The 41,046-nt window shown below is 72.6% G+C and carries 38 protein-coding genes (1 of these 38 running past the window's edge); 19 read left to right on the top strand and 19 right to left on the bottom strand.

Annotated elements, in window-relative coordinates:
- The first annotated feature begins 142 nt into the window (after positions 1 to 142).
- From ACZ68P_RS32145 to ACZ68P_RS32135, 3 genes are read left to right on the top strand one after another with little or no spacing between them, the layout of a single operon-like run.
- The gene (locus ACZ68P_RS32145) at positions 143 to 844 is read left to right on the top strand and encodes a nucleotidyltransferase family protein (protein ID WP_471012444.1); all 702 of its coding nucleotides are present in this window, start codon (positions 143 to 145) and stop codon (positions 842 to 844) included.
- Positions 837 to 1,454: a D-sedoheptulose-7-phosphate isomerase gene (locus tag ACZ68P_RS32140; protein ID WP_471012442.1), complete on the top strand. Its 618-nt coding sequence runs from the start codon at positions 837 to 839 to the stop codon at positions 1,452 to 1,454. Before ACZ68P_RS32145 ends, ACZ68P_RS32140 begins: the two co-directional genes overlap by 8 nt.
- Positions 1,454 to 2,218, top strand: a complete 765-nt coding sequence (locus ACZ68P_RS32135; protein WP_471012440.1) for an HAD family hydrolase — start codon at positions 1,454 to 1,456, stop codon at positions 2,216 to 2,218. Before ACZ68P_RS32140 ends, ACZ68P_RS32135 begins: the two co-directional genes overlap by 1 nt.
- An 85-nt stretch (positions 2,219 to 2,303) precedes the next feature.
- On the opposite strand, the gene ACZ68P_RS32130 is transcribed toward ACZ68P_RS32135, so the two are convergent.
- From ACZ68P_RS32130 to ACZ68P_RS32115, 4 genes are all read right to left on the bottom strand, one after another.
- Positions 2,304 to 3,464 carry a glycosyltransferase family 4 protein gene (locus ACZ68P_RS32130; RefSeq protein WP_471012439.1) on the bottom strand — a complete coding sequence of 387 codons (1,161 nt, stop codon included), beginning with the start codon at positions 3,462 to 3,464 and terminating at the stop codon, positions 2,304 to 2,306.
- 93 nt (positions 3,465 to 3,557) lie between these two features.
- Positions 3,558 to 4,610: a sugar phosphate nucleotidyltransferase gene (locus tag ACZ68P_RS32125; protein WP_471012438.1), complete on the bottom strand. Its 1,053-nt coding sequence runs from the start codon at positions 4,608 to 4,610 to the stop codon at positions 3,558 to 3,560.
- Positions 4,607 to 5,536, bottom strand: coding sequence for an NAD-dependent epimerase/dehydratase family protein (locus ACZ68P_RS32120; protein ID WP_471012437.1), 930 nt, complete (start codon positions 5,534 to 5,536; stop codon positions 4,607 to 4,609). Before ACZ68P_RS32120 ends, ACZ68P_RS32125 begins: the two co-directional genes overlap by 4 nt.
- Before the next feature lie 95 nt (positions 5,537 to 5,631).
- Positions 5,632 to 6,231 (bottom strand): D-glycero-alpha-D-manno-heptose-1,7-bisphosphate 7-phosphatase, encoded by a 600-nt coding sequence (locus ACZ68P_RS32115; protein WP_471012436.1) that lies wholly within the window; start codon positions 6,229 to 6,231, stop codon positions 5,632 to 5,634.
- A 303-nt stretch (positions 6,232 to 6,534) separates the two neighbouring features.
- Between ACZ68P_RS32115 and ACZ68P_RS32110 the strand changes: the two genes are divergently transcribed.
- Positions 6,535 to 7,524, top strand: a complete 990-nt coding sequence (locus ACZ68P_RS32110; RefSeq protein WP_471012434.1) for a DUF1444 domain-containing protein — start codon at positions 6,535 to 6,537, stop codon at positions 7,522 to 7,524.
- A gap of 89 nt (positions 7,525 to 7,613) precedes the next feature.
- On the opposite strand, the gene treZ is transcribed toward ACZ68P_RS32110, so the two are convergent.
- Positions 7,614 to 9,365, bottom strand: a complete 1,752-nt coding sequence (gene treZ, locus ACZ68P_RS32105) for a malto-oligosyltrehalose trehalohydrolase (protein WP_471012433.1) — start codon at positions 9,363 to 9,365, stop codon at positions 7,614 to 7,616.
- Positions 9,366 to 9,417: 52 nt separating this feature from the next.
- Positions 9,418 to 10,431, bottom strand: coding sequence for a GNAT family N-acetyltransferase (locus ACZ68P_RS32100; protein ID WP_471012432.1), 1,014 nt, complete (start codon positions 10,429 to 10,431; stop codon positions 9,418 to 9,420).
- Positions 10,432 to 10,635: 204 nt separating this feature from the next.
- Between ACZ68P_RS32100 and ACZ68P_RS32095 the strand changes: the two genes are divergently transcribed.
- Together ACZ68P_RS32095 and ACZ68P_RS32090 are read left to right on the top strand one after the other, a co-directional pair.
- Positions 10,636 to 11,184 (top strand): DUF1707 and FHA domain-containing protein, encoded by a 549-nt coding sequence (locus ACZ68P_RS32095; RefSeq protein WP_365719779.1) that lies wholly within the window; start codon positions 10,636 to 10,638, stop codon positions 11,182 to 11,184.
- 430 nt (positions 11,185 to 11,614) lie between these two features.
- Positions 11,615 to 12,133 (top strand): pyridoxamine 5'-phosphate oxidase family protein, encoded by a 519-nt coding sequence (locus tag ACZ68P_RS32090; protein WP_471012430.1) that lies wholly within the window; start codon positions 11,615 to 11,617, stop codon positions 12,131 to 12,133.
- A gap of 283 nt (positions 12,134 to 12,416) precedes the next feature.
- Here ACZ68P_RS32090 and ACZ68P_RS32085 read toward each other — a convergent pair whose 3' ends face one another.
- A complete protein-coding gene (locus tag ACZ68P_RS32085; protein ID WP_471012429.1) occupies positions 12,417 to 12,776 on the bottom strand; it encodes a hypothetical protein in 360 nt (119 codons plus the stop codon).
- Between the two features lie 708 nt (positions 12,777 to 13,484).
- Between ACZ68P_RS32085 and ACZ68P_RS32080 the strand changes: the two genes are divergently transcribed.
- Complete coding sequence (locus ACZ68P_RS32080) at positions 13,485 to 14,498, top strand: cytochrome P450 (RefSeq protein WP_471012428.1); 1,014 nt, start codon at positions 13,485 to 13,487, stop codon at positions 14,496 to 14,498.
- A gap of 72 nt (positions 14,499 to 14,570) precedes the next feature.
- Here the strand turns inward: ACZ68P_RS32080 and treY are convergent, their stop codons facing one another.
- Positions 14,571 to 16,904 carry a malto-oligosyltrehalose synthase gene (gene treY, locus ACZ68P_RS32075; RefSeq protein WP_471012425.1) on the bottom strand — a complete coding sequence of 778 codons (2,334 nt, stop codon included), beginning with the start codon at positions 16,902 to 16,904 and terminating at the stop codon, positions 14,571 to 14,573.
- 90 nt (positions 16,905 to 16,994) lie between these two features.
- Between treY and ACZ68P_RS32070 the strand changes: the two genes are divergently transcribed.
- The gene (locus ACZ68P_RS32070) at positions 16,995 to 18,464 is read left to right on the top strand and encodes an MFS transporter (RefSeq protein ID WP_471012450.1); all 1,470 of its coding nucleotides are present in this window, start codon (positions 16,995 to 16,997) and stop codon (positions 18,462 to 18,464) included.
- A gap of 186 nt (positions 18,465 to 18,650) precedes the next feature.
- Here ACZ68P_RS32070 and glgX read toward each other — a convergent pair whose 3' ends face one another.
- Positions 18,651 to 20,774, bottom strand: a complete 2,124-nt coding sequence (gene glgX / locus ACZ68P_RS32065) for a glycogen debranching protein GlgX (protein ID WP_471012424.1) — start codon at positions 20,772 to 20,774, stop codon at positions 18,651 to 18,653.
- A gap of 137 nt (positions 20,775 to 20,911) precedes the next feature.
- Between glgX and ACZ68P_RS32060 the strand changes: the two genes are divergently transcribed.
- The 4 genes from ACZ68P_RS32060 to ACZ68P_RS32045 all read left to right on the top strand — a co-directional run bounded on the left by ACZ68P_RS32060 (position 20,912) and on the right by ACZ68P_RS32045 (position 25,481).
- On the top strand, positions 20,912 to 21,757 hold the full coding sequence (locus ACZ68P_RS32060; protein ID WP_471012423.1) for a Tat pathway signal sequence domain protein: 846 nt from the start codon (positions 20,912 to 20,914) through the stop codon (positions 21,755 to 21,757).
- 258 nt (positions 21,758 to 22,015) lie between these two features.
- Positions 22,016 to 23,317, top strand: a complete 1,302-nt coding sequence (locus ACZ68P_RS32055; protein ID WP_471012422.1) for a copper amine oxidase — start codon at positions 22,016 to 22,018, stop codon at positions 23,315 to 23,317.
- Positions 23,318 to 23,425: 108 nt separating this feature from the next.
- Positions 23,426 to 24,679 carry an SAV2148 family HEPN domain-containing protein gene (locus tag ACZ68P_RS32050; RefSeq protein ID WP_365719765.1) on the top strand — a complete coding sequence of 418 codons (1,254 nt, stop codon included), beginning with the start codon at positions 23,426 to 23,428 and terminating at the stop codon, positions 24,677 to 24,679.
- 79 nt (positions 24,680 to 24,758) lie between these two features.
- A complete protein-coding gene (locus ACZ68P_RS32045; protein WP_471012420.1) occupies positions 24,759 to 25,481 on the top strand; it encodes an exonuclease domain-containing protein in 723 nt (240 codons plus the stop codon).
- 39 nt (positions 25,482 to 25,520) lie between these two features.
- On the opposite strand, the gene ACZ68P_RS32040 is transcribed toward ACZ68P_RS32045, so the two are convergent.
- On the bottom strand, positions 25,521 to 26,384 hold the full coding sequence (locus ACZ68P_RS32040; RefSeq protein WP_471012418.1) for a phosphotransferase enzyme family protein: 864 nt from the start codon (positions 26,382 to 26,384) through the stop codon (positions 25,521 to 25,523).
- A gap of 158 nt (positions 26,385 to 26,542) precedes the next feature.
- Here ACZ68P_RS32040 and ACZ68P_RS32035 point away from each other — a divergent pair, with 158 nt between their 5' ends.
- The 7 genes from ACZ68P_RS32035 to ACZ68P_RS32005 all read left to right on the top strand — a co-directional run bounded on the left by ACZ68P_RS32035 (position 26,543) and on the right by ACZ68P_RS32005 (position 33,597).
- Complete coding sequence (locus ACZ68P_RS32035) at positions 26,543 to 27,472, top strand: carbohydrate ABC transporter permease (protein ID WP_471012449.1); 930 nt, start codon at positions 26,543 to 26,545, stop codon at positions 27,470 to 27,472.
- Positions 27,469 to 28,308, top strand: coding sequence for a carbohydrate ABC transporter permease (locus tag ACZ68P_RS32030; protein WP_471012416.1), 840 nt, complete (start codon positions 27,469 to 27,471; stop codon positions 28,306 to 28,308). The genes ACZ68P_RS32035 and ACZ68P_RS32030 overlap by 4 nt, the downstream gene beginning before the upstream one ends.
- Positions 28,308 to 29,603, top strand: a complete 1,296-nt coding sequence (locus tag ACZ68P_RS32025; RefSeq protein ID WP_471012415.1) for an ABC transporter substrate-binding protein — start codon at positions 28,308 to 28,310, stop codon at positions 29,601 to 29,603. The genes ACZ68P_RS32030 and ACZ68P_RS32025 overlap by 1 nt, the downstream gene beginning before the upstream one ends.
- Positions 29,604 to 29,646: 43 nt before the next feature.
- Positions 29,647 to 30,840, top strand: coding sequence for a macrolide-inactivating glycosyltransferase (mgt, locus tag ACZ68P_RS32020; protein ID WP_471012414.1), 1,194 nt, complete (start codon positions 29,647 to 29,649; stop codon positions 30,838 to 30,840).
- A gap of 224 nt (positions 30,841 to 31,064) precedes the next feature.
- Positions 31,065 to 32,267, top strand: coding sequence for a S8 family peptidase (locus tag ACZ68P_RS32015; RefSeq protein WP_471012412.1), 1,203 nt, complete (start codon positions 31,065 to 31,067; stop codon positions 32,265 to 32,267).
- Positions 32,268 to 32,340: 73 nt separating this feature from the next.
- Complete coding sequence (locus ACZ68P_RS32010) at positions 32,341 to 32,895, top strand: DUF1697 domain-containing protein (protein ID WP_471012411.1); 555 nt, start codon at positions 32,341 to 32,343, stop codon at positions 32,893 to 32,895.
- A gap of 78 nt (positions 32,896 to 32,973) precedes the next feature.
- Positions 32,974 to 33,597, top strand: a complete 624-nt coding sequence (locus tag ACZ68P_RS32005; RefSeq protein WP_471012409.1) for a mycothiol-dependent nitroreductase Rv2466c family protein — start codon at positions 32,974 to 32,976, stop codon at positions 33,595 to 33,597.
- An 18-nt stretch (positions 33,598 to 33,615) separates the two neighbouring features.
- Here the strand turns inward: ACZ68P_RS32005 and ACZ68P_RS32000 are convergent, their stop codons facing one another.
- From ACZ68P_RS32000 to ACZ68P_RS31960, 9 genes are all read right to left on the bottom strand, one after another.
- Positions 33,616 to 34,350 carry a sirohydrochlorin chelatase gene (locus tag ACZ68P_RS32000; protein ID WP_471012408.1) on the bottom strand — a complete coding sequence of 245 codons (735 nt, stop codon included), beginning with the start codon at positions 34,348 to 34,350 and terminating at the stop codon, positions 33,616 to 33,618.
- A gap of 7 nt (positions 34,351 to 34,357) precedes the next feature.
- Complete coding sequence (locus ACZ68P_RS31995) at positions 34,358 to 35,242, bottom strand: ABC transporter permease (RefSeq protein ID WP_471012406.1); 885 nt, start codon at positions 35,240 to 35,242, stop codon at positions 34,358 to 34,360.
- Positions 35,229 to 36,023 carry an ABC transporter ATP-binding protein gene (locus tag ACZ68P_RS31990; RefSeq protein WP_471012405.1) on the bottom strand — a complete coding sequence of 265 codons (795 nt, stop codon included), beginning with the start codon at positions 36,021 to 36,023 and terminating at the stop codon, positions 35,229 to 35,231. The genes ACZ68P_RS31995 and ACZ68P_RS31990 overlap by 14 nt, the downstream gene beginning before the upstream one ends.
- A gap of 33 nt (positions 36,024 to 36,056) precedes the next feature.
- Positions 36,057 to 37,163, bottom strand: coding sequence for an aliphatic sulfonate ABC transporter substrate-binding protein (locus tag ACZ68P_RS31985; RefSeq protein ID WP_471012403.1), 1,107 nt, complete (start codon positions 37,161 to 37,163; stop codon positions 36,057 to 36,059).
- A 188-nt stretch (positions 37,164 to 37,351) separates the two neighbouring features.
- On the bottom strand, positions 37,352 to 38,704 hold the full coding sequence (locus ACZ68P_RS31980) for a sulfate adenylyltransferase subunit 1 (RefSeq protein WP_471012402.1): 1,353 nt from the start codon (positions 38,702 to 38,704) through the stop codon (positions 37,352 to 37,354).
- A 2-nt stretch (positions 38,705 to 38,706) separates the two neighbouring features.
- Positions 38,707 to 39,642, bottom strand: a complete 936-nt coding sequence (gene cysD, locus ACZ68P_RS31975; protein ID WP_365719737.1) for a sulfate adenylyltransferase subunit CysD — start codon at positions 39,640 to 39,642, stop codon at positions 38,707 to 38,709.
- A 121-nt stretch (positions 39,643 to 39,763) separates the two neighbouring features.
- Positions 39,764 to 40,348 (bottom strand): adenylyl-sulfate kinase, encoded by a 585-nt coding sequence (gene cysC, locus ACZ68P_RS31970; protein WP_471012401.1) that lies wholly within the window; start codon positions 40,346 to 40,348, stop codon positions 39,764 to 39,766.
- Positions 40,330 to 41,037 carry a phosphoadenylyl-sulfate reductase gene (locus ACZ68P_RS31965; protein WP_471012400.1) on the bottom strand — a complete coding sequence of 236 codons (708 nt, stop codon included), beginning with the start codon at positions 41,035 to 41,037 and terminating at the stop codon, positions 40,330 to 40,332. The genes cysC and ACZ68P_RS31965 overlap by 19 nt, the downstream gene beginning before the upstream one ends.
- Positions 41,034 to 41,046, bottom strand: the end of a protein-coding gene (locus ACZ68P_RS31960; RefSeq protein WP_471012399.1) for a hypothetical protein. Its footprint extends 176 nt past the window's final position; 13 of the gene's 189 nt are visible here — the last part of the coding sequence; its start codon lies beyond the right edge, outside the window; it ends in the stop codon at positions 41,034 to 41,036. Before ACZ68P_RS31960 ends, ACZ68P_RS31965 begins: the two co-directional genes overlap by 4 nt.

The following is a 41,046-nucleotide window of genomic DNA, read 5'->3' as shown; positions in this document are numbered from 1 at the left end:
CATCGGCCTCACCGACCACCAGATCGACACCATGTTCTGGGACAACCCCCGCGCAGCCATCCAACACACCGTCACCAACCGCTGAATCGAGGCGATGTCGAGATGGAGTCCTTGAACGGCCGGAGTGGAGGGTGTGCTCTCCATGTCGTCTGAGCGCCTTGTGGTCTTCCTCGCCGGAGGGCGGGCGACCCGCCTGCGGGGCCACGCCGCGGACACTCCCAAGGCGTTGCAGCGTGTCGCCGGTGTGCCGCTGCTCGACCATCTGATCGGGGAGGCGACGCGCCTCGGCTTCGGGCGGTTCCACCTCGCCCTCGACCATCTGTACGAGCCCATCGTCGAGCACCTCGCCCATCAGGGCGTGCCCTTCACCTGGTCCCTCGATGACGTCCCCGGCGGTGCCGGGACGGCCGGAGCGCTGAGGTCCGCGCGGGACCACCTCGCCGACGAGTTCGTGGTGTGGCTCGCCGACACCCTTCCTCCCGCGGAGCTGACCGGGCCCGTGCTCCCGGCGCCCGCCGCGCCGGCCGTCGCACGGATGGCCGTCTCGGCGCAGGTCCCGGACGTGGTGCCGAACGCCGTCGTCGCCGACGGCCGCGTCGTCGGCTACGACAAGCACGCGGCCGCCGGGGCGACACACGTGGACGCCGGGCTCTACGCGCTCACGCGCGAGGTCCTCGACCACGTATCCCCCGGGCGCTGCGAACTGGAGCAGCTGTGGCCGGTGCTCGCCCGGCGCGGCCTTGTGGAGGCCGAGGTGGTGGACGGCCGGTTCCTCGACATCGGGACGCCCGACCGGCTCGCCGCGGCCGACCGAACGTGGGGGGCGGTGAAGCCCGGTGCGTAGCCACTCCGACCCGGCCACCGTCCGTGGCGCCCGGGGGTACGTCGACGACCTGTCGCTGGCCCTCGACCGGCTCGACACGGAGCAGCTCGACGGTGCCATCGAGATGGTCGCCTCACGGATCCGCGGCGGGCGCGGCGTCTTCGTCGTCGGCAACGGCGGCAGCTCGTCCGTGGCCGACCACATGGCGTGCGACTGGCAGGCCGCCGCCTGGTACGCCGGCCATCGCACCCGGGAGATCAGCTCACTGACCGAGAACACGGCGCGGATTACGGCCATCGCCAACGACTTCAGCTACGAGGCCATCTTCGAGCAGCAACTGACCGAGCGCTGCCAGCCGGGAGACCTGCTGGTGTGCCTGTCGGTCAGCGGCGCCTCCCCGAACGTGCTGCGTGCCGCGTCGGCCGCGCGGGAGCGGGGGGTCGCGGTGCTCAGCCTCGTAGGACAGCTCAGTCCCCTGTCCGAGCTGAGCGACATGGCGGTGCATCTGGACGTCCACGGGGACTACGGACTGACCGAGGACCTTCAGTCCCTCTTCACCCACATGGTCGCCCGGTCCGTCCGCAAGGTGGGCACCCACCGTGTGTCGGCTCCCGCGCGCGGGCTCGTCTGATGGGCGCGGCCACGCGCCCCGTCGGGGCGCGCGCACGCAGGCCACGCGCCGTCCTCTTCGACGTCGGCATGACGCTCGTGCACCCCGACGGCGGCGTGATCGCCCACGAGCTCGACGCCCGGGGTGTCCCGGGCGTGACGGCGGCCGACGCGGTGGCGGCCCTGCAGATGGCCTGCGACGCGTCCCACATGCGGCTGCCCGCGGGCCAGGACGCGATCGGCCGGACCGGACTCGCCTTCGCCGGCGCGCTCGGACTCCCACCCGCGCCCACCGTGGAGGCGTTGCGCACGTGTCTGGTGGAACGTGATCTGTACCGCGAGCTCGACCCCGGCGCCGCGCCCGCTCTTGAGGCCCTGCGGGACCTCGGCATCCGGCTCGCCGTCGTCTCGAACTCCGACGGCACGCTCCTGGAAGAGCTCGACCGCTGGTCGCTCCGCGGCTACTTCGACGTCGTCGTCGACTCGACCGTGGCCGGAGTGGAGAAGCCCGACCCCGGCATCTTCCGCATCGCGGTCGACCGGCTGGGGCTGGACGCGGAGGACTGCTGGTACGTCGGCGACCACGTGGTCAACGATGTGGTCGGGGGCATGGCGGCGGGAATCGGCGAGATCGTCCTCTACGACCGGTTCGAGCTGTACCGGCACATTCCCGGCGTCCACCGGATCGCCGAGCTGCCGGGCCTCGTGACCCTGGCGAAGGAGGCGCTGTCCGGGGCCGCGCCCGGCGAGCGCCCGACCGCACCTCGGCTCGGCGCCCTGTCGTAGGACTGGGGCGAAGGCCGGCACCCGAGGTGCCGGCCGCCGCCCTCTGGACGGAGGTGCCGCCGCGCGGTGGACGCCGCCGGGGCCGTCACAAGGAGGCGAGCACCTCGGCCGTGCGGCGCACCATCACGGGCAGGCTGAAGTTCTCCCGTACATGCGCGTGCCCCGCGTCCGCGTAGGCCTGACGAAGGCCGGGATCGCCGAGCATCCGGTCGAGGGCGGCGGCCAGCGACCGCGCGTCGCGCGCCTCGACCTGGAGGGCCACGTCCGGGCGGGTCACGATCTCGTCGATGCCCTTCACGCGCGTGGTCACTACCGCCCGGCGCGCCGCCATCCCCTCGAGGACGGCCAGTCCAAGGCCCTCCTCGTGACTGGGCTGCGCCACGAGGTCGGCGGCCGAGAACAGCGCCGGGACCTGGTCCGCCACCACGGTCGCGTCGAAGGAGACCAGGTCGTCGCAGCCGAGTCGCCCGGCGAGGGACCTCAGGCCGTCGGCGTACTCCTGGGACGCCGAACTGACCGTTCCGGCGATGACGAGCCGCAGCCGTCGCTCGTGGGGGCGGAGGGCGCCGAACGCCTCGATGAGCTCCCTCATGCCCTTGCGTTCCTTGAGGCGGCCGACGCACGCGATCATCAGGTCGCGCTCGCCCACGTCGTACCGGGCCCGCCACGCGGCCGTCGTGTGCGCGTCGGTCTCCGGCATCGGCACCCCGTGGTGGATCAGGTGCACCACCTCGGCAGGTCCGTGGGCGCGCGCCCGTTCCGCGTAGAACCGCGAGCCGGCGAGTACGGCGTCCGGGCGCAGGTCGCCGTAGACCACCGCCATGCGTCCGTCGCCGAACGGCTCGTCCTGAGGGGCGTGTTCGTGGAAGGCGGCCGCCCAGGCGAGTCCCGGCGTCGAGCGGCGGATCATCGCCGCCTGGAAGGCGGCGTCGAGGCTGTTGGAGACCAGGACGTCCGGCCGGAAGTCGTCCACCTGGGCCTTGAGTTCGGTGGCGAGCGAGAACGCCATCTCCTCCCACGGGAGCTTCTGGCGGTCGAACAGCCGGTCGCGGTACCGCCAGAGCCGGACCAGCCGGTAGGGCCGGGGCTTGGGGTCCGCCGCACCCGGCTCCATGCCGTGCGGGGTGTCGGTCAGCACCATGACCTGGTGGCCCGACGCCGTCAGCCCTTCGGCCAGGTTCAGGGCGTAGGTCTCGGCGCCGCCGATGACCGGGTCGAAGCTCGATGTCAGGAGTGCCACGCGCATACGGATCATCTTTCGTGGGTCGCGTCGGAACGGTCCGTGGGGGCCGCTTCGACCGCGCAGGCCGGTGCCCGTGCGGTCGCGGCCCGGCGGGGGTCACCCGCCGCCGGCGCTCGCCTCGCCGAAGAGCACGGCGTCCTCGAAGACGCCGCGCGGCAGGCGGGTGCCCGGCATCGTGACGGCGCGCCGCACCAGCGCCCCTTCCTCCAGGGTGGTCCCGGCCCCCAGGACGGCGGGGCCTTCGACACGGCTGCCGGCGGTCACCCGGACGCCCGGACCGAGGAGGACCCGCCCGGTGACTGTCCCCTCCACCGGGGGATGGCCGCCCTGGCACCAGAGGTCCGCGCCGGGGCCCGCCGCCGACCCGCCGTGACAGGGACGGGCCACGCGGTCCAGCCGGTCCGTGCCGAGCAGGTGCAGCGACGACGCCAGCAGGGCCTCGGGGACGCCGACGTCACTCCAGTACGCCGACGTCCCGACCGCCGCCACGGGCATGCCCCGGCGCAGCAGCTCGGGCACCAGATGCCGGTCGAAGTCGAGGTCCGGGGCCGTGCCCCGCAGCGCGGACAGCACGGCGAGAGCGTCGGGCGAGAGGACGTACATGCCCGTACTGATCATGCCGGAGGCCAGACGGCGGGAGGCGTCGCGGACCATGTCGGTGATCCGGCCCCCGGCGTCGACGTCGACCTGCCCGAACGGCCGGGGATCGTCGACGACCTGGGTCACCACGGTCATCGCCGCACCGCGCCGTCGATGCTCCCGGAGCACGTCGCCGAAGCCGACTGTGGTGCAGGCGTCGCCGCTGACCACCACGACGGCATCGGCCCCGGCGAGCCGGTCGAGGACCGCCACCAGGCCACCGGCCGGACCCGTCAGGCGGTCCTCCGTCACGGAGGAGAGCCGGACCCCGTCGACCGGCTCCGTGCGCGTCCAGGCCTCGACGGCCGGTGCCAGATGGTGCAGGTTGAGGACCACCCGCGTGATGCCGCTCGCGGCCAGGTCCTCGGTGATCCACTCGACCAGCGGGCGGTTGAGCACCGGCACCAACGGCTTGGGCAGGGTGGCCGTGATGCCGCCCAGGCGCGTGCCGCGACCGGCGGCCAGGACCACACCGCGAACGTCGCCGGCGACCGGCCGCGGGACCGTCATCGGCCCGCCCGCGACGCCCACAGACCGGCCGCCGCCCGGCGCACCGCCTCCCGGGACGATGCCCGCGGGCGCCAGCCGGCGGCGGTCAGCCGCGCGGTGTCGGGCAGCACCGTCCCCGCGTCGCCGCGCCAGGCAAGCTCGTCGCTGTGCCGCTCCAGGACGAAGTCGACGCCGGTGACCGCCGCGACGACATCGGCGACGTCGGCGATGGAGACGCTGTCGACGTTGGCCACGTTGAAGACCCGCCGTCCCGTCGGCGAGCCTGGCAGCGCGTCGGAGAGGTCGACCAGGGCCGAGGCGCAGTCCGCCAGGCTCAGGAAGGACCGCCGGTGGTGGGTGGAACCGGTGATCTTCACGGCGTCGCCCGCGGCGGCGGCCTCCCCGGCCCGGCGGACGAAGTCGTGGACGACGCCCCGGCGGGTGGCGGGCCCGACGATGTTGGCGAGCCGGAACACGGCGGTCGGGACGCCGCTGCGGTGCCCGTAGGCCTCGAGGAACGCCTCCGAGGCGATCTTGGCGGCGGCGAAGCCGGTCGTGGCCGCCACTGGTGCCCGCTCGTCCGGATGCTGCGTCCCGGCCTCGTACACCAGCTGGCTCGACGTCGTCACGACCGCTCCCGGAAGACGCTCGCCGAGCGCGTCGAGGAGGTGCGCGGTCATGGCGAGGGAGTGGAGGTGGTCGAGAAGGCTCGACCGGTCGTCACGGTTCTCGGTGACCGACGCCAGATGGACGACCAGGCGGTAGTCCCGCACCAGCGCGGGATCCACCGGCTGGCGCAGGTCGACGCCGACGGCGGTGACCCCGGGACGGTCGCGCGGTTCGACGAGGTCCCACGCGTCCACCTCGAAGCCCCGGCCCACGAGTTCGCCGACGACGGCCTCGCCTATGGAACCCGCCGCGCCGGTCACCAGAGCCCGCTGGGTCATCGTGTCCCTCTCCTCCAGTCCGATCATCACCACGGTCAGTCAATCACCGTTCCCCGGCGGGCCGGCCTCGATGCCCGTACCCGCCGGAAGCCGCTTCAGGCGAGCAGCCGGTCAGTCCCGAGGGACAGGGAGGGCGCCACCACACAACCCGGGTACGCCCGAAGGGTCCTGTCCTCGTGGGCGGCCCCCCGGCCGGTGCGGACGAGCATGGTCCTGCACCCCGCCGCGACCCCCGCCTGGATGTCGGTGATCGCGTCCCCGACCATCCAGGCGCCCTCCGGACGGCACCCCCAGGCCCGGGAGGCGGCGAGGAGCATCCCCGGCTCGGGCTTCCGGCACGCGCACCGGCCTGCCGGAGCGTGCGGGCAGATGACCGACCCCAGGATGCTCGCGCCCGCGGCCTCGAACCGGTCGACGACCGACCGGTGGATGGCCAGGATCTCCTCCGCCGGCGCCAAGTCCCTCTCGATCACCGCCTGATTGGTCACGATGACCACGTCCCGGCTCCGGCTCAGACGCCGCACGGCCTCGACCGCCCCCGGGATCAGGGCGACATCGGAAGGCCGGCGGACATGGGCGTCGCGGTTCTCGATGAGGACGCCGTCGCGGTCCAGGAAGACGGCGGGGCGCCGCGCACCCTCCGGGGCATCCTCGGCACGATGCCGGAGCAACACGCACGACCGGTCAGTGGTCATAGGGGCTTGTCCCTGTCCGACGGAGACGAATGCCGCGCAGGCCGGTCCGCGGGGACGCCGCGTACCCGAGGGGGCGACGGCCCTCCTCTGCGCGTGTCGTGGACATTACCCCAGCACCATCGGCGCGCGGGAGGTGGGCCCGGACCCTGATCGCCCCCGCGGGCGGACCGCCCGCTCACCACGCCGATGCCGAAGCCGTGTGCGCAACCGCACAGTTGACCCGGGGACCGCCCCCCTGATCCACACGACACATCTAGGCTGGACCGGACGGCACGGACCGGACGGCAACGGAAGGCGGCGCACGTGGGTTTGTTCCGGCGAGGACCCCGACGGGACGGCGACGAGGTCCCCAGGGACCCCGAGTTCTCCTACTTCTCCGAACGTGAGGGCGCGCTGTTCCGCGGCCAGGTCCGCGAGGCGTTCGCCGAACTCGGGCTCGAAGTCACCGTCTACGCCGACCTGGTGAGCGACGACGGCGGCCGGCAGTTCGGCCTGGGCAATCTGGCGGCGGTCTGCCACAACGACCGGCGCGGGCCGCGCGCCTGGCCGGACATCATCCGCCGCCACGTCCGCCTCGTCCTGCGCACCATGGACGGCCCCTCCGCGCTGGACACCCTCCCGCCGGAGCAGATCCGCGCCCAGCTCTACCCGCGGGTGGTCAGCGGAGACGGCATCGACCCGGGGGCCTTCGGCTACGCCAGGACCGTCGCGCCGGGACTGTACGAGATCCTCGCCCTCGACCTGCCGGAGAGCGTGATGATGCTCACCGACGAGGCCCTGGAGCCGCTCGGCGACGTCCAGCGCCTGCGCGACCGGGCCCTGAGCAATCTGCGCGGACTGCCGGTCGAAGGACACGAGACGGTCCGGGACGCCGACGGCATGTGCTTCGAGGTGGTCCTCGGCGACTCCTTCTACACCGCCAGCCGCGTCCTCGACCTGGACGCGGTCGTACGGCGCGTCACCGGCCGGCCGCTCACGGAGCACGGGGCACTGGTCGCGATGCCGTTCCGCCACCAGCTCGCCTTCCACCCCATCCGCGACACCACCATCGTCGCCGCGCTCGGCGCGATGGCCTCCTTCGCCGCCTCCGGCTACGAGGACACCCCCGGCGCCATCAGCCCGTACGTCTTCTGGTGGCGGGACGGCACGCTCACCCAGCTCAGCGAACGGGACGGGGAGGACGGCGACCTGCGCATCGTCGTGGGTGACGACTTCCAGGACCTGCTCGAACGGCTCATCGCCCAGGGCCCGGACACGGGCAGGGGCAAGCGCAGGGACAAGGACGGGCGCTGAGCGGGCGTGGCCCGTCGGCGACGACGGGCCACGGCACCTGACGAAGGACGAGACTTCTGCGCCCGCTCCCTACCCTGGAACGGCGCGGCCTAGCCGTCGACGAGGATCACCGCGGACTCGGCCGGCAGCAGCAGCGCCCCGTCCCGGCCCGGGGCCTCGACCGGTTCCCAGGCCGCGACGACCCGGTCGCGGCCGTTCGACCCCAGGGGGATCTCCGCCGTCTCCTTGCCCAGGTTGACCGCGACGCGGAGCACCCCGCGCCGGAACGCCAGCCAGCGGCCCTCCTCGTCGTAGGCCACCCGGACCGCCGCGAGGTCCGGATCGGTGAGGTCGGGGAGGGTGCGGCGCAGGGCGATCAGCTCCCGGTGCCAGGCGAGGAGCCGGTTGTGCGGTGCCCGCTCGCGCTCCGAGCGGTCAAGGACCGACCGGTCCCGGGTCGCCGGGTCCTGCGGGTCGGGGATGTCCTCCTCCGACCAGCCGTGCGCCGCGAACTCGCGCCGCCGCCCCCGCCGTACCGCCTCGGCCAGCTCCGGGTCGGTGTGGTCGGTGAAGTACTGCCAGGGCGTGCCCGCCCCCCACTCCTCGCCCATGAAGAGCATCGGCACCGAGGGGCCGGTGAGGACCAGCGTCGCCGCGCAGGCCAGCAGGCCGGGGGAGAGCGTCGCCGACAGACGGTCGCCGGTCGCCCGGTTGCCGATCTGGTCGTGGGTCTGGGCGTAGCCGAGGAAGCGCTGCGCGGGGGTACGGGCCCGGTCCACCGGCCGCCCGTGGCGGCGGCCCCGGAAGGTGGAGAAGGTGCCGTCGTGGAAGAAGACGTGCGTGAGGGTCTTGGCCAGCGCCGCCAGCGGGGCGCGCGCGAAGTCGGCGTAGTACCCCTGGGACTCCCCCGTGAGCGCGGTGTGCAGCGCGTGGTGGAAGTCGTCGTTCCACTGGGCGTGGACGCCGAGCCCGCCCATCGTGCGAGGCGTGGTCATGCGCGGGTCGGCGAGGTCGGACTCGGCGATCAGGAAGTGCGGCCGGCCCTGCTCCCCGGCCAGTTCGTCCACCGCCTCCGACAGCTCCTCCAGGAACGGCAGCGCCCGGGTGTCCGCGAGCGCGTGCACCGCGTCGAGACGGAGACCGTCGATCCGGTAGTCCCGCAGCCAGGCGAGCGCGCTGCCGATCAGATACGCGCGGACCTCGTCCGAGCCGGGCGCGTCCAGGTTCACCGCGGCGCCCCACGGCGTGTGATGGGTGTCGGTGAAGTACGGCCCGAAGGAGGGCAGGTGGTTCCCGGAAGGTCCCAGGTGGTTGTGGACGACGTCCAGGACCACCCCCATCCCGAGCCCGTGCGCCGCGTCGACGAAGCGCTTGAGGGCCGCAGGCCCGCCGTACGGCTCGTGGACCGCCCACAGCGAGACGCCGTCGTACCCCCAGCCCCAGCGGCCCGGGAAAGGGCACAGCGGCATCAGCTCCACATGGGTGATGCCGAGGCCCGCCAGCTCCCCGAGCCGCTCCGCCGCCGCGTCCAGGGTGCCCTCGGGGGTGAAGGTCCCGACGTGCAGCTCGTACAGCACCCCGGCGCGCAGCCGCAGCCCCGGGGAGGCGTGGCGCCAGGTGTACGTGTCGTGGTCGACGACCGCGCTGCGGCCGTCCGGCCCGTCCGGCTGGCGGCGGGAGCGGGGGTCGGGGAGCAGCGGCCCGCCGTCCAGGGCGTAGCCGTAGCGGTCGCCGTCGGCGGCCTCCGCCACCCCCGTCCACCAGCCGTCCCGCTCGGCATCCCTCTCCAGGGCGTGCTCGGAGCCGTTCAGTTCCAGCGTGACCCGTTCACGGGCCTGCGGGGCCCACACCTCGAACAGCACTGGCCGATCCCCTCGTCGACGGACCAACGACTACCGGGGACCATCCTGGCAGTCAGGAGTCGGAACCGCCCGGCGCGTCCCACACGTAGTTGATCGCCCGCTCGAAGGTGATGTAACCCGCTCGGGCGAACGCGTTCGCCATCGGGACGTTCGCGAGATCGGTCGCGGCACGGATGCGCGGCACGTTCTCACCGGCCAGGACGCGGGTGCCCTCGACGAGGATGTCGTCGATGTAGCCCTTGCCGCGGTGGGCGGGGAGCACACCGATGTAGGCGATGGTGTGGTGGTAGTTGTTCCGCGCCGGGATCACGAACCCCACCGGCTCACCGGTCTCCGGCAGCCGCGCGACCCGCCACCACTCCCGTGGTGAGGCGTAGTGCGCGAACTCCTCGTCGTAGTGCTTCTCCGCCGCCTCGCGCGCCGACAGGCCCGACGCCAGGTCGGCCCTTCCATGGGCGTCGAGCGTTCCCTCCAGCACCGGCGTCATCAGGGTCACGAGGTCCTCGCGGTCCTTCACCGGCCGGAACTCCAGACGTCCCCTCGGCTCCGGTACGGCGGTCCCGGGGCGCCACTCAAGGCGGAGCCGCTCGACCAGCGGGCGGGCGCCCGCCCGCTCCAGGACGCCGAAGAGCGTCTCGAGCGGCGCGCGCGTCCCGGGGACGTCGTGCCAGTCCGGCGGCAGGAACCGTCCGTACTCGGGGCGTACCGCGCCCGCCGGCACGACGGCCGCGGTCGCCGTCTCCAGGAGCCGCAGCCCGATCTCGGCGCGCTCGTCGGCGGGCAGCCCGGGGTCCAGGTCGAAGAAGTCGAGGGCGAGCGGCTCGCCGCCCTCCTTGTTGGTCCACCAGGCGATCCTGGCGAGGACCCGGTCGCCGCGCAGGGCCACCCACATCCACCGCGGCACACGGCGGCCGGTGGCGAGGTCGTCCTCCAACTCGTGGTCGAGGACGTAGGTCAGCCGGCGGAACAGGGCCAGCTCCTCCGGTCCGGAGAGGGGGCGCAGGGTCACACCGTCGGTGGCGCGGGAAGAGACCGGTCCGACGGTCCGGGACGCCGTGCCGGACATCGGCCGGGAGGCTGTGTCGGACGCCGTGTCGGACGTCGGGTGTGACGTCGCGTCGGACGTCGAGTGCGGAGACGTGGTCACGTCCGGGTTCCCCCTGGGAGTCGAGTCCGCAGACCGTAGCAACGATCTTCGCCGGGGCGGTACGGCTTTGTCGTGCGGGCCCCTTCTGGACACTCCGGGCTCCTCGGACCGACAATCACGAGTGTGACGACGCCTTTCGAGTTCCCCACGCACTCCGCGCGGCTCTCCGACGCCGAGCGGGACCGTGCGCTGGTGCTGCTCCGGGAGGGTGCCGCGCAGGGCCGGCTCTCGCACGACACCTTCCTCTTCCGGATGGAGCGCGCGCTCGCCGCGCGCCGTCCCGACGAACTCGCCCTCCTGACCGCCGATCTGCAGACGGAGTCGGGCTGGACCCGGCGTGTGGTGGGCGCGGTCGAGAAGATGTCCGCGTTCACGGCCAAGGTCGGACGCGCCTGGCAGGCCGAGCGGCTGCCGAAGCTGCTCCTGCCGGCACCGGGGCCGTATCCGCTGCGGATCGGCCGCGACCCGGTGAACGGACTGCGGCTCAGCCACGAGACGGTCTCCCGGGCCCACGCCGAGCTCTCCCTCCAGGGGGAGCTCTGGGTGCTGCGCGACCTCGGCTCGACCAACGGCACGACCGTCAACGGACGCCGGGTGACCGGGGCCGTGGTGGTGCGGGCGGGAGACATGGTCGGGTTCGGGCAGATGTCCTTCCGGCTCTCCGTGCGCTGAGACGGTGGTGGCTGATGACAGCTTGTCTGTTCCTTGAAGTTCAGCCCTTGGAATTGAGCCGGTACAGGCCCGCACCCGGGCGGGGTCGCGCCGTGCTGGGCGAGACGCGTACACCTGCCACCAGCGGCTGCCCCGGCGTGAGCCACTTCGGCGTCGTACTGACTCGCGTCGAAGTGGAACTCCGGCGGGGGGTAGAGAATCGCCTGAACGGCTCCGTCAGACTCTGCCGACCGACGGCATCGGCGAAGGAGCCCATCGCGGTTTCCGACGCGAATCCGACCTCACTCGGAACGAAGTGCTCCGCATCGTCGTCCGTGAGTTCCCCTGAGCTCTGCTGACTCGGCAGCGAGCGCAACCCACGCGGAGCAACCTCACCGCTGCTGCATCAATGACGACAGAAGGTGTCGGGTTTACGGCCGACGATGGACGTATGCGCGAAACCCCAGAAGAACTCGACACACTCCAGTCCCTCCTCGACTCCTCCCTCTCCGGCTCGACCGCACACCTCCGCTCGATCGTCGAGGGCCGCACCATCACGGCGGCGCAGCTCACCGGGGTCCTCACCGGCATGTGCACGCTCGCCCTCTCCACGGTGACCGCAAAGGGCGAACCGCGGATCAGCGGCGCCGACGGGCACTTCCTGCACGGCCGGTGGCACTTCGGCACGGCGCGCAACGCCGCCAAGGCCCGTCATCTCGCGGCCCGTCCGGCCGCCAGCGTCGCGCACATGCGCGGCGAGGACCTCGGCGTGTTCACCCACGGCACGGTGGAGGAGCTGAACCCCGAGGACGCCGCGACCACGGCCGACTGGCAGGAACTCCTCGCCTACTTGAAGGACTTCTACGGCGACGACGCCTTCGACTGGAACCGCGAGGTCGTCTACTACCGGCTGAACCCGCACTGGATGACCGTCTACGCCCCCGACCTCGACACGCTCACCAGCACGTGACGCCGGGCCCGTCGACGAGGGCCTGCACCTGCGCGTACGTGGGTGCAGGGCCGGTCGACGCCACGCCGTCGCGTACCGCCGGCGCCGTGGCAACGGCCTCGCCCAGCGCCCGCCAGCACAACAGCGACCCCTCCGTGCTCCTCCACGAGTCGGGCGTCGAGCCATCCCTTGACCGCAATCCACATCACGCCCGGAGCGCGCGTTGCGCCCCGGGACCCACGCCTGACGCCACCGGGTGACCAGGCGCCCCACCACGTGCCGGGCTCACCTGAGTGGTGCGTGCTCAGCGACCGGCGGCCGGTGCGTGGCGGACCGGCCATGCCGGCTTCGGGAGCCTGGGCGCGCGGCGCCTGTGGGCTTCGAAGGCGAGCCAGGCGGCTCCTGAGGCGACCGTCGTGAGGAACGGCAGCGCCCAAGCGGTCAGCTGCCAGACGGCCGCAACGTCCACGGTGCTCACCAGCGCCGCCGCCGGAGCGGCGGCAAGGGTCAACAGCAGCGTGATTCTGGCCCAGAGCGGCAGCCTGCGGCTCACCGCGGCGGTCACGAGGCCAAGGCCCGCGCTCGCCGTGAGGATCACGGCCACGGCCACAAGGGCGACGGCGAGGCCGACTATCAGGGCCAGGAGTAGCAGGATCAGGCCCATGTCGTGCCCACCTCCGGTCTCGTGGCGACCCGTCGCGAAGGCAGACGGATCCGACTCCGCTGCTCCGGCAGGTTCACCGGAAGCCATACTGCCAGAGCCATTGAACGCGTTCAACACTGCCTGGGGCGGCTCCACCGCCCGTGCCTCCTCGGGGGCCTCGGCGAGGCGACGGCGCGCGGCGGTGTACGAGATGCCCTCACGGGTCGCGTACTCACGGCCGGCGCGCTTGGCATGCCGGCGGGTCCGGCTCGGAGTCGGGCCGACGCGAGGGCGGCCAGTCCCCACCGAAGCGGACGTCGACCGCTGCTGGCAGTCCCGCCCGCCGGCGAGGCCCGGGTCCCCCCAGCACCCGACACGGGGCCGAGCCGAGCCCCGGCCATTCGCGGGACCGGGGCTGTCCCCGCTCACCGGCACGGGCCGAGCCGCCCACCGGACATCGGCGGTACCCGGGGCCGCCCCCTCACGGGCACGGGGCCGAGGAGCCCGCCGGGGAGCCGCCGGCGGAGGCCCGGCAGGGGTGCGGGGAGCCGTTTTCCGCGCCTCGGCCGCGGGCGCCCGGCAGCGGCTCCCCGGTCTCCGGCCGCGGGCGCCCGGGGTCACCCGTTCGGCGGAGTGCCGACTGCGGCGGGCCGCCCCCGGTGGTGAGGTGGGGAGACGCGCCCGCACCGTCGGCCGCGGTCACCCACAGCGGAACCGACAGGGGGCGCGATGCGCGAGACGTCGAACCCGGCCATACGACAGGACAGCTGGGCGGAGGTGCCGCCCATGGCCCCGGCCGCCGACCGGTCCCAGGTCCCCGCGCCCCTCGCCCGTACCGTCGCGCCGAGCCCTCTGGCCCCCGGCGCGAGCCGGGACCCGCACCGGGTGCACCGGGTGCTGCGGAAGGAGTTCCCGCTCACCTTCGACCCGCTGCTGCGCGCCTGGGTGCTCAGCCGGTTCGCCGACGTGGCCTGCGCGCTCACCGACGCCCGGTTCACCCACGGCCACCGCCCGGGCGACCCGCCCTGCGCCGACAGCCACGTCGACGTCGACGCGGCGGAGCTGCGGACCGTCGCCGAACGCACGGCGCACGTCCTCGCGCGCCGACTCGCCGACCTGCCCCGGGCCGATCTCGTCGCCGACTACTGCCACTGGCTTCCCGCCGGCACCGTGGCCGCCGCCACCGGCGTGCCCTACCGCGACATGATGCGCCTGGTGCGCGGCCGCGCCGCCTCCGCGCTCGCCGGTCAGTGCACCGCGCAGATCGCGATACGTGAGAAGGCCCTGGCCTCCTTCCTCGCCAACGTCCTCGCCGACCCCGACCAGGTGGCCGCGCTCCGCGACGCGCCCTCGGACCTGATGGCCCGCGCCTGGACCGAGTCGCTGCGCCGCGACCCGCCCGTGCAGATCGCCGTGCGCCGCACCAGCGCCGAGGTGCGGGTCAGCGGCGGCACCATCCCCGAGGGCGCGCCCGTGGCCCTGCTGGTCGGCTCCGCCGGGCGGGACCCCGAGCGGTACCGCGCCCCCGACCGCTTCGACCCGTTCCGCGACGATCCCGGCCAGCTCACCTACGGCTACGGCGGCTGCCCCGCCGTCCTCCTGGCCGGCTTCGAGGCGGAGTACGCGCTGCGCGCCCTGTTCGAGACGATGCCCCGGCTCCGCCTCGCCGACGGATTCCGCCCCGAACACACCGGCCTCATCACCCGCGGCCCCCGCAACCTCTTCGTCCGCCCCCGCGGCTGACCACGCGGCCGCACGGGGCGCGCCGCCGCCGGCGCGCCCCGCCCCCTTCCCGTCACCCCGGCAGGCTTCCCGTCACCCCGGCAGGCGGCCGAGCAGCGCCACCGGACGCTCGTCGAAGAGTTCCGCCAGCTTGACCTCCGTGTCCGGGCCGCCCGTGAACTCCCGCACGCCGTCCAGCAGATCGCCCCACCGACCCTCCGGAAGCACCAGCTCCGTGTCCTGCCAGCCGCCTGCCTCGGCGAGGCGCAGGGAGAGCCGTGTGACGGCCGTGACGACCTCGCCCGAGCGGGCGAAGGCCAGGCAGTGCGAGGCCGCCGGGCCGGACGCGGTCAGCGGAAGGTAGCTCTCCGGCGCGCCGAAGACCTCCGGGCGCTCCCTGCGGAGCCGTAGCACCGCCCTGACCAGGGCCGTCTTGTCGTCGTCGGGGCCGACCGCGAACGGCTGCCGGTTGTCGGGATCGACCAGGGCCCGGTACTCCCGCTCCGTCCCCTGGTACAGCTCCGGCACCCCCGGCATCGTCAGTTGCACGAGCGCCGCGCCGAGCATCTGCGCCCTGATGTGCGGCTCCAGGGCGAACGCCGCCTCCGAGGCCGAGCGCAGCGGGATGCGGCCGGGGCCCGCCGCCACGAACTCCGACACCGCCCGTTCGTAGACCGGATCGGGCTCCGTCCAGCTGGTGTGCAGCCCCGCCTCCCGTACGGACTTCAGCACGGCGGGCCCGAGCCGTCCGGCGTCGGGCGTACCGAAGCCGAACGCGGTCTGCCACGCCGTCCACGCGAGGTGCGGATCGGCCGCCGGCACCCCCGCCACCTCCTCGAGCAGCGACGCCCACACCGACGGGCACTGGGCGAGCACCGCGATCCCCGCCCGGACGTCCGCGCTCCGCTTGGTGTCGTGGGTGGTCAGCACCGTGCCCGTGGCCGGCCAGTCCCGGGCGATCCGCGACGCGTACGCGTGGAACTCCTCGGGCGTGACCGCCGGGCGGCCGGGGTCCCCGCCCACTTCGTTCGCCGAGAGCAGCGGGGTGTAGCGGTAGAAGGCCGTGTCCTCCACGGACTTGGCGCGCAGCGCCGACGACGTCTGGGCGAACCGCGCCCGGAAGGCGCGGTGTTCGGGCCCGTCCCCGAGCAGCCCGAGCGCCAGGGACCGCACGGTGTCGACCGCCTCGGCCTCCTCGGCCACCGCGAACGCGGCCTTGGCGCCCCGGGCCGCGTCCTCCGTGAGGACCTCCTCGCCGCCGGTCCTGTACGTGCGGTAGACCGGGACCCGCACCAGGAGTTCACGGATCGCCGTCGTCAGCGCCCAGGGCGCGTGGTCCCGCAGCCCCGGGTCCGCCGCGCAGACGCGGCCCGCGATCCGGGTCAGGGCGGCCGTCTCCGCCACCAGCTCGTGCGTCACCACCTTGTACGCGGCCCGGCGCGCCGTCGCCTCCCAGCAGCCTCCCCTGTCCCCGGCGCGCCCGGCGAACTCGCGGTACACGTCCAGGAGTTCGTCGGCTCCGACCGGGTCCACGAAGACGCCGTCCACCTGCCGCAGGGCGTCGTAACCGGTGGTCCCGGCGACGGGCCAGTCGGCGGGCAGGGGTTCCGTGCCGGTGAGGATCTTCTCGACGACCGTCCAGCACCGGCCGCCGGTCGCGTCCCGCAGCCGCTCCAGATAGCCCTGGGGGTCGGCGAGCCCGTCGGGGTGGTCGATCCGCAGGCCGTCGATCACCCCGTCCCGTACCAGCCCCACGATCGTGGCGTGGGTGGCGTCGAAGACCCCGGGGTCCTCGACGCGCACCCCGATCAGGTCGGAGATGGTGAAGAAGCGGCGGTAGTTGAGCTCCGTGCGGGCCAGTCGCCACCAGGCCAGGCGGTACCACTGGGCGTCGAGCAGTTCGGTGAGCGGCAGGTCCTCGGTGCCCGCGCGGAGCGGGAACACCTGCTCATCCAGGCGGAGCGTGCCGTCCTCCACCCGCATCCGCTCCCGCACCTCGGGCAGTCGGGCGGGCAGCACGGGCAGCAGGACGCGGCCGTCCTCCGCCTGCCAGTCGATGTCGAACCAGCGGGCGTACGGGGAGTCGGGGCCCTCGCGCAGCACCTCGCGCAGGGCGTGGTTGTACCGGGGATCGGCGGCCATGTGGTTGGGCACCAGGTCGACGACGACGCCGAGGCCGTGGGCCCGGGCGGTCGACGCGAGGGAGCGCAGGCCCTCCTCGCCGCCGAGCTCGGCGCGGACGGCGCGGTGGTCGGTGACGTCGTACCCGTGCGTGGAGCCGGGCACGGCCTCCAGGATGGGCGAGAGATGGACGTGGGAGACCCCGAGGCCGGCCAGGTGCGGGACGGCACGCTCGGCGGCCGCGAACGGGAACTCCGGCTGGAGCTGGAGCCGGTAGGTGGCGGTGGGCGTGGTCGAGGGCGTCATGCGAACGTACGTACCCCGTTGGGCGGCTTCTGTGTCATCGCCCCATGCGCCCGTTCGAGTGCATCGCGTTACGTTCGCGTGATGCTGCGCATGTATCGCGACACCCTGTCGATGCTCGGACCGGCCCTTCCGGCCGTCTCGTTCCTCGGCAGACTGCCCACCGCGATGTGCCAGCTCGGCAGCCTCCTCCTCGTCGCCGAGACGAGCGGCTCCCTGACGACGGCGGGGCTCGCGGGCGGAGCGCTCGCGGCCGGGCAGACGGTCGCCGGACCGGTCGTCGGCAGGCTCGCCGACCGGCGGGGACAGCGCGGGGTCGTCCTCACCGCCTCCCTCGCCAACGCGGTGCTCGTCACGGCGCTGGTGGCCGCGGCGCTCGCCCACGCGGCGACCGGCTGGCTGATGCTCCTCGGCGCGCTCGCCGGGGCGAGCGTCCCGCAGGTCGGGCCGCTGGCCCGGACCCGCTCGGTGGCGCTGGTCCGGCGCAGCGGTGCGGACGACCGGGGGGTGGGGACGGTGCTGTCCTTCGAGGGCACCCTGGACGAGGTCTCCTTCGTGCTCGGGCCCGCCCTGGTCGGCGTCGCCGCGGCCCTCGCCCACCCGGCGGCCGCGCTGCTGCTCGCCGCCGCCCTGCTCGCGACCTGCGGCACGGCCTTCGCCCTGCACCCGTCGGCGCGGCTGGCCGAGGCGCCGGAGCGGCGGCCGGTGGAGAGCCCGGAGTCCCGGCCGGCGGAGAAGCCGGAGTGGCGGCCGGTCGGGGTGCCGGAGTCCCGGTCGGTCGAGGCGCGGGCCGCCACGGTGCCGGTGGAGAGCCCGGAGTCCCGGTCGGTCGAGGCCAGGGCCGCTGCGGTCGCGGCCGGGCGCGGAGCCGGGGCCGGGAGGGAAGCAGGCGCCGGCACCGTCGGCGTGCCGGGTCCCGACGGCTCGGCCGACGACGGCCCGGCGGCCGGAAGGGCCGCATCCGGCACCACCCGTACGGGCGCCGCCCGACAGGGGCGGCTGCCGGGGGCGGCTTACGCCCTTCGGGTCACAATGGCGCTCCAGGGCGCGATGTTCGGAGCCTCGCAGGCCGGGATCACCGCCCTCACCGAGAAGCTGGGCGCACCGGCGCAGGCCGGGCTCGTCTATGCCGCGATGGGCGTGATGAGCGCGGCCGTCGGCCTGTCGATGGCGGCCGTCCCGGCCCGGATCGGGCCGGCCGTCCGCTGGCGTGTCTCCACCGCCGCCCTCGTCGTACTCTCCGTGCCGCTCGTCGTCGTCGACTCGCTCGGCGCGCTGTACGCGGTCGTGGTCGTCCTCGGAGCGGCCTTCGCGCCCCACCTCATCACCGTCTTCGCGCTGACCGAGCGGACGGTGCCGGCTGCCCGGCTCGCCGAGTCCATGGCCTTCCTGACCAGCGGGATCGTGGGCGGCCAGGCCCTCGCCCTCGCCGTGTCGGGCCGCCTCGCGGACGGGCACGGCGCCCCCGCCGCCTTCGCCGTGGCCGTCGCCGCGGCGGTGCTGTGCGCGGTGCTCTCCTGGGCGGTCCGCGTCCGCCTCCCGTCCGCAGGGGCGGACGCCTGACCGACACGTCGGCCAGGGCGGGCGGGTGTCACGCCGCAGGACAAGGCGAGGCGGGTGTCACGCCGCAGAACAAGGAGAGGCGGTCGGATGCCATACCGCCGTACCAGGCCACCCCGCGAGAACGGGGCGGGAGCGGCCTGGTGGACCGCCCCCGCCCCGTCCTGCGCCGCCCTCCGGCGCGGACCTCTATGCCGGGCGCAGCAGCACCGTCAGGCTGAGCGGTGCCAGCGTCACCCGTTCACCCGCCGCCACCTTGGGACCCTCCTGGGGCGGGATGCCCTCGGGGTGGGAGGTGTCGACCACGACACGCCAGGTCTGGCCGTGGTTGACCGGGACCTCGAACTCCAGCTCCTGCGACGACGCGTTGAACATCAGCAGGAAGGAGTCGTCGGCGATCCGCTCACCCTGGAGCCCCGGCTCGGAGATGGCGTTGCCGTTCAGGAAGACCGTCAGCGCCTGGGCGTGCGCCGCCTGCCAGTCCCGCGAGGTCATCTCCACGCCCTCCGGCGTGAACCAGGCGATGTCGGTCAGCTCGTCGTGCGTGCCCTCCACCGGCCGTCCGTGGAAGAAGCGCCGGCGCCGGAAGACCGGGTGGTCCCGCCGCAGCCGCACCATCGCCCGGGTGAACTCCAGCAGGGTGCCCTCCTCCTCGGCACCCGGCTCCGGCCAGCGGACCCACGACACCTCGTTGTCCTGGCAGTAGGCGTTGTTGTTGCCGCCCTGGGTCCGCCCGAACTCGTCGCCGTGGCTGAGCATCGGCACGCCCTGCGACAGCATGAGCGTCGCCAGGAAGTTGCGCATCTGGCGGGCGCGCAGCTCCCGGATGCCGATGTCGTCCGTGTCGCCCTCGGCGCCGCAGTTCCAGGACCGGTTGTGGCTCTCCCCGTCCCGGTTGCCCTCGCCGTTCGCCTCGTTGTGCTTCCCGTCGTACGACACGAGGTCGCGCAGGGTGAACCCGTCGTGGCACGTCACGAAGTTCACCGAGGCGAGCGGGCGCCGGCCGTCGTCCTGATAGAGATCGGACGACCCGGTGAGCCGGGACGCGAACTCGGCGAGCGTGCGCGGCTCGCCCCGCCACAGGTCCCGGACGCAGTCGCGGTACTTGCCGTTCCACTCGGTCCACAGGGGCGGGAAGTTGCCGACCTGATAGCCGCCCTCGCCCACGTCCCAGGGTTCGGCGATCAGCTTCACCTGGCTGACCACCGGATCCTGCTGCACCAGGTCGAAGAACGACGACAGCCGGTCCACCTCGTGGAACTGACGGGCGAGGGTCGCCGCCAGGTCGAAGCGGAAGCCGTCGACGTGCATCTCCGTCACCCAGTACCGCAGACTGTCCATGATCATCTGCAGGACGTGCGGGGACCGCATGAGCAGCGAGTTCCCGGTGCCCGTGGTGTCGAAGTAGTGCTGGGGTGCGTCGTCCACGAGGCGGTAGTACGAGGGGTTGTCCAGGCCCCGGAAGGAGAGCGTGGGCCCCAGGTGGTTGCCCTCCGCCGTGTGGTTGTAGACCACGTCGAGGATGACCTCGATCCCGGCCTGGTGCAGCGCCTTGACCGCCGACTTGAACTCCAGGACCTGCTGGCCCCGGTCGCCCCAGGAGGCGTAGGCGTTGTGCGGGGCGAAGAACCCGATGGTGTTGTAGCCCCAGTAGTTCGACAGACCCGCGTCCACCAGCCGGTGGTCGTTGACGAACTGGTGGACCGGCATCAGTTCCAGCGCCGTGACGCCCAGTTCCTTGAGGTGACCGATCACCGACGGGTGGGCGAGACCCGCGTACGTGCCGCGCAGTTCCTCCGGAAGCTCCGGGTGGAGCATCGTCAGGCCCTTCACATGGGCCTCGTAGATCACCGTGCGGTGGTAGTCGGTCCTCGGACGCCGGTCGTCGCCCCAGTCGAAGTACGGATTGACCACGACCGAGGTCATCGTGTGCGGCGCCGAGTCGAGGTCGTTGCGGGAGTCCGGCCGCCCGAAGTGGTAGCCGTACACCGCCTCGCCCCAGTCGACGGAGCCCGAGACCGCCCGGGCGTACGGGTCCAGGAGCAGCTTCGCCGCGTTGCAGCGCTGCCCGTGCTCCGGCGCGTACGGACCGTGGACCCGGAATCCGTAGCGCTGGCCGGGCATCACGCCCGGCAGATAGGCGTGGCGGACGAAGGCGTCCGTCTCGCGTAGCTCGACGGCCGTCTCCGACCCGTCGTCATGGATCAGACACAGCTCGATTCTGTCGGCGGTCTCCGAGAAGACCGCGAAGTTCGTTCCGGCGCCGTCGTAGGTGGCGCCCAGGGGATACGCCTGTCCCGGCCAGACCTGCATAGATAAGACTCTTCCATCCTGATCCGGGGGTGGGGGTGCACTCCGGCCAAATGCTGCCTCAAAGAGGGGCAACCTCCTAGGACTTCGACCCGTCCTACCGGGTGACCGCATGCACGTGGGGGAACAGAGGGGGAAGTGTGTACGAATCAGTGCGCCGCCATCTGGGGAAGATGGTGGCGGGCACGGCCCTGGCGGTGACGGGAACCGCCGTCATGGTCGGGATCACCCTGCCCGGAACGGCGGGCGCCGACGACACGCCGAGGGCCGGGGTGTCCGGTGCGCGCGGCGCCGGATCCGAGGGAGCCTCCGGGGGCGGGGAAGCCGGCGCGGACGCGTCCGCCGGGACCGCGCCGGAGCCGGCGACTTTGGCCGTGGCGCCGCCCGAGGGGGAGAAGGGCGTGGGCACCGACCCGCTCACCGACGACGAGCTGAAGCGGGCGGAGGCGCTGGCACTGACCCCGCCGGCCCGGGCCGCGCGGCGCGACGTCGAGGGGGCGCGAGGGCCGCAGCACCTGGGCACCGAGCTGGCCGACCCGCGCCCGGAGGAGGCCGACGACCCCGCCGCCCCGCGCCGGGCGGAGGTGCGGTTCTACGACTACGAACGCGACGAGCTGATCACCCGGACCGTCAACCTCGCCACGGGGAAGGTCGAGAGCGCCGCCGCCCAGCGCGGGGTCCAGCCCTCGGCCCACCCCGAGGAGCTGCGCGAGGCCCTGGAGCTCATCCTGAGGAGCCCGCTGGGCAAGGGCGTCCGCGAGGACTACAAGGACGCCACCGGTAAGGCCCTGACCTCGGCCGACCAGCTCTGGTTCAACGGCGACGTCTACCGCCCCTACCGCGAGGCCGAGGTCCCCGCGCCGCTGGCCGCCTGCGGGGGGCACCGGTGCGTCCGCCTGGTCACCAAGATCCACAACGGGTCCTGGATCGACACACGGAACCTCGTCGTCGACCTCAGCGCCAGGACCGTGACCCGCGTGGGCTGATCCCGTCGCGTCGCCCGACCCGACCGACCCGTCGGATCCGGCCCGATCCGACGGGACCTGAACCGATCCGACTCGCGCCGGCCCGACCGACCCGCTCGGATCCGACCTGACCTGACCTGACCTGACCTGACCTGACCCGCGCCGTGGCGCCCGCCGACCGCCGTCGGCCGCTCTCCTCGGCCCGGGCCCGTCCCGCGCGGGCCGACCCCCCGCGCGTCCGTCCGCCTTCCGCACTTCCGTACGAGGGAGTTCGTCCTCATGTCCACGCCTTCGCTCTCGCGCGCCCGCAGGCACGGCGCCGCGCTCGCCGCGGCCGGTCTGCTCGCCACCGCCACGGCCGCCGCCGGCCCCGCGACGCCCGCCACCGCCGCGCCCGCCCCGCCCCGGCCCGACTGCTCCGCCGCCCACCGCATCGAGCAGAAGCTCGACGGCGGCACCACCTGGCGCATGTGCTGGCGCTACGACACCGACTCCGGCCTCGTCCTGGACAAGGTCACCTACCAGCCCAAGAGCGCGAGCGCCCCCATCCGCGTGCTCACCAGCGCGAAACTCGCCCAGATCCACGTGCCGTACGACGACGGCAACGCCGAGTACGACGACCTCACCGGCGCCGGGTTCGGCTGGGGCCTGCAGAACCTGAAGCCCGCCGAGTGCCCCGGCGGCACCCTCACCAGCGTGAAGGTGCCAGAGGTCGGCAAGGTCGACGGACTGTGCACCACCACCCGGGCCCGCGGCCACGCGTACCGCATGGCCAACGACGAGGGCACCAAGGTCTGGCAGTCCCAGGGCAAGGACCTGCTCGTCTACACCGTGAACAAGGTCGCCTGGTACGAATACATCACCGAATGGCGCTTCTCCTCCGACGGCACCATCGCCGCCAACGTCGGTGCCACCGGCAGCCTCTCGCCCTTCGACTACGACGCCACGGACGGCCGGGGCTGGCCCATCGGGGCGGGCTCCCGCGCCTACGCCACCAGCCACGCGCACAACGTCTTCTGGCGGCTCGACTTCGGCCTGGACGGCAGCGTCAGGGACCGCATCGAGCAGTACGACTCCAAGGTCACCGCACCCGGCGCCCAGGGCGGCGGCCCGACCGTGAAGACGACCCGCACCCCGGTCACCAAGGAACTCGCCGGAGACGCGAAGAACATGCGCTGGTGGCGGGTGGTCAGCGCGAACGGCAAGAACAAGGACGGCCACGCCCGCTCGTACGAGATCGTGCCCGGGCCCTCCAACACCCATGCCGGCCGCGGCTTCACCCGGCACGACATCTACTTCACCCAGAGCCGCGCCTGCGAGCAGTTCGCCAGCAACAACATCCTGCCGTGCGGCACCAACGCCCCCGACAGCGTGGACAAGTGGGTCAACGGCGAGACGCTGACCGACCCCGCCGTCTGGGTCAACATCGGGTTCCACCACATCGCCCGGGACGAGGACCAGCAGCCGATGCCGGTCCACTGGCAGGGCTTCCAGCTCGCGCCCCGGGACGTAACCGCTATGAATCCGCTCACTCCGGCTGATCTCGCCGGCCAGAACGGCGCTCCGAACCAGGGGAGTTGAGCGAGGAGCCTGACGATCCTGCTGCACCGCCTCCCGCTCCCGGAGTACCCTTCCTTGATCTTGTCGGACTGGTCAGACGGGCGTCCAGGAGCAGAAGGCGGTGCGCGGGTGAGCTCGGGAGGTCTGGAGCTGCCCCCAGGTGACGCGGGTCACGAGGGGAGTTCCCCCGACCCCGGCGCAGTGCCGCCCGGAGCGGTCTCCGTCGCCAGGCCGATGGAGATCGGGGCGGAGCTGGACTGGGACGCCGAAGCCTGGAGCGAGGTGCGCACCCGCGCCCAGCGGGCCGGACGCGCCTACATCTGGCTGAATCTCGTCGAGCAGCGGTTGCGAGCGGTCGTGGCGGCGGTGCTTCGGCCCGTGTACGAACCGGTCCACGGCGAGGAGTGGGTGGTGGCCGCGGCGGGCCCGGCCGGCCAGGAGTGGGTGCAGCGGGCGGTCGCGGTCCGGGAGGTGTCACGGCGCAAGGGGTACCTCCTCGACCCGGCCGACGACAACGTCCTCAGCTTCCTCACCCTCCCGCAGCTGCGGGAACTGGTGGTGCAGCACTGGCCCTGCTTCGAGCCGTACTTCGACGACCGGCGCGAGGTCGAACTCGCGCTGGACGAGCTGGAGGTGACGCGCAACGTCGTCTCCCGCAACCGGGCCCTCTCGCTTACCGTGCTCGCCCAGTCCGAGCGGGCCTCCGCCCGGCTCCTGGAGATCCTCGGGAGCGGGGCGGGCGTGCCGTCCGCCGACCGGCTGCCCGTCGACGCGGTCGAGGACCTCGTCGGCGACCGGTACGCCGACGTCGTCTCCGTCCACCCCGACCGGGTACGGCTCCAGCGGCAGCTGCCGGCCGAGGACCTCTTCGGCGGGGCCCGGCGCCTCGACGCCACCGGCATAGGCCTGAACCTGCTCGTGCAGAACTTCTCCGGGCGGCGGCTCGTCCGCCTGGCCGAGTCCGGCTGCCGGATACGGCTCCTCTTCCTCAACCCGGCCAGCAGCGCCGTGAAGCGGCGCGAGCGCGAACTCGGCCTGAAGAAGGGCGAGCTCAGCCGCTCGGTGGAGATGAACATCCTCCACATGAGGCGGGTCCGCTCGAAGCTGCGCGACCCCGGGGCCTTCCAGATCCACGTCTTCGACGAGACCCCGCGCTTCACCGCGTACCTCGTGGACGGTGACGGGGCGGACGGGGTCGCCGTCGTCCAGTCCTATCTGCGCCGGGCCCGGGGGATGGAGGCGCCGGTCCTCGTGCTGCGCGGGGGCGGACGGAACGTGGTGCGGGCCGGACGGCAGGACGGCCGGGACGCGGACCACGGACTCTTCGAGACATACCGGGAGGAGTTCGAGTCGGTGTGGCTCGACTCCCGTCCGGTCTCCTGAGCGGCCTCGAAGGAGGCGTTGTCAGTGGCGCGTGCGAGGGTGTTCAGCACCACGGGGGAGATCACGTAAGGAGGACCCGATGGCTTGGCATGGGGAAGAGCTGGTCGGATTCGACCTGGAGACGACCGGTACGGAGCCGCTGGAGGCGCGGATCGTGACGGCGTCGGTCGTCGGCGTCCACGGCGGACGGGTGGTGCGGCAGCGGGACTGGCTCGCCGATCCCGGCATCCGCATCCCGGCCCAGGCGTCGGCGATCCACGGCATCAGCAGTGAACGGGCCGCGGCCGAGGGGCGACCGGTGCGCGAGGTCGCCGACGAGATCGCCGAGACGCTGACCGGGTACTGGTCGAAGGGCGTCCCGGTCGTCGCGTACAACGCGGCCTTCGACCTGACGCTGCTCTCCGCAGAGCTGCGTCGCCACGGCCTGCCCTCGCTGGGCGAGCGGCTCGGCGGCGCCGCCACGGGACCGGTCATCGACCCGTACACCATCGACCGGGCCGTCGACCGGTACCGCCGGGGGAAGCGGACGCTGGAGGCGGTCTGCGGCGAGTACGGCGTGGTCCTCGAAGCGGCCCACCAGGCGGCCGCCGACGCCCTGGCCGCCGTGCGGGTGGCCGTCGCGATAGCCGACCGGCACCCGTCGGTGGCCGCCCTGACCCCCGCCGAGCTGCATGAGCGTCAGATCGGCTGGTACCGCGCCTGGGCGGAGGACTTCCAGGACTTCCTGCGCCGCAAGGGCAGCCCCGAGGCGGTCGTCGACCCGTCATGGCCCCTGCGGGAGCCGGTGCCCGTGACGCGCTGAGGCAGCCGGACCCCGGCTCGGGCCCCGCTCCGGGCTCCGTCAGAACGGGTACCAGCGGACCTCGGGGTCTCCGTCGCGCAGCGAGGCCACCCGGCGTTCGAACTCGGCCAGGGCCTTGGGGTCGGCGGGGGCGTGCTGGGCCACCCAGGCGCAGCTCGCGGTCTCCCGGGCCCCGCGCAGCACGGCGCACCCCTCCCACTCCCGGACGTCCCAGCCGTACGCCTCGGTGAACGCGTCGTAGGCGGCGGGGGCGAGGCCGTAGCGGTCGCGCGAGAGGGCCAGGACGACCAGGTCGTGCTCACGCAGGTCGGAGGAGAAGGTCTCCAGGTCGACCAGGACCGGGCCGTCGGGGCCGACGTGGACGTTGCGGGGCAGCGCGTCGCCGTGGATCGGGCCGGGCGTGAGGCGCGGGGTGAGGGCCGCCGCCGCCGGCGCGAAGGAGTCGCGGCGCTCCCGCAGGAAGGCCGCGTCGGCCGGGTCGACGGCGTCGCCCGCGAGCCGTAGCCACCGCTCCACCCCGCCGAGCAGCTCGCGCCGGGGGAGGGCGAAGGACAAGGGCTCCGCCAGGGCGTGGACCCGTCGGAGCAGCGGCGCCAGATCCCGTGGCTCGGCGGGCCGCACGGCCTCGGGCAGCCGGTGCCAGAGGGTGACCGGATGGCCGTCCACCAGAAGCGGTGCGGGCTCCGCCGCCCGTACCGCCGGGACGCCCGACTCCGCGAGCCAGTCGGCGAGCGCCAGCTCCCGTTCGGCACGGGCCAGCAGCTCCGCGTCCCGGCCGATCTTGATCACCAGGCCGCCCGCCGCGAAGACCGCGTTCTCGCCCAGCGCGAGCAGCGATGCCTCCGGCTCACGGGCCGGCAGCCCCGCGGCGGCCAGGATGTCCCGTGCCCGCGCCTCGTCCATGCGTCTCTCCGTCTCCGTCCGATGCCTGTGCGAATCAGCCAAAGTCTCGCATCGACGCAGGTGGCCTTGACGAACCGACGGCCCGTCAGGACCATGACGGAGCCCGCTGTGACGTCGCAAATGCCGTATCCGTCTCATAAGGGGTCTCATCTGTGAGTGTGGTGACCGCGCCGAAGCGGTCCGGCGGACCGGTGACCGCCGGCAGGGAGCCGGACCGGAGGCAGGGCTTCGGCGCCTGGTTCCTGGTGCTGCCGGCCCTCGTCCCGATCCTGGTCCTGAGCGTCGGCCCGCTCCTCTACGGCATCGCGCTCGCGTTCACCGACGCCCAGTCCGGCCGCACCCAGCCGACCCGGTGGGTGGGCACCCTCAACTTCCAGGACCTGCTGCACGACACACTCTTCTGGGAGTCGTTCCGGATCGGCCTCCTCTGGGCCGTCGGTGTCACCGTCCCGCAGTTCCTGCTGGCCCTCGGCCTCGCCCTCCTGCTCGACCAGAAGCTCCGCTTCCGATGGCTGGCCAGGGCGCTCGCGATCATCCCCTGGGCCATGCCCGAGGTCGTCGTCGGCATCATGTGGCGGCTGGTCTACAACCCCGACGCGGGCATCCTCAACGAGACGCTCCGCGATCTGGGCCTCGGCGACGGACGGGACTGGCTCACCGGTCTGGCGACCGCCCTGCCCGCCGTCGTCCTCGTCGGGGTGTGGGCGGGCATGCCCCAGACCACGGTCGCCCTGCTCGCCGGGCTCCAGAACACCCCGCACGAACTCCACGAGGCCGCCGCCCTGGACGGCGCGGGGGCCTGGCGCCGCTTCCGTACCGTCACCTGGCCCGCCCTCAGGCCCGTCGCCCTCGCCATCACCGCCCTCAATTTCATCTGGAACTTCAACTCCTTCGCCCTGGTCTACGTCCTGACCAACGGCGGACCCGGGGGCCGCACCCGGCTGCCGATGCTCTTCGCGTACGAAGAGGCCTTCCGCTACGGCCAGTTCGGCTACGCCGCCGCGATGGGGTGCGTGATGGTGGCCGTCATCTCGGTGCTCCTCGCCCTCTACCTCGTCGGACGGCTGAAGGGGGAGGAGGACCGGTGAGCCTCCGCACCAGCAGGCCCGCGCGCATCGGCCAGTACCTCGCGCTCCTCGCCTATCTCGTCTTCCTCGCGTTCCCGTTCCTGTGGCTGGTCTCCACCGCCTTCAAGCCCGCCCCCGAACTGGCCTCGCTGCACCCCACCTGGATCCCCGAGGACCCCACCCTGGCCAACTTCCGGCAGGCCTTCGACGAACAGCCCCTGCTGCGGGCCGCCGGGAACAGCCTCGTCGCCGCGGTCTGCGCCGCCCTCATCGCCGTCGTCGTCGCCACGCCGATGGCCTACGTGATGGCGCGCCACCGGAGCCGGCTCACCACCGCCGCCACGGGCTGGGTCGTGGTCAGCCAGGCGTTCCCGTTCGTCCTCGTGATCATTCCGCTCTTCCTCGTCCTGAAGAACCTCCACCTGATCAACAGCCTGGCCGGGCTGGTCATGGTGTACGTCGTCTGGTCGCTGCCGTTCGCCCTGTGGATGCTGGTGGGGTACGTCCGGGCGGTCCCGGCCGAGCTGGAGGAGGCCGCCGCCGTCGACGGCGCGGGCAGGCTCCGGACCCTCGTCTCGGTCACCGCCCCACTGCTCGCCCCGGGCATCGTCGCCACCGCGCTCTTCGCCTTCGTCACCGCGTGGAACGAGTTCTTCTTCGCGCTCGTCCTGCTCAAGACCCCGGAGAAGCAGACCTTGCCGGTCGTCCTCACCCACTTCCTCGGCGCCGAGGGCGTCGCCGACCTCGGCCCGCTGGCCGCGGCGGCCTTCCTCGCCACGATCCCCTCGCTCGTCCTCTTCGCGGTCATCCAGAAGCGGATCACCGGCGGGATGTTCACCGGGGCGGTGAAGTCCTGATGCGCGGGCGTGCGGTCACCGCCGCGGCCGCCGTGCTGGCCCTGCTGCTGACCGGCTGCGCCTCGGAGGGGGACCGGAAGGACGGGAAGGTCCGGCTCCGCTTCCAGTCCCTCGCCTGGCAGCAGGAGTCCGTCGACGCCAACAAGGAGCTGGTGGCGGAGTGGAACGCCGCCCACCCCGGCATCCAGGTCGACTACGTCCAGGGCAGCTGGGACTCGGTCCACGACCAGCTCCTCACCTCCTTCGAGGGCGGCGAGGCGCCCGACATCATCCACGACGCCTCCGACGACCTGGCCGACTTCGCCTACGGCGGCTACCTCGCCGATCTGACCGGCCTCCTCCCCGCGCGGCTGCGCGCCGACATCCCCGCGCACAGCTGGCGGACGACCACCTTCGGCAAGGGGATCTACGGCGTGCCGTTCCTCCAGGAACCGCGCATGATCATGGCGAACAAGAAGATCCTCGACTCCTCCGGTGTCCGGATCCCGACCCCGGAGAAGCCGTGGAGCTGGGAGGAGTTCCGGAAGGTCGCCAAGGACCTGACGGCGAGCATGGGGAAGGGGAGGTACGCGGTCGCGTGGCCGCTCAAGGAGCCGGTCTCCGTCAGCCTCAACCTGGGCCTCTCGGCCGGCGGGCAGCTGTTCCACCGCGGCGAGGACGGCAAGGTCACCGTCCGCTTCACCGAGGCCGACGGCGTGGTGCCCGGCACCATCCACGACCAGGTCGGCACCGACCGCACGGCCTCGCGGTCCACGCTCGGCTCGGGCGGCTCGGACACCCTGCCGGGATTCTTCGGCGGTACGTACGCGATGGTCCCGCTCGGGTTCTCGTACCGGCAGCAGATCACCCAGCAGGCGCCGAAGGGCTTCGAGTGGATCGTCCTGCCCGCCCCGGCGGGGAAGGACGGCCTCGCGCAGGGCGTCAGTCCGCAGACGCTCTCGATCGCCGAGGACAGCCCGCACAAGAAGGAGGCCGCCCTCTTCCTCGACTTCTTCCTCCAGCCGCGGAACATGGTCCGCCTCGCACGGGGTGACTGGATGCTGCCCACCGGCACGGCGGCGCTCGCCGACCCCTCCCTGCACACCCCCAAGGACGGCTGGGCCACCGGAGCGGCGGTGGCGCGGCGGCTGCGGCCGGCGCCGGCGCAGTCGGTGCGGGGCTACGCCGAGTGGAAGGACAAGGTGGCGACGCCGGCGTTCCAGGAGTACTTCAGCGGGGCGATCGGCGCCGACGAGCTGCGCGAACGGCTGGAGAAGGACGGCAATCTGGTGCTGGCCCGCTATCAGCGCGACTGAAACCGACTGGACGAGACGTCTCGTCTCGTTTAGGCTCGCGGTCATGACCACCACCCCGCGCGCCCATGTCGCCATGTTCTCCATCGCCGCCCACGGCCACGTCAACCCCAGCCTCGAGGTGATCCGGGAGCTCGTCGACCGTGGGTACCGCGTCAGCTACGCCATCCCCGCGGCCTTCGCCGAGAAGGTCGCGGCGACCGGGGCCACCCCCGTCGTCTACACCTCCACGCTGCCCACCGACGACGACCCGGACGCCTGGGGAACCGAGCTGATCGACAACATCGAGCCGTTCCTGGACGACGCGATCCAGGCGCTGCCCCAGCTCGCCGGGGTCTTCGACGCCGACCGTCCCGATCTCGTCCTGCACGACATCACGTCGTACCCCGCGCCGGTCCTCGCCCACCGCTGGGGCGTGCCCGCCGTCGGACTCTGGCCGAATCTCGTTCCCTGGGAGGGGTACGAGGAGGAGGTCGCCGAGCCCATGTTCGCCGGACTCAAGGCATCCGAGCGGGGCAAGGCGTACTACGCGCGGTTCACGTCCTGGCTCGCCGAACACGGCGTCGACACGCACCCCGACCGGCTCGTCGCACGCCCCCGGAAGGCGCTCGTGCTCATCCCGCGGGCGCTTCAGCCGCACGCCGACCGGGTCGACGCGGCCGTCTTCACGTTCGTCGGCGCCTGCCAGGGGGAGCGGGCGGAGCCGGGGGAGTGGCGGCGCCCTTCCGGTGCGGAGAAGGTGCTCCTGGTCTCCCTGGGCTCCGCCTTCACCAAGCAGCCGGACTTCTACCGTGCGTGCGCCGAGGCCTTCGCCGGCCTGCCGGAGTGGCACGTCGTCCTGCAGATCGGCCGGTTCGTCGACCCCGCCGAACTCGGCGACCTGCCGGCCAACGTCGAGGTGCGGTCGTGGGTACCGCAACTGGCCGTCCTCAGGCAGGCGGACGCGTTCATCACGCACGCCGGCGCCGGCGGCAGCCAGGAGGGCCTGGCCACCGCCACGCCGATGGTCGCGGTCCCGCAGGCCGTCGACCAGTTCGGCAACGCCGACATGCTCCAGTCCCTCGGGGTGGCCCGGCACCTGCCGATGGAAGAGGTGACGCCGGAGGCGCTGCGCGAGGCCGTGCTCTCCCTGACCGGCGACCCCGAAGTGGCCCGGCGGGCCCGGGAGATCCAGGTGGGCATGGCCGGTGAAGGCGGCACGCGACGGGCCGCCGACCTCATCGAGGCCGAACTCCGCTGAGAGGGAAGGCGACGAAGGCCCCCGGGTGAACCGGGGGCCTTACGCATGGCCCGAGTTGGGCGGAAGTGTCGCACTTGTTATTAAGAAAGCTTGTTGAATAAGTCATAGGTGTGTGAAGGCCTTGATTTGCACTCGTCAATCGGTCAGGGTTTCGAACCAGCTACCGGAGAGTTTCCTTCCAGTGGCCCAACCCCCCACAAATCCTGACGAGGAGCCCCCTCTTCATGGCAACACACAAGCGCATCCGCAGGACGAAGCTCGTCGTCGTCGCCACCGCGATAGCGGCCGCGACCGGCGTCACCGCCCTCACCACCCCGTTCGCGGGCGCGGCCCCCGCTCCCGCCGAGGGAACGGTGTTCGGGCTCGGTGTCGAAGGCGCGGTCGCCGGAAGCTACATCGTTCTGCTGGACGAGAAGGCCGACAAGGGCAAGCTGGCCGAGGAGTACGGCGGCACCCTGCGCCGCAGCTACGACTCGGCCGTCAACGGCTTCTCCGTCAACGGCATGTCGGAGACCGAGGCCAAGCGCCTCGCCGCTGACCCGGCCGTCGCCAAGGTCGTGCAGAACAAGAAGTTCACCATCAACGCCACCCAGGAGAACCCGCCTTCCTGGGGCCTCGACCGGGTCGACCAGGCCGAGACCGCCGGGGACGCGAAGTACACCTACCCCGACAAGGCCGGTGAGGGCGTCACCGCCTACGTCATCGACACCGGAGTCCGCATCACCCACAAGGACTTCGAGGGCCGCGCGGCCGACGGCTTCGACGCCGTCGACAACGACGACACGGCCCAGGACGGCAACGGCCACGGCACGCATGTGGCCGGCACCATCGCCGGATCCACCTACGGCATCGCGAAGAAGGCGAAGATCGTCGCGGTCCGCGTCCTCGACGACGCCGGATCCGGCACCACCGAGCAGGTCGTCGCCGGCATCGACTGGGTCACCCAGAACCACCAGGGCCCGTCCGTCGCCAACATGAGCCTCGGCGGGGGCGCCGACCCGGCCCTCGACGAGGCCGTCAAGAAGGCCATCGCCTCCGGTGTCACCTTCGGCGTCGCCGCCGGCAACGAGTCCTCCGACGCCGGTCAGGGCTCCCCCTCCCGCGTCCCCGAGGCGATCACCGTGGCCTCCTCGACGAAGACCGACGAGCAGTCCGACTTCTCCAACTTCGGCTCCGTCGTCGACCTCTACGCCCCGGGCTCCGAGATCGCCTCGGCATGGAACGACAGCGACACCGGGACGAAGACCATCTCCGGCACGTCGATGGCGACCCCGCACGTGGTCGGCGCCGCCGCCGTCTACCTCGCCGGACACCCCGACGCCACCCCGGACCAGGTGGCCCAGGCCCTGGTCGGCGGCGCCACCGCCGACAAGATCACCAACCCCAGCCAGGGCACCGCCAACAAGCTGCTCAAGATCGTCGAGTAGCGGCTCCCCTCGCGTGACCGGCGGCCGCCGCGCCCTCCCCCACGGGGCGCGGCGGCCGTCTTATGGTGTGCGCATGACGACGACCTATGCCGCCCTGCTCCGCGGGATCAACGTGAGCGGCCACCGCAAAGTCCCCATGGCCGAACTCCGTTCGCTCCTCGAGGAGCTCGGCCACCGGGACGTCCGCACCTATCTGCAGAGCGGCAACGCCGTCTTCACCACCGACGCCGACGACCGGAGCGAGGACGCGCTCCGCCAGGCCCTCGAAGACGCCGTCGAGCGGCACTTCGGCTTCCGTGTCGACTGTCTGGTGCGCGACGCGGACTACCTCGCCGCCGTCGCCGACGCCTGCCCCTTCCCCGCCGCCGAGCTGGAGGGCAAGCAGCTCCACGTCACGTACTTCTCCGAGCGGGTCGACCCCGAACGGCTCGCCGGAATCGACCAGGCCGCCTTCCTGCCCGAGGAGTTCCGGCTCGGCGACCGCGCCCTCTACCTCTACGCCCCCGACGGCCTCGGCCGGTCGAAGCTCGCCGAGGCGCTCTCCCGGCCCGGCCTCACCAAGGGCATCGTCGCCACCTCGCGCAACTGGAACACCGTGGCCAAGCTGGTGGAGATGACGCGCGCCTGACCGCCCGCGATTGGCCCAGTTGACGGAGTCGCGAATGGCCCGCCGATCCGGCGGGCCCGCTGGCTAGGCTCACGTCACATGACGACCGAGACGCAGCCCAGGACCGCCGTCGACTTCTACTTCGACCCCGCCTGCCCCTTCGCCTGGATCGCCTCCCGCTGGATGCTGGAGGTGGAACGGCACCGCGACATCGACCTGCGGTTCCACGTGATGAGCCTGTACTTCCACAACGTCGGCAACGACCTGCCCGACTGGTACAGGGAGCTCGTCGACAAGTCCATAGGCCCGGTCCGGGTCGCGGTCGCGGCGGCCGAGAAGCACGGCGAGGAGATCCTGCGCCCGCTCTACACCGCGTACGGCACCCGCATCCACAACGAGAAGCAGACCGACTTCGACGCCGTGATCGCCGAGTCGCTGGCCGAGGTCGGCCTGCCGGCCGAGCTGGCCGCGGCCGCGCACGACGAGGGGTACGACGAGGCGGTCCGCCGCAGCCACGACGCGGGCAAGGACCCCGAGGCGGACGGCTACGTCGGCACCCCGACCCTCCACCTCGACGGAACCGCCTGGTTCGGACCGGTCCTCCGGGCCGTCCCGCGCGGCGAGAAGGCGGCCGAGCTGTTCGACGGCTTCCGGGTGCTCGCCGGCCACTCCGACCTGTTCGAGATCAAGCGGACCCGCACCGGCGGCCTGGACTTCAGCTGACCGACCAGGGCCCGGACCTCAGCCGGCCGCCACAAGACCGGCCGCGGTCCGCGCCTCGTCGTAGCGAGCGGTCAGCAGCCGTGCCAGCTCCGGTGCCGGACCGAGGACGCCGGCCAGGACGTCGGCGTCGGCCGCACCCGCCGCGATGCGGTCCGGGAGCCGGCCCGGGGCGATGACGTACGGGGCCACCGCCACCCGGCGGACGCCGTCGGCGCGCAGGGCGCGGACGGCGTCCTCGGTCCGGGGAAGGGATGCGGAGGCGAACGCAGGCCGCACGGAGCACCAACCGGTGCGCCGCAGCTCCCGCGCTGTTTCGGCGATCACTGCGATCGCCTCCGGGTCAGAGGAGCCCGCCGAGGCCAGGACGACCCCGGTCGTGCTCTTGTCGGCGGGCCCGAGGCCAGCCTCGTACAGCCGCCGTTCCACCGCCGACACCAGCAGCGGGGACGGTCCGAGGACCTCCGCCTGCCGGATGCGCAGGCCGGCGGGGGCCTGGCGCAGGACGGCGGGGATGTCGGCCTTGGCGTGGAAGGCCCGGGTCAGCAGCAGCGGCAGCGCCACCACCTCCCGGACCCCTTCGGCGGCCAGGGCCCCGAGGACCCCCGGCACCGACGGGAGGTTGAAGTCCAGGAACGCCGTCTCCACCCGCAGCCCCGGCCGCAGCGACCGCGCGCGGCGCACCAGCGCGTGCACGGTCGCGGCGTGCCGCGGATCGCGGCTGCCGTGGGCGACGACGAGCAGGACGGGGTTCATGGGGCCCTCAGCTCCGGGCCAGCAGACCGCGGCTGCGCAGGACCGAGCGCTCCAGCGGGCTGAAGATCAGGAGGTCGATGGCGATGCCGACGACCAGGATCAGGATGATGGCGAGGAAGATCCCCGGCATGTCGATGTTGTTGCGGCCGTTCTCCAGCAACTGGCCGAGTCCCAGGCCCAGTTCCGGGGAGGACGCGATGATCTCGGCGGCCATCAGCGACCGCCAGGAGAACGCCCAGCCCTGCTTCAGACCCGCCAGATAGCCGGGGAGCGCGGCCGGCATCACGATGTGCCAGGCGCCCTTCAGTCCCGTCGCGCCGAGCGTCTGCCCGGCCCGCAGGAACAGCGGCGGGACCTGGTCGACACCGGCCACCAGACCGTTGGCGATCGAGGGGACCGCGCCCAGCAGGATCACCGCGTACATCATCTGGTCGTTGAGGCCGATCCAGAGCACCGCGGGGGCGACCCAGGCGACCGAGGGCAGCGACTGCAGACCGGACAGGACCGGGCCGATCGCCGCGCGGACGAATTTCACGCGGGCGACGAGCAGGCCCAGCGGCGTACCGATGGCGAGCGCCATCAGGAAGCCGAGCAGGGCCCGGGACACGCTCGTCCAGAGGACGTCGAGGAGCGTGCCCTCCAGCCACATCGTGGTCAGGCTGTCCCAGACGGCGGACGGCGGCGGCAGCTTGAACTCGTCCGTGACCTTGGCGGTCACCAGAAGCTGCCACACCACAAGCACCAGTGCGACGGCGAGGACGGGCGGCAGCACCTTCTTCAGCAGGACCTCGCGGACCGGCGTACGGCTGACCTGCACCGCGTCGAGCGCGTCGAGGCCCGCTTCCAGGCCGGCCAGGTCGTCGGCCTTGGTGGTCGTGTCAGTGCTGGCCATGACGGCGGATCTCCCCACGCAGTTCTTCGGTGATCTCGACGGAAAGCTCCGCCACGGCGGCGTCCTCGATGCGGCGCGGCTGCGGGATGTCGATGGTCCACTCCCGGGCGATCCGGCCCGGGCGGGACGAGAGCAGCACCACGCGCTCGGCCAGCCGCACGGCTTCGCGCACGTTGTGCGTCACGAACAGCACCGACAGGTTCGTCTCGCGCCAGATCCGGGTCAGCTCGTCGTGCAGCACGTCACGGGTGATGGCGTCGAGCGCGGCGAACGGCTCGTCCATCAGCAGCAGGTCGCTGTCCTGGGCGAGCGCCCTGGCCAGGGCCACCCGCTGGCGCATGCCGCCGGACAGCTCGTGCACCCGCTTGCCGTACGAGCCGCGGAGCCGGACCAGCTCCAGCAGGCGCTCCGCCTCCGGGCGGCGCTCGGCCTTCGGGACGCCGCGCAGCCGAAGCGCCAGTTCGATGTTCTTGCCCGCGGTCAGCCACGGGAAGAGGGCGTGCTCCTGGAACATCAGGGCCGGCCGTCCGCCGGGGGTCTCGATCGACCCCGCCGACGGCCGGTCGAGCCCGGCGACCAGGTTGAGCAGCGTGGACTTCCCGCAGCCCGAGGCCCCCAGGAGGGTGACGAACTCGCCCGGGGCGACATCGAGCGTGATGTCGTCGAGGACGAGCTGCGGACCCGTGGGTCCGCCGAAGGACTTCGATACATGCGCGATCCGGGCGGCATGGGTCACCGCCGCACGGTCCTCGGCCTTGGCGAGCGTCGCGGTCGTGGCCATGGTCGTCACCTCCTGGGAACTCGGCTGGTTGGTTTACTTGACGCCGAGACCGGCGTCGGCGAACTCGGGCTGCCCCGCGGCCTTGCGGACCTCGTTGAGCGGCTTCAGGTCGTAGATGCCGCTCAGGTCGGGCCGCTGGAGGAGGCCGGCCTTCACCGCGTGGTCCGCCTGGGCCTGGAGCGTGGCGGCCAGCGGGTCGTCGGTGAACCGGATCGACGGCCAGGCGGCGTCGATCACGTCGGCCGCGAGCGGCTTGCCCGTGAGGTCCTTCAACCGGGCGTTCGCCGACGCCTTCGCCTTGTCCGGGTGGGCGTTGATCCACGCGTTGGTCTTCACCGAACCGCGCAGGACGGCCTCGACGACGTCCGGGTGCTCGGTGAGGAACTTCTGCGACACGATGATGTTCGTGATCACGAACTTCTTGTCGGGCCACAGCGTCGACTCGTCGAGCAGGACCTTCGCGCCCTCGGTGACCAGCTTCGAGGCGGTCGGTTCCGGCACCCAGGCGCCGTCGATGGCGCCGGAGGTGTAGGCGTTCGGGGTCACCTTGTTGTCCGTGCGGACCACGGAGACGTCGCCCTTGCCGCTCTGGGCGTCGACCTTCCAGCCCTTCTCGGAGATCCAGTTGAGGAAGGCGACGTCCTGGGTGTTGCCGTGCTGCGGGGTGGCGATCCTCTTGCCCTTGAGGTCGTCCAGGGTCTTGATCTTGTCCGGGTTGACCACGAGCTTCACGCCGCCGGAGGCCGAGCCTGCGACGATGCGCAGGTTCTTGCCCTGGGACTTGGTGTAGCCGTTGATCGCGGGGGAGGGGCCGATGAACCCGATGTCGATCGAGTCGGCGTTGAGCGCCTCGATCTCGGACGGGCCGGCGTTGAAGGTCGAGACCTCGAGCCGCGTGCCGCCCAGCTCCTTCTGCAGGATGCCTTCCTGGTCGCCCACCAGGGCCGTGGCGTGGGTCAGGTTCGGGAAGTAACCGAGCCGCACCTTGTCGGCCGAGAGCTTCGCGCCCTCGGCGGCCACCTTCTTCTGGTCGTTCTTGGCCTGGGAGCCGTAGCCGCACGAGGCGAGCGCGCCGATCAGCAGCGGCAGGGCCGCGGCGGCGGCGAGCGAGCGGCGCAGGGTGGTACGGGAGGCAGGCACGGTTCCCCTCAGGGTCTTCGAAGTTCTCGTCGTCTATGTCGTGCGGGGTGGAGCGGGACAGCGCCGCGTACCCGCGGCGTGGACGTCAGCACGCACATCGCCCGACTCCTCCCCGGCCCGCGCCGAGGGCGCCGGAACCCACCCGGCCGCCCTCCTTGGCGAAGGTGGCGTAGACGTCCTGTCGCATGTCAGAAGTCCCAGCCCTCGTCGGAGGTGGCGTCCGCCACGGGCAGCGCCTTGGCGGTGGCGAAGGACTCGCCCGCCATGCCGGCGGCGAGCGTGGTGCCGTCCGCGGGGTCGATCAGCAGGAACGAGCCGGTACGCCGGGAGTCCACGTACGCGTCCAGCGCGAGCGGCTCGGCGGTGCGGACCCTCACCCGGCCTATGTCGTTGGCGACGAGCTGCCCCGGCTCGGGGTGCTGGGAGAGGTCGTCCAGGGTCAGCCGGGACGGGATCTCCTTGACGATCGCCTTGACCGTGCGGGTCGTGTGCTTCAGGAGCACCCGCTGGCCCACCGTCAGCGGCTGGTCGGCCACGTGGCAGACGGTCGCCTCGACGTCCTGGCTGGTCGCCGGGGCGTCACCGCTGGGGGCCAGCAGGTCGCCGCGGGAGATGTCGATGTCGTCGGCCAGGCGGATGGTGACCGACTGCGGGGCCCACGCGATGTCCACGGGCTCGCCCAGCGCGTCGATCGCCGTGATCGTGGACGTCCTGCCCGACGGCAGGACGGTGATCTCCTCGCCGACCCGGAACGCGCCGGCCGCGATCTGACCGGCGTACCCGCGGTAGTCCGGGTGCTCGGCGGTCTGCGGGCGGATCACGTACTGCACCGGGAAGCGGGCGTGGCAGGCCGTCAGGTCATGGCTGACCGGGACGGTCTCCAGGTGCTCCAGGACGGTCGGGCCGCCGTACCAGTCCATGTTCGCGGACGGCTCCACGACGTTGTCGCCGGCCAGCGCCGAGATCGGGATCGCGGTGATCTCCGGGACGCCCAGCTCGGAGGCGTACGTCGTGAACTCCTCGGCGATCGCGGCGAAGACGGGCTCGGCGTAGTCGACGAGGTCCATCTTGTTCACGGCGAGGACGACGTGCGGCACGCGCAGCAGCGCGGCGACCGCGGCGTGCCGGCGGGTCTGCTCGACGACGCCGTTGCGGGCGTCGACCAGGACCACGGCCAGCTCGGCGGTCGAGGCGCCGGTCACCATGTTCCGGGTGTACTGCACGTGCCCGGGGGTGTCGGCGAGGATGAACCGGCGGCGTGCCGTGGCGAAGTAGCGGTAGGCCACGTCGATGGTGATGCCCTGCTCGCGCTCGGCCCGCAGCCCGTCGGTGAGCAGCGCGAGGTCCGGGGCCTCCTGGCCGCGCTTGAGGGACGCGGCCTCGACGGCCTCCAGCTGGTCGGTGAGGACCGACTTGGAGTCGTGGAGGAGCCGGCCCACCAGGGTGGACTTGCCGTCGTCGACGGAGCCGGCGGTGGCGAAGCGCAGCAGGGTGGTCGCCGAGACGTCGGCGAACTGCTCGGTCGTGCTCGTGCTCGTCATGGCTAGAAGTACCCTTCGCGCTTGCGGTCTTCCATCGCGGCCTCGGACATCTTGTCGTCGGCGCGGGTCGCGCCCCGCTCGGTGAGACGGGAGGCGGCGATCTCGGCGATCACCGCGTCCAGCGTGGTGGCGTCGGAGTCGACGGCGCCCGTGCAGGACATGTCACCGACGGTGCGGTAGCGGATGAGCCGCGTCTCGACCGTCTCGGTCTCCTTGGGGCCGCCCCACTCGCCGGCGGTCAGCCACATGCCGTTGCGGGCGAAGACCTCACGCTCGTGGGCGAAGTAGATCTCCGGCAGCTCGATGCCCTCGCGGGCGATGTACTGCCAGACGTCCAGCTCGGTCCAGTTGGAGAGCGGGAAGACGCGGACGTGCTCGCCGGGAGCGTGCCGGCCGTTGTAGAGCTGCCACAGCTCCGGGCGCTGGCGGCGCGGGTCCCACTGGGAGAACTCGTCGCGGAGGCTGAACACCCGCTCCTTGGCGCGCGCCTTCTCCTCGTCGCGGCGGCCGCCGCCGAAGACCGCGTCGAAACGGTGCTGCTGGATCGCCTCGGTCAGCGGCACCGTCTGGAGCGGGTTGCGCGTCCCGTCGGGACGCTCGCGCAGCTTCCCGGCGTCGATGTACTCCTGGACGGAGGCCACGTGCAGACGGAGACCGTGCTTCTCGACCGTGCGGTCGCGGTACTCGAGGACCTCGGGGAAGTTGTGCCCGGTGTCGACGTGCAGCAGCGTGAACGGCACCGGCGCGGGCGCGAACGCCTTCAGCGCCAGGTGCAGCATCACGATGGAGTCCTTGCCACCGGAGAAGAGGATCACCGGCCGCTCGAACTCGCCCGCCACCTCGCGGAAGATGTGGACGGCCTCGGACTCGAGCGAGTCCAGGTGCGACAGCGCGAACGGGCTGTCGGTCTCCTCATGAACATGGGCAACGGTGGTCACTCTGCACCCCTCTCGTGATCCCCCAGAGCTGACGCCCGGGTGGTACCCCCGTCTCCGCCCGCGCGGCGCAGAGGTGCTGCTTCGGCATTCGTCTGCGGCCGGCCGGCCGCGCGTGCGTCGCTCACAGCAGGCCCTTCTCGGTGAGCAGCGCGTACAGCTGCGCCGCGGACTCCTGCACGGACTGGTTCTGGGACTCGATCCGCAGGTCGGGGTCGGCCGGCTCGTCGTACGGGTCGTCGACCCCGGTGAGGCCGCTGATCTCGCCGGCGGCCTGATTGGCGTACAGCCCCTTCACGTCGCGGACGGAGCACACGTCGACCGGAGTGGCGACGTGCACTTCCACGTAGGGGGTGCCCTCGGACTGGTGACGCTTGCGGACGGCCTCGCGGCTGTCCTCGTACGGGGCGATGACCGGGACCAGGACCTTCACGCCGTTCGAGGCGAGCAGCTCGGCGACGAAGCCGATCCGCTGCACGTTGGTGTGCCGGTCCTCGCGGGTGAAGCCGAGGCCCGCGGAGAGGAACTCGCGGATCTCGTCGCCGTCGAGGACCTCGACGCGGTGGCCCTCGCCGCGCAGGCGGCCGGCCAGCTCGTACGCGATGGTGGTCTTGCCGGCGCTCGGCAGGCCCGTGAGCCAGATGGTGGCACCGGTCACGTGGTTCTCCTGGGAAGTCTGGGTGGTGGTCATCAGCCGTGCAGTCCGCATTCCGTCTTGGCACGCCCGGCCCAGCGGCCGGCGCGGGCGTCCTCGCCCTCCTCGACACGGCGGGTGCAGGGGGCGCAGCCGACGGAGGCGTATCCGTCCATCAGCAGCGGGTTGGTGAGCACGCCGTGCTCGGCGACGTACGCGTCGACGTCGTCCTGGGTCCAGCGGGCGATGGGCGAGATCTTGACCTTCTGCCGCTTCTCGTCCCAGCCGACGACCGGGGTGGCGGCCCGGGTCGGGGACTCGTCGCGGCGCAGGCCGGTCGCCCAGGCGCGGTAGGCGGTCAGGCCCTCTTCGAGGGGCTTGACCTTGCGCAGCGCGCAGCACCGGTCGGGGTCGCGGTCGTGCAGCCGGGGGCCGTACTCGGCGTCCTGCTCGGCGACCGTCTGGCGGGGGGTCAGCGTGATGACGTTGACGTCCATCACCGCCTCGACCGCGTCACGGGTGCCGATGGTCTCGGGGAAGTGGTAGCCGGTGTCGAGGAAGACGACGTCCACGCCGGGCATGGCCCGCGAGGCGAGGTGGGCGACCACCGCGTCCTCCATGGAGGAGGTGACGCAGAACTCCTTGCCGAAGGTGTCGGTCGCCCACCGGAGGATCTCCAGCGCGGAGGCGTCCTCCAGGTCGCGTCCGGCCTGCTCGGCGAGGGCCTTGAGGTCGGTGGTCCCGGTGACCTGGGTCGTCGTCATATCTGTTCC

This window comes from Streptomyces sp. NPDC036822, from assembly GCF_055609145.1.
Note: the sequence above shows the minus strand (reverse complement) of the source record. Positions and strands in the feature narration are given on the sequence as shown.

Excerpts from the sequence above, each read along its gene's own strand:
- ACZ68P_RS32000 (WP_471012408.1), bottom strand. The coding sequence starts at position 34,350 with ATGAACCCCGTCCTGCTCGTCGTCGCCCACGGCAGCCGCGATCCGCGG.
- ACZ68P_RS31990 (WP_471012405.1), bottom strand. The coding sequence starts at position 36,023 with ATGGCCACGACCGCGACGCTCGCCAAGGCCGAGGACCGTGCGGCGGTG.
- treY (WP_471012425.1), bottom strand. The coding sequence starts at position 16,904 with ATGACGCCCTCGACCACGCCCACCGCCACCTACCGGCTCCAGCTCCAG.
- ACZ68P_RS32070 (WP_471012450.1), top strand. The coding sequence starts at position 16,995 with ATGTATCGCGACACCCTGTCGATGCTCGGACCGGCCCTTCCGGCCGTC.
- ACZ68P_RS32045 (WP_471012420.1), top strand. The coding sequence starts at position 24,759 with ATGGCTTGGCATGGGGAAGAGCTGGTCGGATTCGACCTGGAGACGACC.
- ACZ68P_RS32130 (WP_471012439.1), bottom strand. The coding sequence starts at position 3,464 with ATGCGCGTGGCACTCCTGACATCGAGCTTCGACCCGGTCATCGGCGGC.
- ACZ68P_RS32135 (WP_471012440.1), top strand. The coding sequence starts at position 1,454 with ATGGGCGCGGCCACGCGCCCCGTCGGGGCGCGCGCACGCAGGCCACGC.
- ACZ68P_RS32015 (WP_471012412.1), top strand. The coding sequence starts at position 31,065 with ATGGCAACACACAAGCGCATCCGCAGGACGAAGCTCGTCGTCGTCGCC.
- ACZ68P_RS32115 (WP_471012436.1), bottom strand. The coding sequence starts at position 6,231 with ATGACCACTGACCGGTCGTGCGTGTTGCTCCGGCATCGTGCCGAGGAT.
- ACZ68P_RS32055 (WP_471012422.1), top strand. The coding sequence starts at position 22,016 with ATGTCCACGCCTTCGCTCTCGCGCGCCCGCAGGCACGGCGCCGCGCTC.
- ACZ68P_RS32090 (WP_471012430.1), top strand. The coding sequence starts at position 11,615 with ATGCGCGAAACCCCAGAAGAACTCGACACACTCCAGTCCCTCCTCGAC.
- ACZ68P_RS32005 (WP_471012409.1), top strand. The coding sequence starts at position 32,974 with ATGACGACCGAGACGCAGCCCAGGACCGCCGTCGACTTCTACTTCGAC.
- ACZ68P_RS32025 (WP_471012415.1), top strand. The coding sequence starts at position 28,308 with ATGCGCGGGCGTGCGGTCACCGCCGCGGCCGCCGTGCTGGCCCTGCTG.
- ACZ68P_RS32010 (WP_471012411.1), top strand. The coding sequence starts at position 32,341 with ATGACGACGACCTATGCCGCCCTGCTCCGCGGGATCAACGTGAGCGGC.
- ACZ68P_RS31980 (WP_471012402.1), bottom strand. The coding sequence starts at position 38,704 with ATGACGAGCACGAGCACGACCGAGCAGTTCGCCGACGTCTCGGCGACC.
- ACZ68P_RS31995 (WP_471012406.1), bottom strand. The coding sequence starts at position 35,242 with ATGGCCAGCACTGACACGACCACCAAGGCCGACGACCTGGCCGGCCTG.
- ACZ68P_RS31965 (WP_471012400.1), bottom strand. The coding sequence starts at position 41,037 with ATGACGACGACCCAGGTCACCGGGACCACCGACCTCAAGGCCCTCGCC.
- mgt (WP_471012414.1), top strand. The coding sequence starts at position 29,647 with ATGACCACCACCCCGCGCGCCCATGTCGCCATGTTCTCCATCGCCGCC.
- cysC (WP_471012401.1), bottom strand. The coding sequence starts at position 40,348 with ATGCGGACTGCACGGCTGATGACCACCACCCAGACTTCCCAGGAGAAC.
- ACZ68P_RS32125 (WP_471012438.1), bottom strand. The coding sequence starts at position 4,610 with ATGACGGTCCCGCGGCCGGTCGCCGGCGACGTTCGCGGTGTGGTCCTG.
- ACZ68P_RS32085 (WP_471012429.1), bottom strand. The coding sequence starts at position 12,776 with ATGGGCCTGATCCTGCTACTCCTGGCCCTGATAGTCGGCCTCGCCGTC.
- ACZ68P_RS32145 (WP_471012444.1), top strand. The coding sequence starts at position 143 with ATGTCGTCTGAGCGCCTTGTGGTCTTCCTCGCCGGAGGGCGGGCGACC.
- ACZ68P_RS32040 (WP_471012418.1), bottom strand. The coding sequence starts at position 26,384 with ATGGACGAGGCGCGGGCACGGGACATCCTGGCCGCCGCGGGGCTGCCG.
- glgX (WP_471012424.1), bottom strand. The coding sequence starts at position 20,774 with ATGCAGGTCTGGCCGGGACAGGCGTATCCCCTGGGCGCCACCTACGAC.
- ACZ68P_RS32080 (WP_471012428.1), top strand. The coding sequence starts at position 13,485 with ATGCGCGAGACGTCGAACCCGGCCATACGACAGGACAGCTGGGCGGAG.
- ACZ68P_RS32100 (WP_471012432.1), bottom strand. The coding sequence starts at position 10,431 with ATGTCCGGCACGGCGTCCCGGACCGTCGGACCGGTCTCTTCCCGCGCC.
- ACZ68P_RS32120 (WP_471012437.1), bottom strand. The coding sequence starts at position 5,536 with ATGACCCAGCGGGCTCTGGTGACCGGCGCGGCGGGTTCCATAGGCGAG.